This is a genomic window from Stenotrophomonas sp. CS3K5 (genome assembly GCF_059515225.1).
This window is the reverse complement of the sequence record NZ_JCAKRX010000015.1, coordinates 1-56,370: the sequence shown is the minus strand read 5'-3', so window position 1 is coordinate 56,370 and position 56,370 is coordinate 1. Positions and strand designations below refer to the sequence as shown.

Below are 56,370 nucleotides of genomic sequence, written 5' to 3'. Positions count from 1 at the left end.
ATTGGCGATGCCGTTGGTCAGGCGCATGGCCAGCGCGGAAATCGCATCCAGCTGCGCGTGGAAGACGTTGCGGCCGGTGGCGCGGGTTTCCACCGCGTACAGGTTGATCAGCTTGCGCAGGCCGAAGTACAGCGCCACGCCGCCGACCACGCCGACCGCGCTCATCGCCAGCGGCAGGTTGAAGCCGTGCCAGACCGCCAGGCTGTACTCGGGCATGGCATTGCCGAGGATCGACCCCGCGGCCGCATGCAGCACCGGCGCCACGGTCAGTGCCGGTGCCACGCCCACCGCGATGCAGATCACCACCAGCAGTTCCACCGGCACCTTCATCCAGCGCGGCGGCTCGTGCGGCACGCGGTCCAGATCATGGGGGCCGGGGCCGAAGAAGGTGTCGTGCACGAAGCGCAGGCTGTAGGCCACGCCGAACACGCCGGCCAGCAGCGCGGCGATCGACACCGCCGTGCGCATCGCGCCCGGGCCGCCACCGGCGGTCAGTGCCTCGGCGAACAGCATTTCCTTGGACAGGAAGCCGTTGAGCAACGGGATGCCGGCCATCGCCAGCGAGGCAATGATGGCCAGCGCACTGGTGAACGGCATCAGCCTGCGCAGCCCGCCCAGCTTGCGCATGTCACGGGTGCCGGTCTCGTGGTCGATGATGCCGGCGGCCATGAACAGCGAGGCCTTGAAGGTGGCGTGGTTGAGGATGTGGAACACGCCGGCCACCACTGCCATCGGCGTGGACAGGCCGAACAGCAGGGTGATCAGGCCCAGGTGCGAGATCGTCGAATAGGCCAGCAGGCCCTTCAGGTCGTGCTGGAAGATCGCGTTCCAGGCACCGATCAGCAGGGTCAGCGCGCCGATGCCGCTGACCGTATAGAAGAACAGGTCGCTGCCGGCCAGCGCCGGGTGCAGCCGCGCCAGCAGGAACACGCCGGCCTTCACCATGGTGGCCGAGTGCAGGTAGGCCGAGACCGGGGTGGGCGCGGCCATCGCGTGCGGCAGCCAGAAGTGGAACGGGAACTGCGCGCTCTTGGTGAAGATGCCGGCCAGCACCAGGAACAGCGCATACGGATACAGCGCGCTGGCGCGGATCTGCTCGCCGGCGGCCAGCACCGCATCCAGATCGAAACTGCCGACGATGCGGCCGATCAGCAGCACGCCACCGAGCAGGGCCAGGCCGCCGCCGCCGGTGATCACCAGCGCCATGCGCGCGCCCTCGCGGGCATCCTGGCGGTGCGACCAGAAGCCGATCAGCAGGAACGAGCTGATGCTGGTCATTTCCCAGAAAATCATCAGCAACAGCAGGTTGCCGGAGATCACCATGCCCAGCATGGCGCCCATGAACAGCAGCAGGTAGCAGTAGAAGCGGTGCGCGTTGTCCTGCTGGCTCAGGTAGTAGCGCGCATACAGCACCACCAGCGCGCCGATGCCCAGCACCAGCCCGGCAAACATCCAAGCCAGCCCGTCCAGGCGCAGGGTGAAGTCCAGGCCGATCTGCGGCAGCCACGGCACCAGGGTGCGGACCACCTGGCCATCAAGTACAGCGGGCGTCAGCCAGCCGAGGATGGCCAACCCGCCCAACGGCGCCAGCGCCGCCAGCCAGGCAGCAGTCGAGCGCGAACTACGGGGGAAGGCCGCAACAGCCGCTGCCATCAGGAACGGCAGGGCCAGCAGCAGGGGCAGGCTGGGGAGCATGCAGGGAATCCATGATTCACGAGCAGGTCAGGGAGGATAACAGGCTGCGAAATGTCGCCGAAACCCATCGAACAGCGATCAATTGCATGTAACGTCCGCTGATTCATTTTTTCTGCAGCGCAGCATCACGTTCCTGCGGTACCTCGCTGGCTGCCCTCGGGGATCACCCTACGCCCACGCAGGGAGACCGCAGGCCCTGTCGCACAGGGGCTGCCGTCGACGGGCGGGAAGTGGGGAGCGGGTCACCGACGCAGGCTGGCAGGCCTGCCGTGGAGTGAGGGTGACGGAATCTGCCCGTTCAGGAAAGAATGGCCGCGACCGGGCGGGCAGGTCAGTAGCGCCAATCGAGCTTGCGGTAGAACTTGGCCATCACCCAGGCCGGGCCGATCAGCAGGTAGGTCAGGTCGGTCAGGAAGCTGGGCTTGCGGCCTTCGAACTTGTGGCCGATGAACTGCGCCACCCAGGCCACCACGAACACGCCCACCGCCAGCCAGAACAGGTTGTGCAGGCCGATCTCGGCCTCCAGCAGGCGGCACAGGCAGCCGAACACGAAGAACTGGATGAGCATGCCGATGCCCAGCGGGCGCGACAGCTTGTTGTAGAAGCACCAGGCGCTGAACATCGCGAACGCCGACCAGATGCCGTACTGGAACCAGGTGATCAGCGGCGGCAGGCACCACAGCAGGGCCACCACCGACCACAGGATGGCCGGCACCGCCACCACGTGGATGCGCTGGTTGATCACATTGCGGTGGTCATCGGAGTAGCTGGCGAAATAGCGGTCGATCGGCCGCGCAAGCTCGGTGGATGTCTGCATGCTGCGTCGCTTCCTCGAACAACGGTAGTGCCGGCCGCTGGCCGGCAATCCAGAGCATAGCTGAGTTCGCGCGGGTGCCGGCCAGCGGCCGGCACTACCCTGGGTGCCCTGCGGTAGAGCCAGGCCATGCCTGGCTGCGAACGTGGGGCAGGCCTTCAGAACGCCCCCAGCCTTTCCGGCCGGGGGCGCAGGTGCATCAATCGACGCTGATGCCGGCCAGGCGCTGCAGCGCCTCGGCGTACTTGGCGCGGGTGCGCTCGATGATCTCGGCCGGGATGGTCGGGCCCGGGGCGGTCTTGCCCCAGTCCAGCGTCTCCAGGTAATCGCGCACGAACTGCTTGTCGTAGCTCGGCGGGCTGGTGCCCACTTCGTACTCGTCGGCCGGCCAGTAACGCGATGAATCCGGCGTCAGCATCTCGTCCATGATGTACAGGCGGCCATCGGCATCGGTACCGAACTCGAACTTGGTATCGGCCAGGATGATGCCGCGCTCGCGGGCGTAATCGGCCGCGAACTTGTAGATGCGCAGGGTGGCATCGCGCACGCGCTCGGCCAGGTCGGCACCGACCTGCTTGACCATCGCATCGAAATCGATGTTCTCGTCGTGGTCGCCGACGGCGGCCTTGGTCGAGGGGGTGAAGATCGGCTCGGGCAGCTGCTCGGCCTGGCGCAAGCCGTCGGGCAGTTCGATGCCGCTGACCTTGCCGGTGCGCTGGTAGTCCTTCCAGCCGCTGCCGATCAGGTAGCCGCGGGCGATCGCTTCCACCGGCACCGGCTTCAACTTGCGGGTGACCACCGCGCGCTTGGCGTACAGGGCCGGGTCCACGCCTTCGGGCAGCACGCTGGCCACGTCGATGCCGGTCAGGTGGTTGGGCATCAGGTGCGCGGTCTTGGCGAACCAGAAATTGGACACCTGGCAGAGCATCTCGCCCTTGCCCGGGATCGGGTCGGGCAGCACCACGTCGAACGCCGACAGGCGATCGGTGGCCACCATCAGCAGGTAGTCGCCCGGCGGGGTCCCTGCGGGCAGCCGCTCGCGCGGGATATCGAACACATCACGCACCTTGCCGCGATGGCGCAAGGGCAGGCCGGGGAGATCGGATTGCAACAGCGTGGTTGGCACGGGCACTCCTGGGGCGTTGTCGATACGGCTGCCCAACGGACCCGGCGGGCCCGCTGACCAGCGGGCGGCCTAGTGTAAAGCGGTCCGGGCCCGCTGTGACGTAAAATGAGCGTCCATTTCGCCGGTCGACCCTGGGGCGCCATGCGCTGGTACGGAAAACTGCTCGGTTTCATCGCCGGGGCCCTGCTGTTCCGGCCCAATCCGCTGTTCGGCGCGGTGGTCGGCCTGTTGATCGGCCACGCCTTCGACTCGGACTGGTTCCGCCTGAACAAGGAGAACCCGTACCGGGAGCTGGGGCTGACCTCGGAGGCCACCGATGCCGAGATCGAGCGCGCCTACCGCCGGCTGATCTCCCAGTACCACCCCGACAAGCTGGGCGGCGCCGCCCCCGAGCTGCAGCAGCAGGCCGAACAGAAGTCGCGGCGCATCAACGCCGCCTACGACCGCATCAAGGCCCTGCGCAAGCGCTGATCCCATCGTCCCGCCTGCGGGCGGGAGAACCCTTTCCCCGTTCCGAAGGCCCCGGCCATGTCCAACTGCCTCATCGCCCCGTCCATCCTGTCCGCCAACTTCGCCCGCCTCGGCGAGGAAGTCGACAACGTCCTCGCCGCCGGCGCTGACTGGGTCCACTTCGACGTGATGGACAACCATTACGTGCCGAACCTGACCATCGGCCCGATGGTCTGCCAGGCCCTGCGCAAGCACGGCGTGACCGCGCCGATCGACGTGCACCTGATGGTCGAGCCGGTGGACCGCATCATTCCCGATTTCGCCGAGGCCGGTGCCACCTACATCAGCTTCCACCCGGAGGCCAGCCGCCACGTGCACCGCACCATCCAGCTGATCCGTTCGCTGGGCTGCAAGCCGGGCATCGTGCTCAATCCGGCCACTCCGGTGGACATCCTCGACTGGGTGCTGGATGACCTGGACCTGGTGCTGCTGATGTCGGTCAACCCGGGCTTCGGCGGCCAGGCGTTCATCCCCTCGGCGCTGGACAAGCTGCGCGTGGTGCGCAAGATGATCGATGCCAGCGGCAAGGACATCCGCCTGGAAATCGACGGTGGCGTGAAGGCCGACAACATCGGCGAGATCGCCGCCGCCGGCGCCGACACCTTCGTCGCCGGCTCGGCCATCTTCAACGCCAAGACCAGCTACCAGGACGTGATCGCGCAGATGCGCGCCAACGTCGCCGCTGCCCGCTGACAAAAAGGGGACGGAGGGGATTAATCTCGTTCAATTCCCTCCGTCCCCTTTATCTGCGCATGGCACTGTTGAACATCCGTCCGGCCACCGTAGCCGATGCTGGCCTGATCCTGCATTTCATCCGCGAGCTGGCGATCTACGAGAAGGCCGAGCATTCGGTGCAGACCGATGAGATCGGCATCGCCGAAAGCCTGTTCGGCGCCGATGCCACGGCGCGTGCGCTGATCTGCGAAGCCGACGGCGAGGCCATCGGTTATGCGGTGTATTTCTACAACTACTCGACTTGGCTGGGCCGCAAGGGCATCTACCTGGAAGACCTGTACGTCAGCCAGGAAAAGCGCGGCGGCGGTGCCGGCAAGGCGCTGCTGAAATACATCGCACGCCAGGCCGTGGCTGAAGGCTGCGGCCGGTTCGAATGGTCGGTGCTGGACTGGAACACCCCGGCCATCGAGTTCTACACCGCTGCCGGCGCGAAGCCGCAGGACGAGTGGACCGTGTACCGGCTGCAGGGCCAGGCGCTGCACGATTTCGCCAATGGTTGAGGCCTGAAGTGGGTGCGAACCGCGATCTGGTGGGTGCGAACCTGGGTTCGCACTCCCTGCACACCCCAAAAAAAGGCCACGCCAATCACTGGCGTGGCCCTGCTGCATGCGTGGGAGGCTGATCCTGCCTCCATCCATCGTCCCTGCTATGGCCTTCCATTCTCCAGCAGCTGAATGACACCTGCGTGACATTCACTGCGGACAAACAGCGCATTGCTAGCCTGTGCCGCCCCATCCTTGGAAGCACTGCATGACCACCCCGCGCTGGCGCCTGATCCTCAACGGCAAGTCCGCAGGCAATGACCAACTGCGCGACGCGGTCGGCCATTGGCGCGGGCAGGGCGTACAGCTGGAAGTGCGGGTGACCTGGGAGGATGGCGACGCCGAGCGCTACGTGGCCGAGGCGATCGATCATGGGGTGGACGTGATCGTGGCCGCCGGAGGCGATGGCACGCTCAGCGCCGTGGCCGAAACCTTGGCCCATCGCGACGAACCGGCCGAGGCGCTGCCCTCGCTGGCGCTGGTGCCGATGGGCACCGCCAACGATTTCGCCACCGCCGCCGGCATTCCCACCGAGCCGCAGGACGCCTTCGCGTTGATCGGCCAGGTGGCCCCTCACGTCATCGATCTGCTGCACGTGGACGCCGATGGCACGCCCTGGTGGTGCGCCAATCTGGCCAGCGGCGGCTTCGGCACGCAGGTTACCGTGGAGACCGATGCCGGGCTGAAGAAGATGCTGGGCGGTCTGGCCTATGTGATCACCGGCATCGCCAAACTGGGGCGCATCGAGCCGATCAACGCGCGCCTGTCGGGCCCGGATTTCGAATGGGAAGGCGACTTCATCGCGCTGGGCATCGGCAACGGGCGCCAGGCCGGTGGCGGCCAGCAGCTGTGCCCGCAGGCGCTGATCGACGATGGCCTGCTGGATGTGACGGTGCTTCCGGAGCTGGAAGGCGAAGTGGCTGCCACCCTTGGCCAGATGTTGAAGTCCGGCACCCAGGCCGCGCTGGAACAGCTGGCTACGCGTGCGCGCCTGCCATGGCTGCAGATCGACGCGCCGAAGACGCTGACCCTGAACCTGGACGGCGAGCCGGTGCAGGCCCGGCAGTTCCGCATCGACTGCGTGGCGGGCCGGGTGCGCATGCATCTGCCGGCCGGTTGCCCGTTGCTGGGCGGGCAGGGGTAGCGCCGACTCTGCCGGTCCCCGCCGCCGGCCCGGCGCTTGCCGTGGTTCAGGTTCACAGGGTTTCCCTCCCGCCGATCCTGCGATACAGTCAAGGGGTGTCCAGCCTGACGACCCCGCATACCCTTTCTTCCGCACGCCGTTGGTGGCGATGGTGGCCCGTTGCCGTCGTCCGCCCCCATAACGCTGTGTCCCGGAAGGAAAGTCGTCTTGAATTCGCACGCTCAGTTTCAGCTGCAGGCCGCTGAAGGCCACACCCATATTCCCGTTGTCCGCGAAGTGCTGTCCGACCTGGACACGCCGCTTTCGGTCTATCTGAAGCTCGCCGACGGCCCCAATACCTACCTGTTTGAATCCGTCGAAGGCGGCGAGCGCTTTGGTCGTTACTCGATCATCGGCCTGCCGGCGCGCCGCGTGTACGCCTTCCACGGTCACACGCTGACCGTGCGCGAGGACGGCCTGGTGGTGGACACCCGCGAGGTGGCCGACCCGTTTGCCGAGGTCGAGGCGCTGCGCAGCGCCCACTCGGTGCCCAAGCTGGAGGGCCTGCCGGGCTTCACTGGTGGGCTGGTTGGCTGGTTCGGTTTCGAGTGCATCGGCTACATCGAACCGCGTCTGGCACCGCCGGCCGGCCGCGATGAGCTGGGCACCCCGGACATCCTGCTGCTGGACTCCAACGAGCTGGCGGTGTTCGACAATCTCAAGGGCCGGCTGTACCTGATCGTGCATGCCGACCCGCGTGTCGACGGTGCCTTCGAACAGGCGCAGGCGCGCCTGGATGCGCTGACCGCCAAGCTGCGGGCGCCGGGTGCGGGCTATCCGGCACCGCTCAACAGCGATGTGCTGGACGAATCCGATTTCGTTTCCGGTTTCACCCGCGAAGGCTTCGTCGATGCAGTCCAGCGCAGCAAGGAATACATCCGCGCCGGTGACATCTTCCAGGTAGTGCTGAGCCAGCGCCTGAGCGTGCCGTTCAAGGCGCGCCCGGTGGATGTGTACCGTGCGCTGCGCGCATTGAATCCGTCGCCGTACATGTATTTCCTGGATGTCGGCGACCTGCAGGTGGTCGGCTCCTCGCCGGAAATCCTGGTGCGCCTGCAGGATGGCGAAGTCACCGTGCGTCCGATCGCCGGTACCCGCCCGCGCGGTGCCACCGTCGAACAGGACCTGGCGCTGGAAGCCGAACTGCTGGCCGATCCGAAGGAACGGGCCGAGCACCTGATGCTGATCGACCTCGGCCGCAACGATGCCGGTCGCGTGTCCAAGGCCGGCACCGTGGAAGTAGGCGAGCAGTTCGTGATCGAGCGCTACAGCCACGTCATGCACATCGTCAGCGAAGTGACCGGGCAGCTGCAGCCGGGCCTGAGCTATGCCGACGTGCTGCGTGCCACCTTCCCGGCCGGTACGGTCAGCGGTGCGCCGAAGATCCGCGCGCTGGAAGTGATCCGCGAGCTGGAACCGATCAAGCGCAATGTGTATGCCGGCAGCATTGGCTACATCGGCTGGCACGGCGATGCCGATACCGCAATCGCGATCCGCACCGCGGTGATCAAGGATGGCCGCCTGTACGTGCAGGCCGGCGCCGGCATCGTCTACGACTCGGACCCGGACAAGGAATGGGACGAGACGATGAACAAGGGCCGCGCCCTGTTCCGCGCCGTCGCCCAGGCCGCCAAGGGTTTGTAGTTGCTGGGCGCCCTGTTGAGGGTCCAGCAGGCATGGGTGTGGCCGCTGATGTGATCGACCGTCGCCTCTTGGCGCGGCAGTATGATTCACCCGTTGCCTGTGAATACCTTGCTTCCAATGATTCGAAGCGCTGTTGTTCCAATCGAACGGAACTCTTTTGATCCGTCCAAGGGTGCGGCGAGCTTTACCATGGCCGTCACATCTGCATCCTCGCCTCCCCACGCATCCAGATAGGATGCATCGATGGAACCGGATACGGACACTGACTGGCCTGGTGCTACTACGGTCAAGTTGGTGAGAAGGGCAGCATCGAGCATGTGCGAGGGAAGCGTCAGTTTGCGCTGCGTCCGGTTGTCATGAAGGACAATGTAAGGGCCGCCGTAGCGGATGAACTCCAATGGAAGATTGATGGGCGCATCTCCAATGTTCCTGACGCTGATATCGAAGGCGATTCTGTCGCCATCAAATATGCAGGGAGTCTGACCCTTGCAGCTGGCAGTGATTTCAAAGTCAGGATTGCTGTCCATGGGGCGATCTCCCGCGTTGAGTAGACTGCTGACTCCCATTGCAATGCAGAAGGCTATCTGACGCTGCATTCGATGTTCCTCCCAGTATGGCGTGCTAGAAATTCTTGAACTTCCCGGGCGATCTGCCACGCATGCCTGAGCTCTACGCTGGTGTTGTTCTGGGTTGACATGATGGTGGCGCCCGGATCGTCATCTGCCTTGTTGGCCGGAATCTGTATGGCATCTGGGCTCAATGTTCCATCGGGACGATAGTATCTCAACGTCCACGTGTTCATCCGGTCGTAGGAATACTCGTCAGCTACGCCGAAGCAATGTGCATACTCATGCGCAAAGGTCCATGTGGTTGTTTCCTTCCACACGTTGATGTTCATGTTTACGACGTGCTCACGCAGTTGGCTTGGACTCACATTCATTGCGTAGTGATGGCCTCGGGCAACCCATTCGACTTTGAATACTATGGGGAAGGTTTTGATGCCGCACGGGGGATCGAATATCTCCAACGTGAATTTGTTGTTCCACAGTGTCTGAATGCCTGCTTCCATACGTGACTTGGCCACATCCATGTCCTCTTGCGAAACTGTTGCGCCGGCACCGGGACCGGTTTGCACAGCCGTTGCCTTGATGCGAACCAGTACTTCCACATCGCCTGTGGATCTCAGAGGTACAAGAATCTTGAACTTTCTTTGCAGGCTTAGATCCAGGGGGGTCCCGTTCTCGTCATGCACGAGGTAGTAGCGTCCATGTGCATTGGTTGCTACCTCCATCTCGTGATCGTCGGCCCAGCACACTGAAGCCCTTCGCCTTGATCTGAGCGTGGACCTCCGATCTGGTGACTCTGCCGGAATGTTCGGAGTGGCGCCTGCCTGGCGCGTCGAAGCCGTGGGCGGTGCCGGAGCGTTGGAGGCCGATGCAATTCCCTGATCCTCAAAAACCAGGTTCTGCCGCCCCGCAATCAGTGAGCATCCACAACTTGCCCGGTCGCCATGCCTGGCAGCCGCGTTCCCATCCACGATCATTGTGGCATCGCCGGTAATGATTGTGCCGGGGCCATGCGCCGGACAGGTCGTGCGGTCACCTACTCGAGCCATGGGCCGCCCCTCGATATCAGTAAACGGTGAGCCGGTGAGCACGCTACCGCCACTACTGAGTCTATCGCCCACGACGATGAACAATCGCGCCATCCTGGCGCTCCTGTGCTGCTGGAGAATGCGGAGGAGGATGGGCAACAAGGGCAGCCGCATCAATCGCACTGGCGTGCACTTGGAAGGGCGGTCACATGGGGCCGGGTAGAAGTCTGCAAAACCAGGGCGGAGCTCTTTCAGTACCAAGGCAATTGCGTCATACCCGAGGTGGCCCCCAATGTTGCTCCCTGATCTGGCCGATCCGGATCCCCCTTGGGGGTTCGGGATCTGATACCCTTGGCCTAACACACCGCAACGGCGCTTTCAGGCCGATGCCTCCGGTAATCGTCCCCAGAGTTGCCCGATGACCCGCACCCTGCTGAACAACGTAGCCAAGTGGTGGCGCTTCCAATAGGAAGCGGCAGGTCGTCGCGGTCCCGAACCGCACCTTGCCGCCGTATCGGCGGGCAAGATCCAATAGAACGCTCCCCGGCACGGCGGCTCCCCCCAACAGGAGCTGGTTGATTGCTGCACAAAGCGTACCCCGACAGACTGATGCGACGCTGCGGCCACCTGGAGTGGGCGCCTTGCCTGTCCGTGCGTATTGCCTGCAGCAAAGAGTCTCCCGCCCTCCTCACCTGCCGACAAGGAACACCGCATGAAGTTGCTTAGCGCATGGTTGTTGTCGTCCACCTTGGCCACGATGGCCCCGTCTGCGTGGGCGCAGGCCAATACCCTTCCCTCGCAGCCGCATCTGCTGGTGAAGGGCAGTGCCGAGCGCCAGGTCATGCCGGATCGCTTCGGTGTCTCGGTCCGGCTCGACTCGGTGGACATGAAGACCGAAGCGGCCCGCAGGCGCGTCCAGGAAAATGGCCGCCAGGTCATGGCGCTGTTCAAGCGCCATGGTGCAGTGGCCGACAGCATCAAGGCCGAGAACCTGCAGGTCAGTCCGCAGAGCCGGTACAAGGATGGAGAGAGCGTCTTCATCGGCGTCTCGGTCAGCCAGTCGTTGAGCGCCAGTTTCGCTGATGGCGAAAGCCTGCAGCGCTTCCTCGGCGCACTGCAGGCAAGCAGGGAAGTACAGGTTTCCACACAGAGCCCCACCTATTCCGCAGCATCGAAGCTGCGCGCCGAACTGAAGGCTGAGGCCGCCCAGCAGACCCGCGAATCGGCAGCGGGCCTGGCCGGTGCCTATGGCGCGAAGGTCATCGGCCTGTACAGCATTTCCGACGTCGCCCCTGACTTTGCCTATGGCGTGCAGGCCGGCGATTGGCCACGCGGCCAGAACGGGCCGAGTGCGCTCAAGAACCTCTCCCCGCCCAAGCCAGGCCCGGTGTCGGCGCCGCCGCAGGGCGGCTTCAATTACAGCGGCGAAGTCATTGCCTCCGGCCCCATCACCTACACCGAAAACGTATACGCCATTTTCCTGATAAGCGACGGAACCTGACCATGTTGTGGATGATCGACAACTACGACAGCTTCACCTACAACCTCGTGCAGTACCTGCAGACGCTGGGCGCCGAGGTCAAGGTGGTGCGCAACGATGCGATGAGCGTGGACGAGATCGCCGCGCAGAAGCCCGAGCGCATCGTCATCTCGCCCGGCCCGTGCACGCCCAACGAAGCGGGCGTGTCGCTGGAACTGATCCAGCGGCTGGGCCCGACCACGCCGATTCTCGGCGTCTGCCTGGGCCACCAGGGCATCGGCCAGGTCTACGGCGGCACGGTGATCCGTGCCGGCAACATCATGCACGGCAAGACCTCGCCGATCCGCCATGAAGGCAAGGGCGTGTTCGCCGGCCTGCCGGACCGCTATCAGGCCACCCGCTACCACTCGCTGGTGGTGGACAAGAACAGCCTGCCGGACGTGCTGGAAGTGACCGCCTGGACCGAGAACGACGACGGTTCGATCGAAGAGATCATGGGCCTGCGCCACCGCCAGTTCCCGGTGGAAGGCGTGCAGTTCCACCCCGAATCCATCCTCACCGAACACGGCCACGCCCTGCTGCGCAATTTCCTGCAGCGCCCGGCGGCCTGATCCAAGGAGCATTCCCATGAGCTTCTCCCCCCAGGAAGCCCTGCAGCGCACCATCGAACACCGCGAAATCTTCTTCGACGAAATGGTCGACCTGATGCGGCAGATCATGCGCGGCGACGTGTCGCCGATGATGACCGCGGCGATCCTCACCGGCCTGCGCGTGAAGAAGGAAACCATCGACGAGATCGCCGCTGCGGCCACGGTCATGCGTGAATTCGCGCTGGCGGTGCCGGTGGCCGATACCACCCACCTGGTCGACATCGTCGGTACCGGTGGCGATGGCTCGCACACCTTCAACATTTCCACCTGCGCGATGTTCGTCGCCGCCGCCGCAGGCGCGCGCGTGGCCAAGCACGGCAACCGCAGCGTGTCGTCCAAGTCCGGCAGCGCCGATGCGCTCGAAGCGCTGGGCGCGGTGATCGAGCTGCAGCCGGCGCAGGTGGCGCAGGCCATAGACCGGACCGGCATCGGCTTCATGTTCGCGCCGATCCATCACCCGTCGATGAAGGTGGTGGCCCCGGTCCGCCGCGAAATGGGTGTGCGCACCATCTTCAACATCCTCGGCCCATTGACCAACCCGGCCAGCGCGCCGGCGGTGCTGATGGGCGTGTTCCATCCCGATCTGGTAGGCATCCAGGCGCGCGTGCTGCGCGAACTGGGCACCGAGCGCGCCATGGTGGTCTGGGGCCGCGACAACATGGACGAGATCTCGCTGGGCGCCGGCACCCTGGTGGGCGAACTGCGCGACGGCAAGGTGCGCGAGTACGAGATCCATCCGGAAGACTTCGGCATTGCCATGTCGGCCAGCCGCAACCTGCGCGTGGATGGCCCGGAGCAGTCCATTGCCCTGCTGCGCGCGGTGCTGGACAACGAACCCGGCCCGGCGCTGGATATCGTTGCCCTCAACGCGGGCGCGGCGCTGTACGTGGCCGGCGTGGCCAGCGACATCGGCGACGGCCTGGCCCGCGCCCGTGCCGCCATCGCCAACGGCAGCGCCCGCCAGCGCCTGCAGCAGTACGTTGACACCACCCGCGCGCTGGTTGCCTGAGCGCGCGGTTCAGCCTGACCCACCCGATGGCCGATAATGGCCGTCCTCACCGCCCCAGTACCGAAGCGACGACGATGAGCGACATCCTGCAGACGATCCTGGCCCGCAAGGCCGAAGAAGTAGCCCAGCGCCGCGCCCAGCGCCCGCTCGAGGAGCTGCAGGCCGCCTTGGCCAGCGCCCCGCCGGTGCGTGGCTTCGTGCGCGCGCTGCAGGCGGCGGTGGCCAACGGCGACCCGGCGGTGATCGCCGAGGTGAAGAAGGCCAGCCCGTCCAAGGGCGTGATCCGCCCGGATTTCCGCCCGGCCGACATTGCCGTCAGCTACGAATTCGGCGGTGCCAGCTGCCTGTCGGTGCTGACCGACGTCGATTTCTTCCAGGGCGCCGACACCTACCTGCAGCAGGCCCGCGAGGCCTGCACGCTGCCGGTGCTGCGCAAGGACTTCGTGATCGACGCCTACCAGGTGTACGAAGCGCGCGTGCTTGGCGCCGACTGCATCCTGCTGATCGTCGCCGCGCTGGACGACACCCAGCTGGCCACCCTGTCCGAACTGGCGCTTTCGCTGGGCATGGACGTGCTGGTGGAAGTGCATGACATCGATGAGTTGGAGCGCGCGCTGCAGGTGCCGGCGCCGATGATCGGCATCAACAACCGCAATCTGCGCACCTTCGAGGTGTCGCTGCAGACCACCCTGGACATGCAGAAGGCGGTGCCGCGTGATCGCCTGCTGGTCACCGAAAGCGGCATCCTCGGCCCGCAGGACGTGGCCCTGATGCGCGACGCCGGCATCCACGCGTTCCTGGTCGGCGAGGCCTTCATGCGCGTGGAAGAGCCGGGCGAGGGCCTGCGTCAGCTATTCTTCGCGGCATGACAACGCACTATCCAACGCCGCGCGGGGATGCGCCGCTGGTGGTCTTCGACTTCGACCACACCCTCTACGATGGCGATTCGGGCACGCACCTGTTCGCCTCGCTGATCAAACGCAACCCGTTGCGCATGCTGGCCGCGCTGCTGGTCACGCCGATTGCCGGGCCGATGGTGGCGATGCTGCCCACGCGCCGTGCCGGCATTTCGGTCTACGTGTGGATCGGCAGTTTCGGCCTGCATCGCGCGCGTGATTTCAACCGCGTGATCGACGCCTATGTGCTGCGCAACGAGGCGCAGATGCGCGCCAAGTTGCTGCCGCAGGCGCTGGAGGTGTTCGCCGCGCACCGCGCCAAGGGCGACCGGGTGGTGGTGGCCACCGGCGCGCCACCGGAGCTGGCGCGGGCGATCCTGGCGTTCGTCGCCCATCAGGACGTGCCGGTGATCGGCACCGAGGTCGGCCCGCGACTGGGCGGCGTCGGCCCGACCCGCCACTGCCACAACGAAGAAAAGATGCGCATGCTGCGCGAGCGCGGCTACGGCGATATCGATATCGCGTATTCGGACAGCACCGCCGATCTGCCGCTGCTGCTGGCGGCCAAGGCGCCGGTGGTGGTGAACCCGAAGCGCTCCAAGGTGGATTTCTTCCGCAGCGTGTTGCCGGCCGGCACCCGCATCCTCAACTGGGGCTGCGTCGAGCGCGGCGGCGAGAAGGCCTGAGCCGTCGCACGCTGATGGATCTGCCGGCCAGCGGCCGGCACTACCCCCTTCTCCATCCCGGTAGTGCCGGCCGCTGGCCGGCAAACTCAGCGGTACAGGTGCCCGTACACCGCGTGGCCGATCTGGAACAGGCTGATGCCCAGCACCAGCACGCCCACCGCTACCAGCACCCAGCGCTCCTTCACCCGCTTGACCAGGATCGCCGCCACCGGCGCGGCCATCATGCCGCCGATCAGCAGCCCGGCGACGATCTGCAGGTGCTGCACGCCCATCGAAAGCAGGAAGGTGGCCGAGATGGTCAGGGTGACGATGAACTCGGCGGCATTGACCGTGCCGATGGTGGTGCGTGCCTGGCCGCCACGGGCGAGCAGGGTGGAGGTCGCCACCGGACCCCAGCCGCCGCCGCCGCTGGCGTCCAGCAGGCCGGCGAAGAAGCCCAGCACCGGCACCCGGCGGATCTCGCCCTGTGGCATCCAGCGGCCCGCGGCGCGGGCCAGGATGATGATGGCCAGCACCAGCAGGTACAGGTAGATCAGCGGCCGGATGATGTCGCCGGGGATCTGGGTGAGCACGTACGCGCCCAGAGCGCCACCGACCGCACCGGGTAGGGCCAGACGCAGGAACAGGCGTTTGTCGACATTGCCGGCGGCCAGGTGCGACACGCCGGAAGCGCCTGTGGTGAAGACTTCAGCGGTGTGGATGCTGGCGCTGACCTGCGCAGGCGGCAACCCCATGCTCAGCATCACCGAGGAGGACACCAGGCCGAAGGCCATGCCCAGCGCGCCGTCCACCAGCTGTGCGCCGAGACCGATGAGGATGAACCACCAGAATTCGCTGCTCAGTTCCATGCACCGAGCCTAGCGGATGCACATGTGCGGGGCGTGCGATGGTGTGTCGCACGTACGACGATCCGCCGGGCATGGCCCGGCGGACATCTGTCGATCAACGGGTGCCGTACAGCACCACGGTCTTGCCGCGGGCATGCAGCAGGCCATCGGTCTGCAGCTTCTTCAGCACACGGCCGGCCATTTCGCGCGAGCAGCCGACCAGGCGCGCCAGTTCCTGGCGCGAAACGCGCAGCTGGCTGCCCTGCGGATGGCTCATCGCCTCCGGTTCCTGGGCCAGGTCGTGCAGAGTGCGCACAATCCGGTCGGTAACGTCCAGGAATGCCAGGCGGCTGGCCTTGCGGCTGGTGTCGAGCAGGCGCTTGGAGATCTGCTGGCCCAGCGCGTACAGCAGGCGCGGGGCATCGGCCGACAGCGGGCCGAGGAACAGCTGATGCAGGCGTTCGTAGCTGATTTCGGCCAGCTCGCAGGCGGTACGGGTCCGCAGGATCACCTCGCGGCGGTCCGATTCGACGAACAGACCCATTTCACCGACGAACTCGCCGGCACCGAAGTAGCCCAGCACCAGCTCGCGATCGTCATCTTCCTCGGCCATGATCGAAACCGAGCCGCTGATGACGTAATACAGGGTTCCCGCCGGGTCACCGGGTCGGAAGACGTCGGTACGGGTGGGATATCGCCGCCGGTGGCTGTGCGCCAGGAAACGATCGATGGTGGCGATATCCAGGGCCAGTGGACTGCTAGCTAGGCGCACGGTTGACACGATAGGGGCGCTCCCTCTGCGCATGAACGGATTCACGGGGTCGATAGCGGAGCTTAACCAGCGCAATTGTTAAGGGCAAACAGTGTGCCAGAACTCTTGCGTCTTCACGTTCCCCCCGGGGGCAGTTTGCCCCATAATTCACCCTTTCCCCTTCTTACACAGGAATCGACCGCCGTGGTCAAGCCGTTGCCTCGCCTGAGGCTGCAGGGTTTCAACAACCTCACCAAGGCGCTGAGCTTCAACATCTATGACGTGTGTTACGCGCGCACCGAAGAGGAGCGTCAGCGTTACATTGAATACATCGATGAAGAGTACAACGCCGACAGGCTGACTCAAATCTTGACCGATGTCGCCGAGATCATCGGCGCCAACATCCTGAACGTGGCCCGCCAGGACTACGACCCGCAGGGTGCCTCGGTGACCATCCTGATCTCCGAAGAACCGGTGATCGACAAGAAGCTGGCCGGCAAGGAGCTGATCTCCGACGCCGTGGTCGCGCACATGGACAAGAGCCACATCACCGTCCATACCTACCCGGAAACCCATCCGCAGGAAGGTATCGCGACGTTCCGCGCGGACATCGACGTGGCCACCTGTGGCGTCATTTCGCCGCTGAAGGCCCTGAACTACCTTATCGAGAGCCTTGAGTCGGACATCGTGATCATGGACTACCGCGTCCGTGGCTTCACCCGCGATGTGAAGGGCAAGAAGCACTTCATCGACCACAAGATCAACTCGATCCAGAACTTCCTGGCCAAGAACATCAAGTCGCGTTACGAGATGTTCGACGTCAACGTCTACCAGGAAAACATCTTCCACACGAAGATGCACCTGAAGGACTTCGACCTGGACCAGTACCTGTTCGAGGAAAAGGCCAAGAACCTGTCGTTCAAGGAACGCATGAAGATCGAAGCGCTGCTCAAGCGCGAGATCGAAGAGCTGTTCCACGGCCGTAACCTGTCCGAGTAAGCCCCATGCGCGATGCCCGCAGGCATCGCCACCCAGGCGGGACGACCCGCCCCGTGGAACCTGTGTTGCGCAAGCGGTATAGTTCCACGGTGATGTACCGACCCACGGCCCGGTGTGAAAACACCGGGCCGTTTCGTTTTTGTCAAAAAGGTAAGGAGCCCCCACCCATGCCCTGGATCTACCTGCTGCTGGCCGGTCTGTTCGAGATCGGTTTCGCGCTTGGAATGAAGTACTCCGAAGGCTTCAGCAAGCCCCTGCCCACCCTTGCCACGGTGGTGTCCGCACTGATCAGCCTGTACCTGATGAGCCAGGCGATGAAGAGCATCCCGGTCGGTACGGCCTATGCGATCTGGACCGGTATCGGCGCCCTGGGCGTGGCCGTGCTGGGCATCTACCTGTTCAACGACAGCGCATCGCCGGCCCGCCTGGCCTGCGTGGGCCTGATCGTGGCCGGTGTGATCGGCCTGAAGCTGGTCTCGCCCAACTGACATGATGGGGGCGGATCCCTTTTCCCGTGAAGAGGGATCCGACCCCGTGTCGCGGTTACAGCCGGTAGGCGATGGTCTTCATCACCTTGGAGGCCAGCGCCATCGCGCCCGGAATCGGGAACGGCAGGCGGCGTGCGCCGGCCTGCTCGGCATGATCCGCATGGCGGGCCTCGTCTTCCTTCATCACGGCGATGACCGCGCGGCTGCGCAGGTCGCCGGCCGGCAGGTCGACCAGGTGCTCGTCCAGATGGGCCTCCACCTGGCGTTCGGTCTCGACCACGAAGCCCAGGTTCCAGCCGTCGCCGCGCAGCCCGGCCAGGGTGCCGATGGTGTAGCTGCCGGCATACCACAACGGGTTGAACAGGCTGGGACGGCTGTCCAGTTCGCCCAGGCGGGTGGCGCACCAGGCCAGGTGGTCGGTCTCTTCCTGCGCCGCTTCCAGCAGGTGTTCACGCGTGGCCGGGTCGCGGGCCACGGCGGCCTGGCCGAAATACAGGCCCTGCGCGCAGACCTCGCCGACGTGGTTGATCCGCATCAGGCCCGCGGCGTGGCGACGCTCGGCGCGGTCCATGCCCGGCTCGTCGGTGTCCGCCGCCGGGTAGGGGCGGGCCGCCGGTGGGTTGCCGAATACCGTGTCCAGGGCGCGCTGCGCCTCGGTCAGCAGGTGGTCCAGCGGGGTGGTCTGGCGGAGCACGGTCATGGCGGTACGCGGTGGGGCGGAAGACCCCTCGATTCTCGCCCGGCCCCGCGCCCCTGCCAACCCAGTGTAGCGGGCGGCTTGCACCCGCCGGCCAAGGTGAGTACAATTCCGCCTCTTACGCTTCACCTTTTCACAACGCGTGGCAGAGTTCCGGCGAGCCTTTCGCCGCAATGAGCCCGACCTAACCTAGAGTTCTTCATGAGCACTTTCACTGCCAAGAACGAGACCGTCCAGCGCGACTGGTACCTCGTCGACGCCGAGGGCAAGACCCTGGGCCGTCTCGCCACCGAGCTGGCCCGCCGTCTGCGCGGCAAGCACAAGCCGGTCTACACCCCGCACGTTGATACCGGCGACTACCTGGTCGTCATCAATGCAGAAAAGATTGCCGTCACCGGCAAGAAGCTGCAGGACAAGATGTATCACCGTTTCACCGGCTACATCGGCAACCTGAAGACCGAATCGCTGGCACAGGCGCTGGAGCGCCACCCGGAGCGCGTGATCGAGATCGCCGTGAAGGGCATGCTGCCGAAGGGTCCGCTGGGTCGCCAGATGTACCGCAAGCTCAAGGTCTACGCCGGCACTGAGCATCCGCACGCCGCACAGCAGCCGCAGGTTCTGGATATCTAATCATGGCTATCACTCAAAACTACGGCACTGGCCGCCGCAAGTCCTCCACCGCTCGCGTGTTCCTGCGCAAGGGTTCGGGCAACATCACCGTCAATGGCCGTCCGCTGGACGAGTTCTTCGGTCGTGAGACCGCGCGCATGATCGTGCGCCAGCCGCTCGAGCTGACCAAGAACACCGAAAGCTTCGACATCCTGGTCACCGCCGCTGGCGGCGGCACCACCGGCCAGGCCGGTGCGATCCGTCTGGGCATCGCCCGTGCACTGGTCGAGTACGACGAAACCCTGAAGTCCGAGCTGCGCAAGGCTGGCTTCATGACCCGTGACGCCCGTGAAGTCGAGCGTAAGAAGGTCGGTCTGCACAAGGCCCGTCGCGCCACCCAGTTCTCCAAGCGCTGATCCACCGCGCCTGGTTGGGCTCCTTCGGGAGCCCGCTGGATGGAAACGCAAAAGCCCGGCTTCGGCCGGGCTTTTGTCGTTCTCGGGTTGCGAATTTCGAGGTTGCCGGCCAGCGGCAGGCGCTACCCGTGGTTCCGCATCAAAGGATCCGACCCCGGAGTTCTGTCTGGAGAAGAGCCCCTTTGATGTTCAAGGGGGTGCGCCGACAGGCGCGGGGATAAGGTGGAATGCGCGACCAAATTAAACGCAAAAGGCCAGATCTTTCGATCTGGCCTTTTGCGTTTAATTTGGCTGCCCCGGATGGATTCGAACCACCGAATGCCTGAGTCAGAGTCAGGTGCCTTACCGCTTGGCGACGGGGCAAAACGTGCAACTATTTTCTCACTTTTCACATTGAAAAACAACTTCATTTTCAATGTGGTGGCTATGGGTGGACTCGAACCACCGACCCCAGCATTATGAGTGCTGTGCTCTAACCGGCTGAGCTACATAGCCTTGGTGAGCCCGCTATTCTGCGGATGTGTAACGGGCATGTCAACACTTTTGTGCCGAGCTTGTGGGCCGGCAGAGGGCATGGGATAGTCCCGGACAGTAGATTTTTTAGGAGTCCGCATCGTGATCGATCCGGACGGCTATCGACCGAACGTCGGCATTGTGCTGATGCGGCAGGACGGCCAGGTGTTCTGGGCACGACGCGTGCGCCGGGACGGCTGGCAGTTCCCGCAGGGTGGCATGAACACCGACGAGACGCCTGTCGAGGCCATGTATCGTGAACTGCAGGAAGAGACCGGCCTGCTGCCTGAGCATGTGGAAGTGCTCGGGGCAACGCCCGGCTGGCTGCGCTACAAGCTGCCGGCGCGGGCCATCCGCCGCAACGAGCGGCAGGTCTGCATCGGCCAGAAGCAGGTCTGGTTCCTGCTGCGGCTGACCGGCGACGAATCCCATGTGAAGCTGGACCACACCGACTCGCCCGAGTTCGATCACTGGCGCTGGGTGGATTTCTGGTACCCGGTGGAGCATGTGGTGATGTTCAAGCGCGGCGTCTATGCCCGCGCATTGCGACATCTGGCGCCACTGGCCCGCGGGGTCGCAGGTCAGGGGGTCACCGCCATGCCCAAGAGCGCTGCCGAGGCCTGGATGCCGGGGCACAACGCCGGTCACGACCGCCCACGCAAGCGCCCGCGTACCCGCGGTTACTGGCCCAAGAAGGCCCAGGGTGACGGCCCGGCGAGCTGATCGGCTGAACGGTATCGAGAATGGTTCATGTCCTTGATTGACAACCATTCTCGTTTCCATTGGAATAGGCAACAGGCCGCTTCTGGCCTGTCAGCCCGGTTCCTGCCTGTGTACGTCTGCATCTGCAACGGAGTCACCGACCACCAGATCCGTGAAGCGGCCTCACAGGGCGTCACCTCAGTGGGCGAGCTGACCATGCGTACCGGTTGCGGCGCAACCTGCGGTTCCTGCCTGGACATGGCCGGTGATCTGCTGGCCAAGGCGTTGAACACCCACGACCTGCCGCTGCCGGTGCTGGGCCTGCAGGCGGCCTGATCCGCCCTTCGCGCGGCGCCCACGCCACGCCCACATCCGGCTCACCGCTGGCCGTACTGGCCAATGCGCACGATTCGCGTTCCTTCACGCCTGCGCCCAAGGGGTTAAAGTGCCCGCGTTTTCAGCGCGCAGGAGCACCGCCATGAAGGGCGACACCAAGGTCATCGAATTCCTCAACAAGGTCCTCTACAACGAGCTGACCGCGATCAACCAGTACTTCCTGCACGCCAAGATGCTCAAGAACTGGGGCATCAAGGAACTGGCCGAGCATGAGTACAAGGAATCGATCGACGAGATGAAGCATGCCGACATGCTTGCCGACCGCATCCTGTTCCTCGAAGGCCTGCCGAACTTCCAGGCGCTGGGCAAGCTGCGCATCGGCGAGAACCCGACCGAGATCCTGCAGTGCGATCTGTCGCTGGAACGCGACGGTGTGGTCACCCTGCGCGAGGCCGTGGCGTATGCCGATTCGGTGGGCGATTACGTCAGCCGCCAGCTGTTCGTGAAGATCCTCGATTCGGAAGAGGAGCACATCGACTGGCTGGAAACCCAGCTTGACCTGATCGAGCGCATCGGCGAGCCGAAGTACCTGCTGAGCAAGCTGGAAGAGTGACCTGACGCCGGATCCGCGTAGCGTCGAGCTTGCTCGAACGATGATTCCCTGGCGTCGAGCAAGCTCGACGCTACCGGTTACCGGTGCTGCGCCAGATAGCCCGTCAGCGCCACCCGCGCACGGGCGAATTCGGCCACCAGCAGCGCGACCGCCACGGCGGGGCGCTTCAGGCTGCCACTGCGTGCTTCATGCTCGATGCGTGCAGCAACCGCCGACAGCGACAGCGCACCCACATTCGCACTGGATGATTTCAGGCTGTGCGCGACGGCCTGCAGGCGCGATTCATCGCCGTTCTGGGCGGCCAGCTGCAACTGCTGCACCATCGCCGGCGCATCTTCAAGAAAGACCGTAACGATCCGGGTGGCCGCGTCGCCGATCACCGCGTGCAGTTCGTCCAGCACATCGCGGTCGAGCACCGGTTGCTGCGGCGCCGCCTGCTTTCCTGGATCCTGCGGAGCCGAGCCATGCCCGGTTGATGGGGTGCGACTGCAAGGGTCCGTCAGCCGAGCATGGCTCGGCTCTACAGCAGGCAGGGGCAGTGACGCAGGTTTGCCCCCGGCCCAGCGCTGCAGCAGCGCATGCAACGCGGTGCGCGCGATCGGCTTGGACAGGTAGTCGTCCATGCCGGCCTGCAGGCAGCGCTCCCTGTCGCCGGCCATGGCATTGGCGGTCATCGCGATGATCGGCAGGCGCGTGCGCCCGGCCTCGGCTTCCTCGGCGCGCCAGCGGCGTGTGGCGGCATAGCCGTCAAGTACCGGCATCTGGCAATCCATCAGGACCACGTCCGAGCCGCCTTCGCGCAGCACAGCAAGCGCCTGCTCACCATCGGCGGCATGGCGGACATCGCACTGGAACACGCGCAGCAGTTGCTCGGCGACCATCCGGTTGACCGTGTTGTCCTCCACCAGCAGCACGCGCAGATGCAGCGGCGCCAGCGCCGCCGCCGCCGGCAGGGCTTCGGCACTGGCCAGCAGGGCAGAGGGCCGTGCGTGGGCTACCGGAGCGCCCAGCAGTGCATGCAGGGCGGCGTCTTCGAAGTCGGTGGGCAGCCGGTGCTGGCGGGCGCGCGCCGGCATGGCCTCGTCCTGCAGCCACAGTAGTTGCAGGGTGTCATCCTCGCCACGTTCGGCCACGACCTGCTGCAGCGTGGCCCCGCCATTGCGACGGGCACGTGCATCGGCCAGCAGCCAGGCCGGTGCCAGCTGCCCGGGGCCGGGGGCTGCCCGCAGGCGCTCGACCACGGCATCCAGCTGCGCGAGCACCTGTACCTGCAGACCGTGATGGGCCGCGATGCGCTGCACGCGCGCCTGCAGCATCGCATCGGTACTGAACAGCAGCAGGGCCGGGGTGCGTGCCATCGCAGGCAGGTCGCCGGGCACCTTCAGCAGCGGAATCTCGAACCAGAACGTGGCACCCTGGCCGGGCGTGGACTGCACGCCGATGCGGCCCTGCATCAGGTCGATGATGCGCTTGCAGATGGCCAGGCCCAGGCCGGTTCCGCCATAGATGCGGGTGGTCGAGGCGTCGGCCTGGCTGAAGGACTGGAACAGGCGGGCCTGCAATGCCGCATCGATGCCGATGCCGGTGTCGATGATCTCGAAGCGCAGCTGATGCTGCGCGGCCGCTTCGCCCAGGCGCAGCACGCGCAGCTGCACCTGGCCGCGTGCGGTGAACTTGATGGCGTTGGCCAGCAGATTGCTCAGCACCTGGCGCAGACGCACCGGATCACCGCGCACCGGCAGGCGTACCGACGGGTCCAGCTGCAACGCCAGTACCAGGCCCTTGTTGTCGGCGGCCCGCTGCATCAGCTGCACCACGCCGTCGAGCAGATCGCGCAGGTTGAAGCTGGTGATCTCCAGTTCCAGTGCCTGTGCTTCCAGCCGTGAGTAATCGAGGATGTCGTCGACGATGCGCAGCAGCTGTTGCGAGCTGGCCGACGCGGTGGCCAGCATCTGCCGCTGGTCATCGCCCAGCGGCCCGCGTGCGATCAGCTCCAGCATCGGCAGGATGCCGTTGAGCGGGGTGCGGATTTCGTGGCTCATCGTGGCCAGGAATTCGCCCTTGGCCAGCACCGCCGCCTCGGCTGCCTGCTTGGCCTGCAGCAGCTGCTGCTCCAGCTGGCCCTGGCGCTCGGTGGTCCGCCGCAGCTGGTCGCGCTCGCCAAGCAGTGCGTCATGCCCGCGCTGCAGCGCGCTCAGCGCATGCCGTTGCGCACGCAGGCGCAGGCTCGACAGCAGCAGCGCGCAGGCCACCACCGCCAGAGCCACCAGCAGCGCCGCCCACAGCGGCACCTCAGAGCACCGCGTTGTGGAAGTCGAAGTTCAGATCGCTGCCGGCCGACTGCACCATGTTGCCCTGGATGTAGTCGACACCGCCGACCCACATCGCCGCGGCGGCCTGCGGGTCTTCGATCTGCTGGCCGATGATCTGCAACCCGGCAGCGTGCGCCTGTTCGATCGCCCGGCGCAGTTCCTCGCGCGTGGCCGGGTTGGAATGGCTGCTGGAAAAGCGCGCGGCCATGCGCACGAACGACAGCGGCAGCTGGGTCAGCAGCGCGTCGGCGTCGGCGCCGGGCTCGAACTGGCTCAGGCAGAAACGTACGCCGGCACTGGCCATGCGCTGGCAGAACTGCTGCAACGGCACGGTGTGGATCAGCGCGTCGGGCAGGCGCACGTCGATCACCAGCGCGCTGCCGGGCAGATCGCGCTGCTGCAGCGATTCCAGCAGCCAGTCGCCGAAGGCATCGCGCTGCAGGGTGCGCAGCGACTGCGAAACGAACAGGTTCAGCGGCTGGGTGGCATGCCGGTACAGGTCCAGCAGGCCCAGCGCATGGTCCATCACCTGCTGGTCGAGGTCGGCGATGCGGCCGGCCGCTTCGGCCGCCGGAATCACCTGGCCGGCGGCCAGCACCGTGCCATCGGCCTGGCGCAGGCGCAGCAGCAGCTGGTACTGCGCGGTATTGCCACCGGCCACGGCGACGATCGGCTGGTAGGCCAGTTCCAGCTGGCCTTCCAGCAGGGCCAGGTGCTCCTGCTCGGTCACGGCCTGGCGATGCACGTGGCCGGCCACGCCTGCGCTGAGCAGGCGCGCCTGCAGGGTGGTTCTTTCCACCGCTTCCAGCGCGCTGCTGGCGTCGTCGAAGCCCGGCGACAACGGCGCATATCCGACCACGCCACGCAGGTGCACCGACTCGTCATCGCGGATCACGAAGGCGCGCGCCGAGAGCTGTTCGCGAAGGGTCGCGGCGATGCCTTCCAGCGAGTCTTCGCCGGCATTGCGGGCCAGCAGCAGGAAGCTGTTGTCGTTCAGGCGGGCCAGCAGATGCGGTTCGCCGGCCTCGGCCAGACGTTGCCCGGCCTGCACCATCAGCCGCTCGAAGGCGGCGTAGCCGTAGCGCTCGCGCAGCCCGAGGGCGCTGGCCACCTCGATGAAGAACACACCGCCCGCGTCGCGGTGGGCGAGCGCGGCATTGAGCTGCTGCAGCACATGGTGGCGCGTCGGCAGGCCGGTTTCCGGATTGCTGGTGGCCGGCGCACCGCCCACCCCCGGCAGCGTCGCGGCCTGCGCACGCGCACGGCGGATGCGGTTGGCCACGGCCGCGATCAGGTGACGGGGCCGGATCGGCTTGCTCAGGTAGTCATCGGCGCCACTGTCGAGCACTTCGAACTGGCGCTCCGGATCCGGGTCGCCGCTGAGGAACACGATCGGCAGCAGTTGCAGGCCAGGTTGCTGGCGGATCAGGGCGGTCAGCCGCATGCCATCCAGCCCCGGCAGGTGCAGGTCCATCAGGATCAGGTCGGGATGGTGTTCCTTGATGGCCTGCAGCGCGCCGTCGGCATCGCTGTGCACGATCGCCTGCATGCCGGCGCCGTGCAGCACGCTCTGCGCGAACAGAGCCTGGGCACGGTCGTCCTCGACGATCAGCACGCGATAGGGCGAGTCCGCAGGTGGCGGAGCCGGGTCCGAGTTGCCGGCGTCGGCCAGCACCGCCGCGCCAGGCAGCGCCGGGGGCACGAGCGGGGGCGGAGCCGTTGCCGCCGGGCTGGCCGGAGGCGGCGGTGTTGCCATCACCGGAGCCGTCACCAGGTGTGCCCAGCGCTGCCAGTGGTCGGCCGGCGGGGTTTCAGCGCGTCCCGGGCGGGCGCCCGCGGGGGATTCGTTTGCGGCCATCGGTGCTCCTGGTGTTCGCGTCCATTATGCGACAAGCTTGGTGATCAGCCGCTGCCGGATGGCCTTGTGACCGACGCCGAGCCGCCGCGTGCCAGCCAGCGCATGCCTTTCCACAGGGCGCGCCAGACCAGCCACACCGCCAGTGCACCGGCCAGGCTGCAGGCCAGCACCACCACCAGCGCGATCCACGGGTGCGCCAGCGCCAACGCCAGGCCGCCGATCACCACGGTGTCCTCGGCGGCGGAGGCCACCCAGTTGCTGGCCGGTTCCGGCGAGGTGTTGAGCAGGGCGCGGGTGCCCGCCTTCAGGCCATGGCTGGCCAACGCCACGCCGGCGCCGGCAGCGAGCGCGCCGGTTCCCAGCTGCCCATCCGGCGACAGCGTGGCGGCGGCGAGGAAGGCACCGGCCGGCACGCGTGCCAGGGTCTGCACCAGGTCCCAGGCCGAGTCCACGCCAGGGATCTTGTCGGCAAAGAATTCGGTGATCGCCAGTGCCGCGGACGTGCCCAGCACCCACCACGATTCGGTGGCCTGCAGGGCGGGCGGCAGGTCGACCCAGCCGAGCAGGCCGGCCAGGCCGACGCCGAACACGGTGAGGTAGACGCGGATGCCGGCCAGCCAGGCCAGCAGGATGCCGATCACGAACAGGTGGGCTTCGGTCATGGCGGTGCTCCGGCGACGGAACTGTGCAGGGGGCCACACTATCGGCGATGGCGTGGCTGAACGCCACAGACCGTGGCGGGCCACTGCGCAGGAAACCCACCCGTCCTGTCATACACTAGCCCGTCGTTTGCCACAGGGGCCGTACCGGTGTCGCCCTGGCGATGCCCCGGAATCCACCCATGAACAACCGCCCACCCATGCGCGTGCAGGTGCGCCTGCCGGGTGCCTCGCAGCCCCCCACCGACCGTCGCCGGCTGCTGGTGATCGGCGGCATCTGGCTGCTCAGCCTGGTGCTGGCGGTCCTCGGTGGCTGCTGGCTGGCTACCCCGCGCGATGCCCAGGGCCAGCGCCTGCAGGCTGCCGAGAAGCGCGCCGAGACGCTGCAAGGGCAACTGACCGAGCTGCGCCAGAAGCAGGCCACGCTGGAAGCCTCCGACCGCATCAGCCGCGCCGCCAATACCGAGGTGCAGTCCTCGCTGGCCGAGCGTGATGAGGAAATCGCCGGCCTGCGTGCCGACGTCGCCTTCTACGAGCGCCTGGTCGGCTCGACCAGCCAGCGCAAGGGGTTGAATACCCATTCCATCGAGTTCAGCCCGGAGACCGCCGGCACCTGGCAGTACACCGCCGTGCTGACCCAGAACCTCAACCGCGGTGCCATCAGCCAGGGGCAGATGCGCTTCACCGTGGAAGGCGTGAAGAACGGCAAGCTGGCCACGATCAGCTGGGATGATCTGCACCAGCGCAGCAAGGTACCGGGGCAGGAATACTCGTTCCGGTACTTCCAGCAGATCACCGGCAGCGTCATGCTGCCGGCTGACTTCACCCCGCAACGCGTGCGGGTGACATTGGGGAGTGGTACGGGGGGTACCACCCAGGTATTCGACTGGAAACAGGCCGGTGCGCCGGCCAGCAAAGGGGAGTAGGCAGATGTTCGGGAACAGCAAATCCAACCGTGATGGCCAGCTGGTGGTCGACGCCCTGATCGGCAACCAGGTGGTGATCCGCGGCGATGTGGAATTCAGTGGTGGCCTGTATGTGGAAGGCCGCATCCACGGCAAGGTGATCGCCGCCGAGGGCGCCAGTGGCGCGACCCTGACGGTGGCCGAGCACGGCGTGATCGAAGGCGAGATCCGTGCCCAGGTGGTGGTCATCAGTGGCCGCCTGGACGGCGATGTGCACGCCACCGAGAAGGTTGAACTGACGCCGAGCGCGCGGGTCAACGGCAACGTCCATTACCAGGTGGTGGAAATGAATGCGGGCGCCCAGCTGAACGGCCGCCTGATCCATGCCAGCGCCCCGATGGCGGCGCTGCCGGCCCCGGACGGCGATGAGGCCAATGCGGGCAAGGGCGACACCGCCGCGCGCCGCAAGCTGGCCGAGGCGATGGCTTGAAAGCCATCGTCGGCGCCCCCATGCTGACGCCATGAGCACGCTAGTCTCCCTGCCCGGCGCCACCCCGGCCGCCGCGCCCGATTACCAGTCGCTGGAGCGCCCGCTGAACTTCACCGAGTCGGCGGCCGCCAAGGTCAGATCCCTGATCCAGGAAGAGGGCAACCCCGACCTGGCCCTGCGCGTGTACATCGAAGGGGGCGGCTGTTCGGGCTTCCAGTACGGGTTCGAGTTCGACGAGAACCGGGCCGACGATGATCTGGCGGTGCAGACCAGCGGGGTGACCCTGCTGGTGGACCCGCTGAGCCTGCAGTACCTGATGGGCGCCGAGGTGGACTACACCGAGAGCCTGACCGGTGCCCAGTTCGTGATCCGCAACCCGAATGCCAAGACCACCTGCGGCTGCGGCAGCAGCTTCAGCATGTAGGCGGGGCGCGGGGCCTGCGTCCTGCGCCACAAGGTGTGTGGAGCAAGCTCCACACCCACGCAAAGCCTGCGGCTTGCCACCTGCAGCGATTGGCGGCACGCTTGGCGGATGCCCAATACTCCTTCGCCGCTTTCCGGTTTCGCCTTCGTGGGCGAACCGCTGGAGCGCGCCGATGCCCTGCGCGACGATGCCGAAGCACTGGCGCGCCTGTGGCCGGGCGCGCGCATCCTTGTTCTCGACCATGACGGCAGCGCCTTCACCGACGATGACGATCAACCGCTGGCGGTGACCGGCGCCGATATCGGCGGTGGCCCCGGTGCCGCGATCTTCCTCGGCCTGCGCGGCGAACAGGCCTGGTTTTCGGTCGAAGCCGCCAATGTAACCGTCGCTGCACCGCGTCGCCTCGACCTGCGGCAGGCCGCGTTGCTGTGGCCGATGGCCGATGCAACCGCCTTCAGCTACGCGCGCGGCATGTCCTACTGGCACGCGCGCACCCGCTTCTGTGGTGTGTGCGGCGGCGCCGTGGCGTTTGCACGCGGCGGTTTCGTGGGCCGTTGCGCGCAGTGCTCCACCGAGCACTACCCGCGTGTCGATCCCGCCGTGATCGTGGCGGTGGAAAACCAGGGCCGCCTGCTGCTCGGCCGCCAGTCGAACTGGGCGCCGCGCCGCTACTCAGTGCTGGCCGGCTTCGTCGAACCGGGCGAGACCTTCGAGCAGACCGTGGTGCGCGAAGTCCACGAGGAGAGCAAGGTGCGGGTGACCGCCTGCCAGTACCTCGGTTCGCAGCCGTGGCCGTTCCCCGGCGCGCTGATGGTCGGCTTCCGTGCACAGGCCCAGGACGACCTGCCGACGGTGGATGGTGAGCTGGAAGATGCGCGCTGGTTCAGTGCCGAAGAGGTGGGCGCTGCGCTGGCGCGTGATGCCCATGACGACGGACAGGGCATCCGCCTGTCACCGCCGATCTCGATTTCGCGTGGTCTGATCGAGCACTGGTACCACCAGCAGAAGGCGTGACGGCAGGCGGCCAGCGGGCGTGCAACGGCCCGGTATTGCCGCCACCTGAACACGGCCCGGGTTACAGTGCGGGCCATCCGTGAAGCGGCGGCTGCGACAGGTAAGGTAGCGGCGCCACGCGTTCTGTTTTGTAGGGAGACCTGCCATGTTCACCACTCTGGCCGCCGTGCTGGTTGCACTGGCCCTGGGCCATGTCGCTCCGGCCGCTGCCGCTTCGCTGCGTCGCTTCGATGGCTTCCGGCGTTGGCTGGGCTGGCTGGACGGGCGCGGTGGCAAGGCCTGGCATGGACCGGCAGGTGTCGCCCTTGCCTTGCTGCCGCCACTGCTGTTGATGGCGTTGCTGGCATGGCTGCTGCGCGGGGTGCTGTTCGGGCTGCCGTCGCTGCTGCTGGGGGTGGTGGTGCTGGCGTGGTGCTGGGGCCCGCGCGACCTGGATCGCGATATCGAGGCGGTCATCGATGCCGATGATGCGGCGACCCGGCAGGCGGCCATGCGCAACCTGCAGGCCGCCGGCGGCAGCCTGCGCGAGGACGTACCGTCGCTGGTGGAAGCCACCGTGCTCAATGCACTGCGGCGCTGGTTTGCGGTGCTGTTCTGGTTCCTGTTGCTTGGCCCGGCCGGTGCCCTGGGCTATCGATTGCTGGCGCTGATGGCGGAAAGCCCGATGCGCGCTCGTGTTCCGGCCGAGCCGCTGGCAGTGGCGCAGCGGCTGCTGGGCTGGATCGAGTGGCCGGTGGCGCAGCTGATGGCGTTCTCGATGGCGCTGGTCGGCAATTTCGATACGGCGTGGAAAGCGTGGCGGCAGGCGCACGGCGAGCGTCTGGCCGGAGGCATCGCCTTCCTCGGCGCGGTGGCACGCGCCAGCGTCAACGCCGAACTGCGCGAGGACGCGCACGATTACACCGAAGCGGGCTTGTTGCCGGTGTGGCAGCGCCTGCCGGAACTGCGTGATGCGATGAGTCTGGTGTGGCGGATGCTGCTGCTGTGGCTGGCCGTGCTGGCCCTGCTGGTGATTGCAGGCTGGGTGACGTAGGTGCTTTGCAGGGCTTGCAGCCCTGCACCTGCAGAGGCTGAAGCCAAAGCCAAAGCGGCTCTGGATTGCTGAGGGTTGGGCGGGGCGGTGTGGGGCTGCAGGACACGCCGTAAACCCATCCATGGGGGCTCGATGGCGCCATCCATGGCGCCAACGGTCCTGCAGCCCCACACCGCCCCACCCCCGACAGTTTCCCGGTGACGGCGGGTCAACTGAGATTTTCGGTAGGTGTCGACCTTGGTCGACACGGTAGATCCACGCCATGCGTGGATGCGAGCGAAGCGATCCGCTTCTGATCTTCTCTTTCTTTTCCGTGGTGGACGCGCCCGGCCAACCCCCAGGCTTCCACCTTCAGATGTCGCGCCACCACGAGGGGCCGCGCCGTTGGCCGGAAACCTAGATCGGTGCCAGCGCGGTGAACGGCGCCCACGGCAGGTTGCGCAGCAGCGCATAGCCGGGCAGCAGCCACAGCCAGAAGGTGGGGTTGGCCAGCACCCGCATCAGCGGGTCGAGCAGGCGAGGGCGGAAGCCAGCGGCATTGAGCAGCATCAGCAGCAGGAAGGGCAGGCTGACGACCAGCAGCGGGTTCATCGCCATTGCGCCGGGCAGGTCGAAGTGGACCAGTGAATACAGGCAGCGGGTGCTGCCACAGCCCGGGCAATACAGCCCGGTCAGCGCGTACAGCGGGCAGCTCGGCAACGGGTTGCCGGCAACATATGGATTGACGTGGCGCAGCACGACCGCAGCACCTGCGGCCAGACCGGTGGCGGCCAGCAGCGGCGCCCAGCGGGCGAAGCGGGAATGGGCAGGACGGGCTGACATGTGGCAACGGATCCGGCGCGGGCGCCGGATCCGTCCGGAGGCATCAGTAGCTGCTGCCGCCGCTCATGGCGCCCATGCCGCCGACAGCCACGATGAGGATGCCGTACAGCACGCCCACCACGACGGCGGCGATGGCCGACCAGATGGCCCACTTCTTGGCCTTGGCGGCCGAATCCTGGGCACCGGCGACGTCGCCTGCGGCCAGCTTGCCGTTGACCTGGGCGGCGTAGACGATCGACACGATGCCCGCCGGCAGGCAGCAGAACAGGGTGGACAGGATTGCCCAGACCAGATTGTTCGGGACCTGCGGAGTAGCGGTGTTCATGGGTTCAAGCTCCTTGATGGGTGGTGGTGGTGAATCAATGGTCGGAAAGAGCGCCCAGCACAGCCAAGCCGCCGAACAGCCCGAACCACAACAGCAACAGGACCGGCAGCGCCACGGCCGAAGCCACGGCCCACCAGCCTGCCTTGCGCGACGCATCGTAGGCGCCGGGAAGATCGCCGGCCGCGCGGCGGCCATCGACCTGGGAGGCATAGACGATCGACACCACGCCCAGCGGCAGGCAACAGAACAGCGTCGTCAGGATCGCCCAGACCAGATGGTTGGGGATGTAGACCGGACGGCTGAGCGGTGGTGGTTGATTCAAAGCAAGACTCCATTCCTTGGTGGCTGGACCCCGGTGAACGTGGCCAACCTCCCCCCTGTGGGTGCGTAATCTACCGCAACCGGCGTTGCATGTATGCGTTTACATCGGCGACATGGCGCCACCTGCACTTGACGGTGGCGTATGCCAGGGGCTTGTGTGAGCCCGGACTGCTGCGTCAGGCGTGATCGCCACGCAGGGCGCGGACCTGGGCTTCCAGGGTGGCGGCGTCGGTGCGATGGCCGTCCACGGCCGGCGCGGCCACCACGTCGATGGTGGCGCGGAAGCGGCGTGGCACGCGCATGCGGCCCAGGCGGCTGTCGCGCCGGCTCCACATGCTCGACCACATGCCCTGCAGCGCCATCGGCACCACCGGCACCGGCCGCCGTTCGAGGATCTTCTCGACGCCGGACTTGAACGGCGCCATCGCGCCATCCCTGGTCAACGCGCCTTCGGGGAAGATGCAGACCAGCTCGCCCTCGGCCAGCGCCGCATCGATCTCGTCGAACGCGCGCTGCATCAGTGCCGGGTCTTCGCGCGCACCGGCAATCGGGATCGCCTTGGCGGTGCGGAAGATCCAGCGCATCACCGGGATGTTGAAGATCCGGTAGTACATGACGAACCGTACCGGACGCGGGATCGTCGCCGACAGGATCAACGCATCCATGTAGCTGACGTGGTTGCAGACCAGCAGTGCAGCGCCTTCGTCGGGCACGTTGGCCTCGATGCCGTGCGGGCGCAGCCGGTACAGGGTGCGCACCATCAACCAGCTGAGGAAGCGCATCAGGAATTCGGGGACGATGGTGAAGATGTAGATCGCCACCACGGCATTGGCGATGGCCAGTGCCAGGAACTGCTGCGGAATGGTCCAGTGCAGCAGCTTATGCGCGGCCAGCGACAACAGCGCGGCGGCCACGATGAAGCCTGAGTTCTGGATGTTCAGCGCGGCGAACACGCGCGACATCTGTGCCTTCGGCGTGCGGCTCTGGATCAGCGCGAACAGCGGCACCACGAAGATGCCGGTGAACAGGCCGATACCGACAAGATCGATGACGATGCGCAGGCTCCCCGGCTGCTGCAGGAACGTGCCGATGGTCAACCCGTGCGCAGTCGCCTCGCCGCTGCGGGCGAAGTACAGATCCAGCAGGAACGCGGTCATGCCGAACGCGCCCAGCGGCACCAGGCCGATTTCCACGGTGCGCGCCGACAGCTTCTCGCACAGCAGCGAGCCGACCCCGGTGCCGACCGAGAACAGGGCCAGTGCGAAGATGTACAGGGTCGGTTCGCCACCAAGGTTGGCGACCGCGTACGCCGGCAGCTGCGAGGTCAGCACGGTGCCGACGAACCAGAACCAGGACACGCCCAGGATCGCGTTGCGCACGGCCTTCTGCTGGCGCGCCATGCGCAGGACCGCCAGCGATTCGGGCAGCGGGTTCCAGTTGATCTTCAGATTCGGGTCGCCGGCATCGACCTTGGGAATCAGCCGCGCGGCGATGTTGCCGCAGACCGCCAGCGCGATGATCGCGCATGCCGCCACCACCGTGCCGTGGCTGCCGGCCACCGTGAACACCAGGCCGCCGACGATCATGCCGGAGAGGATCGACATCGAGGTGCCCATCTCGACCAGGCCGTTGCCGCCGGTCAGTTCTTCAGGCTTGAGCACCGAGGGCAGCACCGAGTACTTCACCGGGCCGAACAGGGTCGACTGCATGCCGGTGCAGAACAGCGCGACCAGCAACACCGGCAGGCTCTGGATCAGGAAGCCGGTGGCGGCCAGCGACATGATCACGATCTCCATGGTGGTGGTGATCACGATCAGCCGCGATTTTTCCAGTTTGTCGGCGATCTGCCCGGCCAGAGCCGAGAACAGGAAGTACGGCAGGATGAAGATGGCCGGTGCCAGCGTGGCGTACAGGCCCAGTTCCTCTTCCGGAACGGCCATGAACAGCAGCATGCTGATGATGGCCTGCCGGTACACATTGTCGTTGAACGCCCCAAGCGCCTGTACGACGAAGAACGGCAGGAAACGGCGCTGGCGCAGCAGGGCAAACTGGTTGTGACCGGACATGGAGCCTCCTTGACCGGCGCAGCCTAGCATTCCTGCCCATCCGCTGTGGGTGCGGACCGTTGGTCCGCACACCTGGAAACCTCAGACGATATCGTCGACCACGCCGCCGTCCACGCGCAGCGCCGCACCGGAGGTGGCCGAGGCCTGCACCGAAGCCAGGTACACCACCATGTTGGCCACCTCCTCGACCGTGGTGGCCCGCTGCAGGACCGAGGTCGGGCGATGTTCCATCACGAACTCGCGGCCGATCTGCTCCAGCGGCTTGCCACTGCGCTGGCGTTCATCTTCGAACATCGCGGCGAAACCATCGGAGAGGGTCGGGCCGGGCAGTACCGCGTTGACGGTGACGCCACTGCCGGCCACGCGTTTGGCCAGGCCGCGCGACAGCGACAGCTGCGCAGTCTTGCTGACGCCGTAGTGGATCATGTCGGCCGGGATGTTGCGTGCCGATTCGGAGGAAATGAACAGCACGCGGCCCCAGCCGGCCGCGACCATCGCGGGCAGCAGGGCACGCGACAGGCGCACGCCGGACATCACGTTGGTCTGCCAGTAGCGGTCCCAGGTGGCGTCGTCGGTCTCGAAGAAATCCTCCGGCCCGAAGATGCCGGCATTGTTGACCAGGATATCGACCCTGGGCAGGCCGGCCAGCAGCGTGTCGACGCCGGCCGCATCGGACAGGTCCGCGGCGACGCCGATCACCTCGGCCCCCGGAACAGCGGCGAGCAGCTGCAGGCGTGCGCGTTCGACGCTGTCGGCGCTGCGGCCGTTGAGGATGATCCGCGCACCGGCGCCGGCCAGGCCCTGCGCGATGGCCAGCCCGATGCCGGCGGTGGAGGCGGTGACCAGCGCGGTGCGGCCGCTGAGTTCGATCTTCATGGCGGGAATCCGTGAGCAGGGGTCACCCAGTATCCGCGCGGCTGCGTGATCGGGCTGCAGCGTCAGGCGCAACGCGCTGTTGCGTCGCTGGTAGCGCCGGGCCATGCCCGGCGGCACGTTGTCAGGTGAGCGTACGCACCGCCTCATTGGCCGCTGCCCGCAGCTTCGGCAGCAGGCGCAGCACCAGCGCCATCTGCGTGCGGATCAGCTGCAGCTTCGGCGGCATCGCGTCGTCGATCTGTTCCAGTTCGGCGGCCACCGCGCGGTCGGCATCATTGTCATCCTCGGTCACCGGCTGGCGTGCAGTGAGGGCGCCCGCCAGCTGCTGCAGCGCCTTGCGCACGCGCTCGCCGGCGGCCAGCGCCAGCGGATCACCGGCATAGCTGTCGACCTGGTCGCGGTGTGCGCCGAGGGCCGACAGGTGGCCGAGCAAGGTGTTGGACAAGGCCAGGAAATGGAAGCCGGCATCCAGATTGCGACGCACATGCCCAGGCTCGCGCAGCATGTTCGACAACGCGGTGGACAGCGCGGCGTCGGCATTGTGCATGTCGCGGCGGGCGACGCGGTAGGCGAGGTCGTCGCGCATGCCGCTGCGGTACTGGCCCAGCACCGATTCGAGATAGCGGGCGGCGGTCTCCAGCACGCGTGCCAGCACCCGATGCAGCTGGCGGCCTTGCCAGTCGGGCAGGACCAGGAACGCGGCGGCGGCGGCGATCGCACAGCCCAGCAGGGTATCGACCATGCGCGGCACGATCAGCACGAAGCCGTCGCCGATCAGGTTGAAGCAGGTCAGTGCCATCACCGTGATCGCCGCCGACGCCACCAGGTAGCGGTCGGTCCGGGTGAAGAAGAACAGCAACGCCGACAGCAGCGCGATCAGCAACTGCACATGCAGCTGTGGGAACAGTTGCAGCAACGCCCAGGTGAGCACCAGGCCGGCCAGGGTGCCGACGATGCGCTGGGCCAGGCGCTGCCGCGTGGCGCCGAAGTTGGGCCGGCACACGAACACGATGGTCAGCAGCACCCACGAGCCGTTCTGTGCATTGAACAGGCGGATCGCTGCGAAACCGACGATCAGCGCCAGCGCCATGCGCAGGCCGTGGCGGAACAGCACCGACCCGGGCGTGAGCTGCTGGCGCAGGCGCACGCCCATCTCTCCCAGCGTGTGCGGGTTGCTGTCGCGCAGCCGCGTATCGACGTTGTCGAGGCTGGCCTCGGAGCGCTCGGCATCGAGCAGGCGGCGCTCGATGCTGCGCAGGTTGTGCACCAGCAGGTCCAGCGAACCGAGCAGGCGTTGCCACTGCGGGCGCTGCTGGTCACGCAGGTAAGCCAGCGCATCGGCCAGATCGCGCCCGGCCTGCTGGTTGCTCTGGCCATACACGAACGGACGGCGCAGCCGGATCGCCTCGCCCAGCCGCGTGCAGGCCTGGCCCTGCAGGTCGAGCAGGCGCTGGCAGCGGTACAGCACGTCGCTGTGGAAGAAGGCATCGACCAGCGCGCCATACGGGTAGTGCGAGGAGCTGGCGCGCTCGTGGAAATCCTGCGCCATGTAGTACAGCCGCAGGTACAGGCCGGAGTTCACGCCGGGTCGGCCGGAGCGGCCGAAGCGGGCCAGGATCGCAGCTTTCGCTTCGTTCAATGCACCGACCACGCGCCGGTTCTGCTCGGCCAGGTCGAGCTGGCGGCGCTGCAGGTCCGTCTCGCGCACCGGCTCGAACAGGGCGGCCTTCAACTGCAGGTAGCGACCCAGTTCCTGGTACAGCCGCGCCACGCGTTCGCGCACCGGTCGGTTGGCAAACAGCGCGGTCCACAGGATCGACAGCAGGCCGTACCAGAGCGCACCGGCCAGCAGGTGGCTGACCGCCTCCAGCGCAGTGTGCAGGTCGCTGGCACCATGCTGCTCCAGGCCGATCATGGTGTAGATGGCCAGCGTCACCGTGGCCTGGGCAATGGACGCATAGCGCTCGCCGAGCGCACCCAGCAGGGTCAGGCCGAAGGTGGACAGCGCCAGCGCGCCGATGAAGATCCACGGCCACGGGAACAGCCAGATGACCGAGGCCGCGGCGATGCAGAAACACAGCAGTGACAGTGCCACGGCCTTGGTCCTGCCCCACGCGTTGTCGTCGGTCTCGGCGATGGCGCTGGCGATGATGCCGAGGAACACGCCGGGCAGCGCCGTGAGCGCATCCAGCTGCCAGCACACCGCCATCGCCGCGCTCAGGGCGATGAACACGCGCAGGCCATAACTGGCCTTTTCGTGGGCCCACAGGCGGCTGAGGCGGGATTGGCGGGTGGACATGCAGGCTCGGCGGAAGGATCTCCCACCATTATTGCGGGGGGCGCGTGAAATGGGGGGGGTGCGGATTGATATACCGACCGATGTGCGGACCAACGATCCGCACCCACCGAATCCGGTAGCGCCGCGCCATGCGCGGCGGACAGGCAAAACCGTCGGGCACGGCCCGGCGCTACCGAGGTTGGGTTACATCTCCCAGCGCACGCTCAGAGCCAGGGTGCGTGGCAGGCCGATGCCGGCGTTGGACCAGTAGCGGCGGTTGGCCAGGTTCTCCACGCTGGCGCGAAGCACGACCGGATGGCCGGAGGCCAGCAGGCGATAGCCCACGCCCGCGTTGACCAGGGTGTAGTCGGGCAGCTTGAGGGTGTTGTCGGCGTCGTACCAGACATCGCCGTAGTAGCGCGCCACCGCGTAGGTTTCCAGCCCATCCAGCCACGGCAGCTGGTAGGTGGCATGCAGCACGCCGTTCCAGCGGGCAGCGCCGGCGGTGCGGTTGCCTTCCTGCGACGCGCTGTCCGGTGACAGGCGATCGTAGGTCGGGTCCAGCCAGGTCACGCCGCCGCCGACGGTCAGTGTGTCGGTCAGGTGCAGGTCGGCGCTGGCCTCGACGCCTTCGTACAGGGTGATGCCGTCCTGCACCAGGCGCTTGCCGGCGGGGGTGAGCGCATCGATGGTGGCGCCACGCTCCAGCCGGAACGCGGCCACGTTGGCGTTCCAGCGCGACGCCTCCACCTTGGCGCCGATCTCGTACTGCTTGCTGAGGGTCGGGTCCAGCACGTCGCCGGCATTGATGTAGCCGGTGCCGACGCGGCTGCCGGCTTCAAGCGATTCGATGTAGCTGGCGTACAAGGTCACGTCCTCGCGCGGCTTGAACATCAGCGCGTAGGTCGGGGTCACCGGATAGGTGTGGTAGCGGCCCTTGGTTTCGTAGTCGTTGTAGCGCCAGCCGGCCAGCAGCGACCAACCGCCGCCGAGGTCGACGGTGTCGCTGGCGAACACGGCCGTCTGCACGGTTTCATCGCCACGGCTCATCACCCGCGAGCCCACTGCATCGTGGCGCAGTGGCGAACGCTGGTAGAGGTTGGCGCGGCCGATCAGGTTCCATTCGTACGGGCGGTCCCAGCCCAGCCCGGTCTGGTGACTGAGCCCTGCCACCAGCTGGTGCGCGAGCCTGCCGGTGCGGAAGCTGCCCTGGACCTGCGCCTGTGCCAGCTTCCACCCGCTCTTGCCGCCCAGCTCGTAGACATTGACGTCGTAGTCACCGTTGGGCGAGTCGATGTAGGCGAAGATCTTGTTGACGTCATTCCAGGAGGTGGTGACGCCATAGCTGAGACTGGCCTTCCAGGCGCTGTTGATCTGCCAGTCCAGCGCGGTCGAGAGCAGGCTGGAGCGGGTGTCGTAGTAGGTGCCGGGAACGCCGTTGTCGATGTCGCCGGCGATCGGCCACGGTACCGAGGTCAGGCCGCGGAAGTAATACTGCGGCGCTTCGCCGCTGAGGTCACGGGCCTGGAACACGCCGTCGAAGGTCCAGGTGAGCGCATCGCTCAGGCGCGCGTCCAGCGACAGCGCACCGACCTTGCGGTCGACCTGGCCACCGTTGAAGGTTTCGCCCTTTTCCCGGTACGCATTGAAGCGGTAGCCGAACATCTGCTCGTTGCCGAAGCGGCCGCCGGCATCGATGCCGCCACTGATGATGCCCTGCTCGCGCCAGCCCAGCTGCGCCGAGAACGTGGGGCTGTCGGTCGGCTTCCTGGTCACGTAGTTGACGAGGCCGCCGGGGGCACCGAAGCCGTACAGGAAGCCGGCGGGTCCCTTCAGCAGCTCGACCTGTTCCATCACTTCCAGCGGCCACTCGGTGCCCCACGAAGACACCTGCAGGCCGTTGACCCGATAGCTGTCAAAGTTCAGGTCGATGCCACGGTTGCGGATCGGCGAGCTCCAGCCACTGGCGTAGGCACTGACCTGGGTGGTCACCGACGGGTCGAGCGCGAACGCTTCGCCCAACGACACCACCTGGCGTTGCTCGATCTGCTCACGGCCCACTGCGGTGATGGCGAACGGCGTATCGCGCAGGGCGCGATCGCCGAGGGCGCCGGTTTCGGCATGGGTGCGTTCGGCGGTGACCTTGACCGCATCCAGCTCGGTGGCGCTGCGGCTGCGGGCGCTGCGTTCGGGAGCGGACTGGGCCTGTGCGGCGCAGGCCACGGACAGGGAAACGGCAAGCAGGGCCGGGCGGCACAGCGGATGCAGGGACATGGTGGGCTGATCCTCGGCGGACGGCCACGGGCCATCCGCCCACACGTGGGGGAAAGGTCGGTGGCTGGGATCACGCAGGCTGGCAGGAGGTGGCAGCGGGGCGCCGCTCGCGGGCGCAGGACCATGGCTGGATGCGGATTGTTCTCTTTTCGCTGGGGCGCGTCAAACCTGTCGGCGTGCAGAGTGCGGACCAGCGGTCCGCACCCACCAACTCCCATCGATCACATCCACCAACCACATCCACCGACCGTATCCACGGTAGTGCCGGCCGCTGGCTGGCAGATCCACCCCATGGCGTGGGCGTCGGCAAAGCCGGCCAGCGGCCGGCGCTACCGAAGCTGCGCGCGCTTGAGCAGCTTCGCTTCGCGCCTGCGCGCGCGCCGTGCCCGCCAGCGCTCGGCCAGGCAGGAGAAGATCACGTACAGCGCCGGCGTGCTGAGCAGGGTCAGGCTCTGCGAGAACAGCAGGCCACCGATCATCGCGATGCCCAGTGGGCGCCGCAGCTCAGAGCCTTCGCCCAGGCCGATCGCCAGCGGCACCGCCGCCAGGATCGCCACCATCGTGGTCATCATGATCGGGCGGAAGCGCACGATGCTCGCTTCGCGCGCGGCATCGCGTGGTGCCAGGCCGTGCTCGCGCTGTGCCACCAGCGCGAAGTCGATCATCATGATCGCGTTCTTCTTGACGATGCCGATCAGCAGCACCAGCGCGATCATCGAGATCACCGACAGCTCGGTGTTGGTACCGAACAGGGCCAGCAGCGCGCCCACCCCCGCCGCCGGCAGTGTCGACAGGATGGTGACCGGGTGGATCAGGCTCTCGTAGAGCATGCCCAGCACCAGGTACACGGTCAGGATCGCCGCCAGCACCAGGATCAGCATGTCGCTGGGGTCGGAGTTGAAGCCGAAGCCAGCATCGTCGGCCAGGCGGATGTCGCCCGGCATGCGCATGCCGGCCACGGTCGCATCGATGATCGCCTTGGCCTCGCCCATGCTCACGTCGGGGGCCAGGTTGTAGCTCAGGTCCATCGTCGTGTACTGGTTTTCGTGGGTGATCTGCGACGGTGCCAGGCCCGGAACCTGGGTGGCCACCGCGGTGATCGGCACCATGTCGCCGTTGCGCGCACGCACGTACACCTCGTCCAGCGCTGCCGGGGTGGCGGTCTGCGAGGGCAGGGCGTTGACCACCACGCTGTACTGGTTGATATCCGAGTAGATGGTCGAGATCTGGCGCTGGCCGAACGCGCCGTACAGTGCGCCGTCGATGGCGCCGACGGTGATGCCCAGCCGCGCGGCCTTGGCGCGGTCGATCTGGATGTTCTGGCGCAGGCCGGCGTTGTCCACATCGGTGCCGACGTCGCGCAGCTTCGGGTTCTTCTTCAGTTCCGCCTGCAGCTTGGGCAGCCATTCCTGCAATGCGGCCAGGTCGTTGCCCTGCAGGGAAATGCGGTACTGCGCGCCCTGGCTGGAACCGCCGCCATCGTTGCTGGGCAGATCCTGGATCGCGCGCAGGCGCAGCTGCAGGTCGGGGTAGCGGTCGGCCTTGGCACTGAGCCGAGCCAGCGCATGCGCGGTGGTTTCGCGGCGGCCGTCGCTGCGCGACTTCAGCTCGATGTTGAACTGCGCGCTGGAGCCCTGGCGGCCACTGCCCAGGCGCACGCCCACGGTCTTCACCGCCGGGTCGGCCATCAGCATGTCGGTGATGCGGCGCTGGCGGGCGACCATGTCTTCGAAAGACACGGTGGCGCTGGAGTTGGCGCGGCCCCAGATCAGGCCGGTGTCCTGCGGCGGGAATGCCCCCTTCTTCACCGCACCGAACAGGAACACGGTGACGCCGATCAGGATCAGCGGGGTCAGCGACATCAGCAGCGCATGGCGCAGCGAGAAGTCCAGGAACACGGTGTACACGCGCAGCATGCGTTCGTGGCCGGCATCGAGCCAGCGGCCGAAGCGCGACGGCGGTGCAGCGTGATCGTGGGCGCTGAGGAAGCGGCTGCACAGCGCCGGGGTCAATGTCAGCGAGACGATCATCGACACCACGATCGCCGCCACCAGGGTGACGGTGAATTCGCGGAAGAACGCGCCCATCATGCCGCTGGCGAACAGCAGCGGGATGAACACCGCCACCAGCGAGGCGGTGATCGAAACGATGGTGAAGCCGATCTCGCGTGCACCGGTCACCGCCGCCTGCATGCGCGGCATGCCCTCGTCGAGGTGGCGCATGATGTTCTCGATCACCACGATCGCATCGTCGACCACAAAACCAATCGCGATCACCAGCGCCAGCAGGCTCAGGTTGTTCAGGGTGAAACCCATCACGTACATCACCAGCGCGGCACCGGCCAGCGACAGCGGTACGGTCACCGCGGCGATCAGCGTCGGTGCCAGCCGGCGCAGGAACAGCGCCATGGTCAGCACCACCATCGCCAGGCTGATCAGCAGGGTGATCTGCACTTCATGCAGCGACGAGCGGATGGTCGGCGTACGGTCGAAGTACGGCGTCATCGTGGTGCCCGGCTGCAGGTAGTCGCGCAGGGTCGGAATCTGCGCCTTGACCCGGTCCACGGTCTCCACGATGTTGGCGCCGGCACGGGTGAACACGTACATCACCACCGCCGGTTTGTGGTCGAACCACGCCGCCTGGTAGGCGTCCTGCTGGCCGTCGTAGACGTTGGCGATGTCCTTCAGGCGGATCACCCGGCCATCGCCCTGGGTCTTGACCACCAGCTCGGCGAAGTCGGCGGCGCGCGCCACCGAGTCGTTGGCGATGATCGCGGTGGTGGTGTTGCCGTCGCTGAGGAAGCCGGTGGGCGAGGTGACGTTGGCCGCGCGCACTGCATTGCGCAGATCGTCGGCGGTCAGCCCCAGCGCGTTCATCAGGCGCAGGTTGACGTCCACGCGCACGGCCGGCGTCGAGGCGCCGGCGATGTCGACCGAGGCGACGCCGCTGATCTGGCGGATACGCTGGGCCAGCAGCGAATCGGCCACGTTGTACAGCTCGTCGGCCGACTGCGTCTGCGAGGTCAGCGCGATGGCGATCACCGGGTCGTCGTTCGGGTTCGCCTTCTGGTACATCGGCGAGCCCATGCCCGAAGGCAGGTCGGCCTGCGCCGAGTTGATCGCGGTCTGTACGTCCAGTGCGGCCGAATCGATGTTGTGGCCGCTCTGGAAGATCATGAATACCAGCGAGCTGCCTTCCGAGCTCGACGAGCGCATGCGGTCGATGCCCGGCAGCTGGCCGAGGTGGCGTTCCAGCGGCGCGGTGACCGTGCTGGCCATGGTCGCCGCGTCCGCGCCGGACTGGCTGGCGTGCACGAAGATCACCGGGATCTCGATGTTCGGCAGCGCCGACACGCCCAGGCGCAGATAGCAGATCAGGCCAACCATGAACAGGCCGATGGCCAGCAGCGCGGTGCCGATCGGGCGGCGGATGAAGGGACCGGACAGGTTCATCGTGCGGCCCCCCGCAGCAGCCGGGCGTGGATCATGCCTGCGGCTCCTGCAGTGAACCGTTGCGCAGCGCACGCTGTTCGCGGCGGCGCGCCAGCCACTCGGAGAAGCGCTCCATGTACAGGTAGATCACCGGCGTGGTGTACAGCGTGACCAGCTGCGACAACAGCAGGCCGCCGACGATGGCGATGCCGAGCGGGCGGCGCAGTTCCGAACCGATGCCGGTACCCAGTGCCAGCGGCAGTGCGCCGAGCATGGCTGCGGCGGTGGTCATCATGATCGGGCGGAAGCGCAGCAGGCAGGCGCGGCGGATCGCTTCGTGCGCGTTGGCACCGGCACGGCGCGCCTCGATCGCGAAGTCCACCATCATGATGCCGTTCTTCTTGACGATACCGATCAACAGCACGATGCCGACAATGCCGTCCACCGACAGGCTCAGGCCGCACAGCATCAGCGCCAGCAGCGCGCCGACGCCGGCCGGCGGCAGCGTGGAGATGATCGTGATCGGGTGGATGTAGCTCTCGTACAGCACGCCCAGCACGATGTAGATCACCACCAGCGAGGCCAGCAGCAGCCACACCACATCGGTCTGGCTGCCGGTGAACTCGGCGGCCTTGCCGATGAACTCGGCATGCAGATGGGTCGGCATGTCCAGGCTGTCCTTGGTCTCCTGGATCGCACGCACCGCTTCGGACAGCGAATAGCCCGGCGCCACGTTGAACGAGACCGTCACCGCCGGCAGCTGCTGCTGGTGGCTGACCACCAGCGGCGCACTGCTGACCTTGCCTTCGGCCAGCGCCGACAGCGGGATGATGTTGCCGGCGCCGACGGTGATGCCGGTGTTCTGCGCGCCGATGCCGGTGGCGGTGGACGAGTTGGACGAGGTGACCTGGCCGAAGCTGGTGGCGTTGGTGCCGGTCAATGCGCCGGCGCCGTTGGAGGCGACCGCCAGCTGCTCCATCAGTGCGGTGCTGGTGCGGAACTCCGGTGCCACTTCCAGCACCACGCGATACTGGTTGAGCTCGGTGAAGATGGTCGAGATCTGGCGCTGGCCGAACGCATCGTAGAGCGTGTCGTCGATGGTCTGCATCGGCACGCCGAGCACGCTGGCCTTGTCGCGGTCGATGTTCAGTTCAAGCGCGCGACCCTGGTTGGACAGGTTGTTGTCGACGTCAGCCAGCTCCGGGCGCTTGCGCAGCGCTTCGGTCAGTCGCGTGGCCTGGGTCGCGACCGTCGCCGAATCCACGTCCGACAGCGAGTACTGGTACTCGGTGGCGGCCACGCGGGTATCCAGGGTCACGTCCTGCACCGGCTTCAGGTACAGCGCCACGCCCGGAATACCGGCCACCGCCTTCTGCAGGCGCGGCAGGATCTCCTCCAGGCCATCGCGCTGGCTGCGTTCCTTCAGCACGATCGACAGCTGGCCCTGGTTGAGGGTGGGGTTCATGCTGCCGGCGCCGATGAAGGCCGACACGCCGGTGACGTCCGGGTCCTGGCGCAGCGCTTCGGCCACCTGTCTGGTGCGCTGTTCCATCTGCGGGAAGGCGATGTTCTGGTCGGCCTGCACCACGCCGGTGATCAGGCCCGTGTCCTGTTCGGGCAGCAGGCCCTTGGGAATCAGCACGTACAGCAGCACGGTCAGCACCAGCGCACCGCCCGCCACGGCCAGAGTGGCGCGCTGGTGGTCCAGCACCCAGTCCAGGCTGCGTTCGTACAGGCCGACGGTGCGCGTCCACAGGTTCTGCTTGCCGGCCGCCGCTGCGCGCTCGTGCGCGTCTTCGCCCTCGGGAAGCGCGTCGGGCTTGAGCAGGTAGGCGCACATCATCGGGGTGAGCGTCAGCGAGATCAGCATCGACAGCACCACGGCGATGCTCAGCACCCAGGCGAACTCGTGGAACAGGCGACCGGTGACACCGGGCATCAGCAGCAGTGGCAGGAACACCGCCACCAGCGACACGGTCAGTGACAGCACGGTGAAGCCGATCTGGCGCGCGCCGATCTCGGCCGCTTCCTTGCCACTCTTGCCCTGCTCGATGTAACGCACGATGTTCTCGATCATCACGATCGCATCGTCGACCACGAAGCCGGTGGCCACCACCAGCGCCATCAGCGAGAGGTTGTCCAGCGACATGCCGGCGAAGGCCATCACCGCGAAGGTGCCGGCCAGCGACAGCGGTACTGCCACCGAGGGAATGATCGTGGCCCACAGCCGGCGCAGGAACACGAAGATCACCGCCACCACCAGGCCGATGGTCAGGATCAGGGTGAACTGCACTTCATGCACCGAGGCGCGGATGGTCTCGGTGCGGTCGTTGAAGATCTCCAGGTGCACGTCGGCCGGCAGCACGCCCTGCAGCTGCGGCAGGATGGCGCGGATGCGCTCGACGGTCTGCACGATGTTGGCGCCCGGCTGGCGGCGCACTTCCAGCAGCACCGCCGGCTTGCCATCGGCCCACGCGGCCAGCTGGTCGTTCTCCACGCCATCGACCACCTGCGCTACGTCGGACAGCCGCACCGGGCGGCCGTTCTTGTAGCTGATGATGGTGTCGCGGTATTCGGCGGCGCTGGCCAGCTGGTCGTTGGTGCCGATGCTGTAGGACTGGGTCTTGCCGTTCAACGAACCCTTCGGCGCATTGACGTTGGCCTGGGTCAGCGCGCTGCGCAGTTCCTCCAGGGTCAGGCCCATGTTCGACAGCTGTGCCGGATTGACCTGGATGCGCACGGCCGGGCGCACGTTGCCGGCAATCGAGACCAGGCCCACGCCCTGTACCTGCGACAGGCGCTGGGCCAGGATCGAATCGGCGTAGTTGTTGACGTCACGCAGCGGGCGCGTGTCGGAGGTCAGCTTCAGGGTGACGATGGCCGCGTCGGCCGGATTCACCCGGTTGTAGACCGGCTGGTAGGGCAGCGACGAGGGCAGGGTGGCCTGGCGGATCGCCGCCTGCACGTCCTGCGCGGCGATGTCGATGTTCCGGTCCATCGAGAACTGCAGGATGATCGTCGACAACCCGGCTGACGAATCGGAGGTCATCAGCTCCAGCCCGGAGATCTGCCCGAACTGGCGCTCCAGCGGCGTGGTGACCAGCGAGGCCATGGTGGTGGCGTTGGCACCGGGGTACTGGGTGGTGACCACCAGGCTGGGCGCATCGATTTCCGGCAGCGCCGACACCGGCAGCTTGCGGTAACCGAGGATGCCCAGCAGCAACAGCCCCGCCATCAACAGCGAGGTGGCGATCGGGCGGCGGATGAAGATCGTCGAAAAGCCCACGGACTGATCCTTGCTGGCACTTCAATGTCGGCGCCAGCAGGTGCGCCGGCGCGAGGGAGATCAGTGGCCTGCGCTCAGCGCGGGCCACCACCGCGACGGCCACCGCCGCCGGCGTTCTTCTGCTCGGCCGCCTTCAGTTCGGCCTCGGTCGGTGCGGCCGGGGTCTCGCCCGGCTTCAGCGCGGTGACCTTGCTGCCCGGCTTCAGGCGGAACTGGCCTTCGCTGACCACCCGCTCGCCGCCCTTCAGGCCTTCGGCGATCTGCACCTGGCTGTCGCCCACTTCCACGCCGCTGCGTACAGTCTGCATCTTCACCGTGTTGTCGCCCTGCACCACATAGACGTACTCGCCGTCCGGGCCACGCAGCACGGCCTGGGTGGGGATGACCACACCGCCGCCGATGGTGCGCAGCTGCATGCGCACGTTGACGAACTGGCCCGGCCACAGGCCGTTGTCGGTGTTGTCGAACAGGGCGCGTGCCTTGAACGTGCCAGTGTCGGCACTGATCAGGTTGTCGACCACATCCAGCTTGCCGTCGCCGGACAACACGTGCGAGTCGGCACGGTCCAGCGCCGCCACCGGCACCGGGCCAGCGGCCTGCGCCTGGCGCACGTCGCCGAGCTGGCGTTCGGGCAGGTTGAACAGCACGTGGATCGGATGGATCTGGGTGAGCGTGACCAGTGCAGTACCGGCGTTGACCACGTTGCCGGCATCGACCGCGCGGATGCCGGCAATGCCGGTGATCGGTGCGGTGACCTTGGTGTACTGCAGCTGCACCTGTGCCGAGCGCATGCTGGCCTCGTTGGCGGCCACCGCGCTTTCGTACTGTGCCACTTGGTTTCGCTGTGTATCCAGATCGGTCTTGGCCACGAACTGGCGATACTCCGGCGCGTTCGAGCGCTGGTAGTTGGAGCGCGCGGTGGCCAGCAGCGCTTCGTTCTGGCGCTTGGCGGCCGCGGCCTGGTCGTAGCTGGCCTGTGCGGTGCGCGGGTCGATCACCGCCAGCACGTCACCCTGCTTCACTTCCTGGCCTTCGCGGAAATTGAGGCTCATCAGCTGGCCTCCGACCTGTGGGCTGACCGTGACGGTGTTCATCGCGGTCACCGTGCCCAGTGCGCTGGCATACACCGGCACGTCCTGGCGCGTGGCATCGACCACGGTGACCGGCACCGGGCCGGCATCCGGGTCTTCACCGCCCTGGCGCGCACCCGCTGCGGGTTTTCCAGCCTTGTCCTTGCCGCCGCCCATGACGCGCAGGCCGACCACGGCCAGCACCAGCACCGCCACGACCAGCAGCACGATCTTCCAAACACGTGACATTACGAGGACTCCGAGAGGACTGGACCGGGCGGGGCGCCGGCGGCAATGCGCAAAGCATACCTGTGCCACATCGCGTTTCCTGCATGACGGATGGGACGGGCGCTAAGACCGGATCCAGCGCCGGAGGTTCCCGTGGCCGCGGTGTTGCCCTACATTCAGCTGGAACCCCCTTGCTGTGGAGATCGCGATGCGTCGTTCGTTGCTGCTGTCCGCCCTGCTGCTGGCCCTGCCGGCCCTTGCCCACGCCCAGGACGGGCAGCGCCCGGAGGTGACCGCCGCCGCACAGCGGCTGCAGGCCCAGGTGGTCGAATGGCGCCGTGACTTCCACCAGCACCCGGAGCTGTCCAACCGCGAGGCGCGCACTTCGGCAGAGGTCGCCAAGCGCCTGCGTGCGATGGGCCTGAAGCCGAAGACCGGCATTGCCCATCACGGCGTGGTGGCGATCATCGAGGGCGGCAAGCCGGGCCCGAAGATCGCCCTGCGTGCGGACATGGACGCGCTGCCGGTGACCGAGCAGACCGGACTGCCGTTCGCGTCAAAGGCGACCGACCAGTACCGCGGCCAGACCGTGGGCGTGATGCATGCCTGCGGCCATGACGCGCACACCGCCACCCTGCTGGGCGTGGCCCAGGCGCTGGTATCGATGAAGAAGGATCTGCCCGGCCAGGTGATGCTGATCTTCCAGCCGGCCGAGGAAGGCGCGCCGCCGCCGGAAGAGGGCGGTGCGGCGCTGATGCTGAAGGAAGGCCTGTTCGCCGACTTCAAGCCGGAGGCGGTGTTCGGCCTGCATGTGTTCTCCAGCGTGCAGGCCGGGCAGATCGCGGTGCGCGGTGGCCCGTTGATGGCCGCCTCCGACCGCTTCGGGATCAAGGTGATCGGCCGCCAGACCCATGGCTCGGCACCGTGGAACGGCGTTGATCCGATCGTGGCCACCGCCGATCTGGTGGGTACTGCACAGACCATCGTCAGCCGTCGCGCCAACCTGTCCAAGCAGCCGGCGGTGCTGACCTTCGGCGCGATCAACGGTGGCATCCGCTACAACATCATTCCCGATGAGGTGGAGATGGTCGGCACCATCCGCACCTTCGATGAAGGCATGCGCCAGCAGATCTTCGCCGACCTGCGCAACGTGGCCGAACACACCGCCGCCGCGCACGGTGCGAAGGCGGTGACCGACATCTACGAATCGGAAGGCAACCCGGCCACGGTGAACGACCCGGCATTGACCGCGAAGATGCTGCCGAGCCTGCAGGCGGTGGTCGGCAAGGACAACGTATATGAGCCGCCGCTGCAGATGGGGGCGGAGGATTTCTCGCTGTACGCCAAGGAAGTGCCGGGCATGTTCTTCTTCGTCGGTTCCACCAGTGTGGGCATCGACCCGGCGACGGCGCCGGCGAACCATTCGCCGAAGTTCCTGCTGGACGAGAAGGCGTTGGATGTCGGGTTCCGCGCGCTGCTGCAGGTGAGCCTGGATTACCTGCACGGAGTCGGCACCCCGGCGGGGTGAGGGGTGTTGGCAGGGCTTGCAGCCCTGCGCCCGCTGCAGATCAACGTCAACGTCCAAGGCAGAAGCTGGTTTCCTGGGGGTAGGCGGGGTGGGTCCGGTTGAGGGGGGCGCCGTAAATACGTCCATGCAGGCTTGGTCGCGGCATCCATGCCGCTCACACCCCCTCAACCGGACCCACCCCGCCTTCGACAGATTTCCGCGATCTGTCGGAACGGCAGGCGTCATGAACGTCTGAAGGATCGACTTCTGATTTTGATTTTCCTGATCTTTCCCGTGGTGGCAGCCACGCGCAGGGAACTGTCAGGGGTCGGGAGGGCAGGCGGGGCGGGGTGTCCGCGGCATGGATGCCGCGGCCAAGCCCCCAGGGACGGGTTTACGGCGTCCCCCGACCCGCCTGCCCTCCCGGCCAAGCCGATAGACCGCCTTTCGCGACCAGCCAACACAACCACCACGGAGGGGCTCCGCCGTTGGCCGACCCGCCGAAGGCCCGCTGTCGGCGCGATACAATGCACACCATGAACACCCCCCAGGACTCCAGCCTCGGTCGCGAGGTCAGTTACCCGTCGCAGTACGATCCCGGCCTGCTGTTTCCCATCCCCCGCAGCGGCGCCCGCGCCGAGATCGGCCTCGATGACACCGCGCTGCCGTTCGTCGGCCATGACCGCTGGCATGCCTTCGAGCTGAGCTGGCTCGATCCGCGCGGCAAGCCGCAGGTCGCCGTCGCCACCGTGCAGGTGCCGTGTACCTCGCCGCGGCTGATCGAATCGAAGTCGTTCAAGCTGTACCTGAATTCCCTCAACAGCACCCGCATCGACAGCGCCGAAGCACTGCGCGCGCGCATCGCTGCCGATCTGTCAGCCTGTGCCGGTGCGCCGGTGCAGGTGGCATTCGGCCTGCCGGAACTGCGCGAGGCGCCGCTGGGCGAATCCATCGATGGTCTGGAACTGGAGATCGACTGCTACGGCCCACCGCAGGCCGATTTCCTTGCCGCCGCTGCGGGCGAGGTGGTGGAGGAGACCCTGGTCTCGGCGTTGCTGAAGTCCAACTGCCCGGTCACCGGCCAGCCGGACTGGGCCACGGTCAGCCTGCGTTACCGCGGGCCGAAGATCGACCGTGCCGGCCTGCTGCGCTATCTGGTCAGTTATCGCGAGCACGCCGAGTTCCACGAGCAGTGCGTTGAGCGCATCTTCAGCGAGGTGTCCGCGCGCTGCCAGCCGCAGTGGCTGGAAGTGGAGGCCCGCTACACCCGCCGTGGTGGCCTGGATATCAATCCCTGGCGTGCCAGTCCCGGCATCGCCGTCCCGGCCGCGACCTACCGCGAACTGCGCCAGTAACCGGTAGTGCCGGCCGCTGGCCGGCAACCGCCTGGGCAAGCCGGCCAGCGGCCGGCACTACCGGGCATCCGGCTCTCCCGATTGTTCAGCCGCCCCCGGGGGCGGCTTCACATCTGCACCATCCCCATTTAACAACCGCCATGGCACCGTGCAAGCCACGTAGTCATGCAGACGGGAGTTGTGGATGAGTACCGAGAAGAAAGCCGATTTCTCCGGCGTCAGTGGCAGCGTCGACAGCACCGCCCAGCAGGTACCGAAGGCGGACTTCTCCGGCGTCAGCGCTTCGGTGGACAGTACCGCCGACGTTGTGAGCGGCGGCACCTACACCGTGCAGAAGGGCGATTCGCTGTCGAAGATCGCCAAGCAGCACCTGGGTGATGCCAATGCCTGGAAGAAGATCTTCGAAGCCAACCGCGATGTGCTCGATGACCCGGACAAGATTTTCCCGGGCCAGACCCTGAAGCTGCCGCCGAAGTAAGCCGGCGATCGAACGCCGTCCGACAATCCCTGGGAGGAACCCCGAATGATCAAGACCACCCCGCTCCAGACCGCCCTGATCGCCGCCCTGCTGGGCAGCGTTGCCCTGGTTGGTTGCAAGAAGAAGGAAGAGTCCACCGACAGCAACGCGGCACCGGCCGCGACCGCCCCGGCCGAGCCGGCGCCGGCACCGATGACCGGTGCGCCGCCGCCGATGGCTGCAGCCGTCACCGTCTCCACCGTGACCGTTGGCAAGACTGCTGCGGCTGACAAGTCGGTGGCACCGGTTGCCCTGTTCGCGCCGAAGGACGACGTGGTCGTGTCCGTGCGGACCGACGGCAGTGCCAACAATGTCGCGGTTGGCGCCAAGCTGACCTTCCAGGACGGCCAGGTGGCCGGCGAGCAGAACGCCACGCTGAACACCAGTGGTGCCGAGACCACCAACATCACCTTCAAGAATGCCAATGGCTGGCCGGCGGGCAAGTACCGCGCTGAAGTCATGGTTGATGGTAAGGCGGTCGGAACGCCGCAGGAGTTCGAGGTCAAGTAAGTTCTGCCGACTCTCTCCCGGCAGGGCTCACGATGGACGCAGCCGCGAGGCTGCGTCCTTTTTATTGGGCGATGGCCAGGCTCATCCACGCATGGCGTGGATCTACCCGGGCATGGCAGGTGCATGCACACCAGGCCGCCTGCGTAGATCCGCGCCACGCGTGGATGGATCACAGCGTTGCCGCCGTGCAGTACCGCCGCGTATGGCGCGGCTTTGCCCCGCGCGGCTGAAAACGCGACAATGCAGGGGTTTCCCCGCCGCGCGCCCACCCTGACCGCGGCGGGGGAAAGCGACACGGTTGCACGTGGCCCGGCGCTGGCGCCGGCCTTCCCCTGAGCATTGCTACAGAGTCCAAGTCCCCCATGTCCAAGATTCTCTACACGCTGACCGACGAAGCCCCGTTCCTGGCGACCCAGTCGCTGCTGCCGATCGTCGACGCCTACACCGCCACCGCCGGCATCGTGGTGGAAACCCGTGACATCTCGCTGTCCGGCCGCATCCTCTCGCAGTTCCCGGAACTGCTGTCCGATGCACAGAAGGTCAGCGACGACCTGGCCGAGCTGGGCCAGCTGGCGACCACGCCGGACGCCAACATCATCAAGCTGCCGAACATCTCCGCCTCGGTGCCGCAGCTGAAGGCGGCCATCAAGGAACTGCAGGATCAGGGTTACCCGCTGCCGGATTACCCGGAAACCCCGGCCGACGACCAGCAGCGCGACTACAAGGCGCGCTACGACAAGGTCAAGGGCAGCGCGGTGAACCCGGTGCTGCGCGAAGGCAACTCCGACCGCCGCGCCCCGCTGTCGGTGAAGAACTACGCGCGCAAGCACCCGCACCGCATGGGCGCTTGGGCGTCGGACTCGAAGTCGCACGTCGCGCACATGGCCGCCGGTGATTTCTACGGCAGCGAGAAGTCGGCCACCCTGGCCAATGCCGGTTCGCTGAAGATCACCTTCCACGGCAACGACGGCAGCACCGTCGTGCTGAAGGAAAAGACCGCGGTCAAGGCCGGTGAGATCGTCGATGCCGCGGTGATGAGCCGCAAGGCGCTGGCCGCTTTCATCGGTGAGCAGATCGCCGATGCCAAGGCGCAGGGCGTGCTGTTCTCGCTGCACCTGAAGGCGACCATGATGAAGGTCTCCGACCCGATCATGTTCGGCGTGGCGGTCAACGAGTTCTACAAGGACGTGCTGGCCAAGCACGCCGACGTGCTCAAGCAGGCCGGTTTCGATGCCAACAACGGCATCGGTGACCTGGCCGCACGCCTGCCGTCGCTGCCCGAAGCCACCCGCGCCGCGATCGAAGCCGATCTGGCCGCCGAGTACGCACAGCGTCCGGGCGTGGCCATGGTCAATTCGGACAAGGGCATCACCAACCTGCACGTGCCGAGCGACGTGATCGTTGACGCCTCGATGCCGGCGATGATCCGCGACTCCGGCAAGATGTGGAATGCCGAAGGCAAGCTGCAGGACACCAAGGCGGTCATTCCGGACCGCTGCTACGCCGGTGTGTACCAGGCTGTCATCGACGACTGCAAGGCGCACGGTGCCTTCGACCCGGCCACCATGGGCTCGGTGCCGAACGTCGGCCTGATGGCGCAGAAGGCCGAGGAATATGGCTCGCACGACAAGACCTTCCAGATCGCCGCCGACGGCGTGGTCAAGGTCACCGACGATGCCGGCAACGTGGTGTTCGAACACGCAGTGGAAGCCGGTGACATCTGGCGCATGTGCCAGACCAAGGACGCGCCGATCCAGGACTGGGTGAAGCTGGCCGTCGAACGTGCGCGCCTGAGCAGCACCCCGGCGGTGTTCTGGCTGGATGCCGCCCGCGCCCACGACGCGCAGGTCATCGCCAAGGTCGAGACCTACCTGAAGAACCACGACACCACCGGCCTGGACATCCGCATCCTGCCGCCGGTGGAAGCGACCGCGTTCTCGCTGGCCCGCATCCGCAAGGGCGAGGACACCATCTCGGTGACCGGCAACGTGCTGCGCGACTACCTGACCGACCTGTTCCCGATCATGGAGCTGGGCACCAGCGCCAAGATGCTGTCGATCGTGCCGCTGATGGCCGGTGGTGGCCTGTTCGAGACCGGCGCCGGTGGTTCGGCCCCGAAGCACGTGCAGCAGTTCGTGGAAGAGGACTACCTGCGCTGGGATTCGCTGGGTGAGTTCCTGGCCCTGGCCGCGTCGCTGGAACACCTGGGCAACCGCTACGACAACGCCGCCGCCCGCGTGCTGGCCAAGGCGCTGGACGAAGCCAACGGCCAGTTCCTGGACAACGACAAGTCGCCGTCGCGCAAGCTCGGTGGCATCGACAACCGCGGCAGCCACTTCTACATCGCGCTGTACTGGGCGCAGGCGCTGGCCGCGCAGGACGAAGATGCTGCCCTGAAGGCACGCTTCGCGCCGCTGGCCAAGGCACTGACCGACAACGAGCAGAAGATCGTTGAAGAGCTGATCGCGGTGCAGGGCAAGGCCGTGGACATCGGTGGCTACTACCGTCCGGACGTGGCCAAGGCGAGCAAGGCGATGCGTCCGAGCGCGACCTTCAGCGCCGCGCTGGAGCAGCTGCGCGGCTGATCCATCGCCGTCCGCGTGTGACTTCGGAACCCGCGCTTCGGCGCGGGTTTCTTTTTGCCTCCGGGGTCAGATCCCTTCTGCGCGCAGAGGAATCTGACCCCATTCCCCAGCGGCCAGAACCGTGACATCGGTCGGCTGTCGCAGTCTCGTCAAGACGGCATGAAACTTGCCCATGATGGCTGTCGCAGAACGGATATGAGTGGGTTCGCAATGGCCCTCAATCTGAGCAGTCGATCACGACGAAATTCGCCGGCAATGCCCTAGCCTTGGCGACGCGAGACCACCGGGGAGGTGGTCGCTCGGGGAACACGGATGGCACGCGTGCTGGTAGTGGGAACCGACATCCAGGGCGAGCACGCCCTGCTGCAGCGGCTGCGCCTGGCCTCGGCGCTGCCGGATGGCCAGATCCGTCGCAGCCAGGATCTGGACGACTGCGATCTGCTGGTCATCCGCGATACGCCCGCGCTGCGCAATGCGGCCCAGCGCATGCGCCAGCAGCGCCCGCGCCTGCACTGCTGGATCGAGGACATCGGTGGCCAGCTGCGCGACGGCGATGGCCACCAGGATGTACTCGACGATGGCGCCATCGGCCGCGCGCTGCGTGGCATGCAGCTGGCACCGGAGCCCTTGCCCATGCACACGCCTGCACCGATCCGCCTGGCCGATGGCGCGCACGCCATCACCCGCCTGCTGCGTGAGCGGCTGCCGCTGCGCCAGGGCCAGGTGCTGCTCAGCGATGCCGGTGAACCTCTGCTGCTGATGGACCTGGAGCACGACCACGGCGTGCTGCTGCAGGAACCGGCGGCGGCGCTGGTGGAGCGCCTGGCCGATGCGTTCGAGCGACTGCAGCTGGACGCGCTGACCCCGCAGCGCCTGCAGATGCTGGCGGGCAACCGGCCACGCCAGCCGCTGCGGCCGCTGTTGTGGCAGTGGGCGCAACGCAGCCGCCACTGGCAGGCACTGGACGAACGCCTGCGCGGTGCCCCGGTGAAGCTGCTGCGCTGGCCCGACTTCCGCGTGCTCGGCCACGATCACGATGGCTTCCGCCTGTGCTCGCTGCTGCTCAAGCGTGCCTGCACGGTTGAAGAATGCGCGACGCTGCTGGAACTTCCTGCGGCGGCGGTCCGCGATTTCATCCATGCCGCCTACCTGTGCGGCTACGCCCAACTGCAGGCGGCCCCGGCCACGCCCCGCCTGATGACAGGTGGGGCCGGCACCGGTACCGACAGCGGCCTGCTCGCCCGTCTGTGGCGGCACCTGCGCGGGAGCGAGCGCAATGCGTGAGCACAAGGTGGTGGTGCTGGGCGGAATGGGCAGTGGCAAATCAACGCTGGTGCGCAGCATCGCGGCCGGTGCGGTGATCGACACCGATGTGGCCAACAGTGACCGCCTCGGCGCTGACAAGGCATCGACGACCGTCGCACTGGACTATGCCGACATCGATCTACCCAACGGCGAGCGGCTGCGTCTGTATGGCACGCCGGGCCAGCAGCGCTTCGATTTCCTGTGGCCGATCCTGCTGCAGGGCGCGCGTGGCGCCGTGCTGCTGCTGGATGCGCGCCGCGCGGGCGTGGCGGCCGAACTGGAGGACTACCTGCAGGTGCTGCGCCCCTTCGCGCCGGCGCTGGCACTGGTGGTGGCCGTCACCCACCTTGACCAGGCGCCGCACGCAGCACCCGACGACTGGGCCGCACGCGCCTGCCTGGATGGGCAACCACTGCCGCTGCTGGCCGTGGACGCCCGTGACCGCGAACAGGGGTTGCTGCTGATGGATGTGCTGATGGGTGAGATGGAAGCGCACGCGCTGGTGGCTGCGCATGGCTGACGGGCAGGTGGCAGTGCTGCCCGATGCCGGTCAGCGCGAGCGCCTGCAACCGCTGTTGCAGGATCTGCGGCAGCGGGTGGAGGGGGTACGCACGGTGGTGCTGGCCAGCGTGGATGGCTTCGCCCTGGTCAGCGCCGGCGCCGAAGGACGCGGCGAACGGCTGGCGGCGATGACCAGCGCGATGCTGGCGCTGGCCGCAGCAGTGGGGCGGGAACTGGTGCTGGGTGATCTGCAGACGCTGATGCTGGAGGCCGCCGGCGGCAAGGTGTTGATGCTGGCCATCCAGGCCGAAGGGCGCGCACCGCTGCTGCTGATGGCGGCCTGCGACCAGCGCAGCGTGATCGGCCAGGTGCTGTGGCAGAGCAGGGAATGTGGCCAGGCGATCCTGGCCGAACTCGGCGGAGCGTGAGCCCATCCGCAGGGGACCGAGGGGCTCGAACCAACATTGAGAGGGGAGCGACGTGGCTGGATTGACTGAATCGTTGAACGCACTGATGGGCATCGACGGCGCGCAGGCAGTGGCGCTGGTCGACTACGAAAGTGGCATGCTGCTGGGCGAAGCCGGCACCGGCATGGACATGGAAGTGGCCGCCGCCGGCAACACCGAAGTGATCCGCGCCAAGATGAAGACCGCCGCATCGCTGAACCTCAACGACACCATCGAGGACATCCTCATTTCGCTGGGCAAGGCGTATCACATCATGCGCCCAGTGGCGAAGAAGAAGGGCCTGTTCTTCTACATCGTGCTGGACCGGACCAAGTCCAACCTGGCGCTTGCGCGGCGCAAGGTGCAGGACGTCGAGGCGGAACTGGCGATCTGAATCACCGACGTCTGTAGCGTCGAGCTCGCTCGACGGCTTTGGCTCCCCGTAGAGTCGAGCTTG

52 protein-coding genes and 2 tRNA genes (1 of these 54 only partly in view) are annotated in these 56,370 nt (G+C 66.7%); 31 read left to right on the top strand and 23 right to left on the bottom strand.

Features of this window, described 5'->3' with window-relative positions:
* From AC5YGJ_RS18530 to AC5YGJ_RS18520, 3 genes are all read right to left on the bottom strand, one after another.
* A protein-coding gene (locus AC5YGJ_RS18530; protein ID WP_496187368.1) for a monovalent cation/H+ antiporter subunit A crosses the window boundary here: on the bottom strand, nt 1-1,695 show its 5' portion. The gene continues 1,137 nt to the left of window position 1, outside the view; 1,695 of the gene's 2,832 nt are visible here — the first part of the coding sequence; the start codon lies at nt 1,693-1,695; the stop codon falls past the left edge of the window.
* A gap of 331 nt (nt 1,696-2,026) precedes the next feature.
* A complete protein-coding gene (locus AC5YGJ_RS18525) occupies nt 2,027-2,512 on the bottom strand; it encodes an Mpo1 family 2-hydroxy fatty acid dioxygenase (RefSeq protein WP_249842646.1) in 486 nt (161 codons plus the stop codon).
* Between the two features lie 196 nt (nt 2,513-2,708).
* The gene (locus tag AC5YGJ_RS18520; protein WP_496187367.1) at nt 2,709-3,635 is read right to left on the bottom strand and encodes a phosphoribosylaminoimidazolesuccinocarboxamide synthase; all 927 of its coding nucleotides are present in this window, start codon (nt 3,633-3,635) and stop codon (nt 2,709-2,711) included.
* Nucleotides 3,636-3,776: 141 nt separating this feature from the next.
* On the opposite strand from AC5YGJ_RS18520, the gene AC5YGJ_RS18515 reads away from it, so the two are divergent.
* From AC5YGJ_RS18515 to trpE, 5 genes are all read left to right on the top strand, one after another.
* Entirely contained in the window at nt 3,777-4,106 is a 330-nt protein-coding gene (locus AC5YGJ_RS18515; protein WP_249844940.1) for a J domain-containing protein, read from the top strand.
* Between the two features lie 57 nt (nt 4,107-4,163).
* On the top strand, nt 4,164-4,838 hold the full coding sequence (gene rpe / locus AC5YGJ_RS18510) for a ribulose-phosphate 3-epimerase (protein ID WP_032127160.1): 675 nt from the start codon (nt 4,164-4,166) through the stop codon (nt 4,836-4,838).
* Nucleotides 4,839-4,897: 59 nt separating this feature from the next.
* The gene (locus AC5YGJ_RS18505; RefSeq protein WP_409460572.1) at nt 4,898-5,380 is read left to right on the top strand and encodes a GNAT family N-acetyltransferase; all 483 of its coding nucleotides are present in this window, start codon (nt 4,898-4,900) and stop codon (nt 5,378-5,380) included.
* Nucleotides 5,381-5,630: 250 nt separating this feature from the next.
* Complete coding sequence (yegS, locus tag AC5YGJ_RS18500; protein WP_496187366.1) at nt 5,631-6,566, top strand: lipid kinase YegS; 936 nt, start codon at nt 5,631-5,633, stop codon at nt 6,564-6,566.
* A gap of 207 nt (nt 6,567-6,773) precedes the next feature.
* A complete protein-coding gene (gene trpE, locus AC5YGJ_RS18495) occupies nt 6,774-8,249 on the top strand; it encodes an anthranilate synthase component I (protein WP_496187365.1) in 1,476 nt (491 codons plus the stop codon).
* Nucleotides 8,250-8,335: 86 nt separating this feature from the next.
* Here the strand turns inward: trpE and AC5YGJ_RS18490 are convergent, their stop codons facing one another.
* Both AC5YGJ_RS18490 and AC5YGJ_RS18485 read right to left on the bottom strand, forming a co-directional pair.
* Complete coding sequence (locus AC5YGJ_RS18490; RefSeq protein WP_496187364.1) at nt 8,336-8,776, bottom strand: hypothetical protein; 441 nt, start codon at nt 8,774-8,776, stop codon at nt 8,336-8,338.
* Nucleotides 8,777-8,829: 53 nt separating this feature from the next.
* Entirely contained in the window at nt 8,830-9,957 is a 1,128-nt protein-coding gene (locus tag AC5YGJ_RS18485; protein ID WP_496187363.1) for a PAAR domain-containing protein, read from the bottom strand.
* 700 nt (nt 9,958-10,657) lie between these two features.
* On the opposite strand from AC5YGJ_RS18485, the gene AC5YGJ_RS18480 reads away from it, so the two are divergent.
* The 5 genes from AC5YGJ_RS18480 to AC5YGJ_RS18460 all read left to right on the top strand — a co-directional run bounded on the left by AC5YGJ_RS18480 (nt 10,658) and on the right by AC5YGJ_RS18460 (nt 14,564).
* Nucleotides 10,658-11,344 (top strand): SIMPL domain-containing protein, encoded by a 687-nt coding sequence (locus AC5YGJ_RS18480; protein WP_496187362.1) that lies wholly within the window; start codon nt 10,658-10,660, stop codon nt 11,342-11,344.
* 2 nt (nt 11,345-11,346) lie between these two features.
* Nucleotides 11,347-11,934, top strand: a complete 588-nt coding sequence (locus tag AC5YGJ_RS18475; RefSeq protein WP_014038739.1) for an anthranilate synthase component II — start codon at nt 11,347-11,349, stop codon at nt 11,932-11,934.
* 16 nt (nt 11,935-11,950) lie between these two features.
* Nucleotides 11,951-12,982: an anthranilate phosphoribosyltransferase gene (trpD, locus tag AC5YGJ_RS18470; protein ID WP_496187361.1), complete on the top strand. Its 1,032-nt coding sequence runs from the start codon at nt 11,951-11,953 to the stop codon at nt 12,980-12,982.
* Nucleotides 12,983-13,056: 74 nt separating this feature from the next.
* The gene (gene trpC / locus AC5YGJ_RS18465) at nt 13,057-13,851 is read left to right on the top strand and encodes an indole-3-glycerol phosphate synthase TrpC (RefSeq protein WP_309338752.1); all 795 of its coding nucleotides are present in this window, start codon (nt 13,057-13,059) and stop codon (nt 13,849-13,851) included.
* A complete protein-coding gene (locus tag AC5YGJ_RS18460; protein WP_249842650.1) occupies nt 13,848-14,564 on the top strand; it encodes a haloacid dehalogenase-like hydrolase in 717 nt (238 codons plus the stop codon). The genes trpC and AC5YGJ_RS18460 overlap by 4 nt, the downstream gene beginning before the upstream one ends.
* An 86-nt stretch (nt 14,565-14,650) precedes the next feature.
* Here the strand turns inward: AC5YGJ_RS18460 and AC5YGJ_RS18455 are convergent, their stop codons facing one another.
* Both AC5YGJ_RS18455 and crp read right to left on the bottom strand, forming a co-directional pair.
* Nucleotides 14,651-15,412 carry a sulfite exporter TauE/SafE family protein gene (locus AC5YGJ_RS18455; RefSeq protein WP_249842651.1) on the bottom strand — a complete coding sequence of 254 codons (762 nt, stop codon included), beginning with the start codon at nt 15,410-15,412 and terminating at the stop codon, nt 14,651-14,653.
* A gap of 94 nt (nt 15,413-15,506) precedes the next feature.
* Nucleotides 15,507-16,196, bottom strand: a complete 690-nt coding sequence (crp, locus tag AC5YGJ_RS18450; protein WP_010482649.1) for a cAMP-activated global transcriptional regulator CRP — start codon at nt 16,194-16,196, stop codon at nt 15,507-15,509.
* 150 nt (nt 16,197-16,346) lie between these two features.
* On the opposite strand from crp, the gene speD reads away from it, so the two are divergent.
* Both speD and AC5YGJ_RS18440 read left to right on the top strand, forming a co-directional pair.
* On the top strand, nt 16,347-17,141 hold the full coding sequence (gene speD, locus AC5YGJ_RS18445; protein ID WP_005411315.1) for an adenosylmethionine decarboxylase: 795 nt from the start codon (nt 16,347-16,349) through the stop codon (nt 17,139-17,141).
* A 167-nt stretch (nt 17,142-17,308) separates the two neighbouring features.
* Nucleotides 17,309-17,629 (top strand): DMT family transporter, encoded by a 321-nt coding sequence (locus tag AC5YGJ_RS18440; protein WP_496187360.1) that lies wholly within the window; start codon nt 17,309-17,311, stop codon nt 17,627-17,629.
* Nucleotides 17,630-17,684: 55 nt separating this feature from the next.
* On the opposite strand, the gene coq7 is transcribed toward AC5YGJ_RS18440, so the two are convergent.
* Nucleotides 17,685-18,329 carry a 2-polyprenyl-3-methyl-6-methoxy-1,4-benzoquinone monooxygenase gene (coq7, locus tag AC5YGJ_RS18435; RefSeq protein WP_249842652.1) on the bottom strand — a complete coding sequence of 215 codons (645 nt, stop codon included), beginning with the start codon at nt 18,327-18,329 and terminating at the stop codon, nt 17,685-17,687.
* A 198-nt stretch (nt 18,330-18,527) separates the two neighbouring features.
* Between coq7 and rplM the strand changes: the two genes are divergently transcribed.
* The gene (rplM, locus tag AC5YGJ_RS18430) at nt 18,528-18,956 is read left to right on the top strand and encodes a 50S ribosomal protein L13 (RefSeq protein WP_005414692.1); all 429 of its coding nucleotides are present in this window, start codon (nt 18,528-18,530) and stop codon (nt 18,954-18,956) included.
* Nucleotides 18,957-18,958: 2 nt separating this feature from the next.
* A complete protein-coding gene (gene rpsI / locus AC5YGJ_RS18425; protein ID WP_005411311.1) occupies nt 18,959-19,351 on the top strand; it encodes a 30S ribosomal protein S9 in 393 nt (130 codons plus the stop codon).
* 288 nt (nt 19,352-19,639) lie between these two features.
* On the opposite strand, the gene AC5YGJ_RS18420 is transcribed toward rpsI, so the two are convergent.
* Both AC5YGJ_RS18420 and AC5YGJ_RS18415 read right to left on the bottom strand, forming a co-directional pair.
* Nucleotides 19,640-19,714, bottom strand: a tRNA-Gln gene (locus AC5YGJ_RS18420).
* 55 nt (nt 19,715-19,769) lie between these two features.
* Nucleotides 19,770-19,846: transfer RNA gene (locus AC5YGJ_RS18415), tRNA-Met, on the bottom strand.
* Nucleotides 19,847-19,966: 120 nt separating this feature from the next.
* On the opposite strand from AC5YGJ_RS18415, the gene AC5YGJ_RS18410 reads away from it, so the two are divergent.
* From AC5YGJ_RS18410 to bfr, 3 genes are all read left to right on the top strand, one after another.
* The gene (locus AC5YGJ_RS18410) at nt 19,967-20,587 is read left to right on the top strand and encodes an RNA pyrophosphohydrolase (RefSeq protein WP_475289186.1); all 621 of its coding nucleotides are present in this window, start codon (nt 19,967-19,969) and stop codon (nt 20,585-20,587) included.
* 108 nt (nt 20,588-20,695) lie between these two features.
* Nucleotides 20,696-20,902 (top strand): (2Fe-2S)-binding protein, encoded by a 207-nt coding sequence (locus tag AC5YGJ_RS18405; RefSeq protein WP_107232914.1) that lies wholly within the window; start codon nt 20,696-20,698, stop codon nt 20,900-20,902.
* 142 nt (nt 20,903-21,044) lie between these two features.
* Entirely contained in the window at nt 21,045-21,515 is a 471-nt protein-coding gene (bfr, locus tag AC5YGJ_RS18400) for a bacterioferritin (RefSeq protein WP_005414691.1), read from the top strand.
* A gap of 77 nt (nt 21,516-21,592) precedes the next feature.
* Here bfr and AC5YGJ_RS18395 read toward each other — a convergent pair whose 3' ends face one another.
* The 3 genes from AC5YGJ_RS18395 to AC5YGJ_RS18385 are packed head-to-tail and all read right to left on the bottom strand — an operon-like array spanning nt 21,593 to nt 26,347.
* Entirely contained in the window at nt 21,593-23,806 is a 2,214-nt protein-coding gene (locus AC5YGJ_RS18395) for an ATP-binding protein (protein WP_496187359.1), read from the bottom strand.
* 1 nt (nt 23,807) lies between these two features.
* Nucleotides 23,808-25,685 carry an EAL domain-containing protein gene (locus tag AC5YGJ_RS18390; protein ID WP_496187358.1) on the bottom strand — a complete coding sequence of 626 codons (1,878 nt, stop codon included), beginning with the start codon at nt 25,683-25,685 and terminating at the stop codon, nt 23,808-23,810.
* A 44-nt stretch (nt 25,686-25,729) separates the two neighbouring features.
* The gene (locus AC5YGJ_RS18385; protein ID WP_496187357.1) at nt 25,730-26,347 is read right to left on the bottom strand and encodes a DUF4126 domain-containing protein; all 618 of its coding nucleotides are present in this window, start codon (nt 26,345-26,347) and stop codon (nt 25,730-25,732) included.
* A 179-nt stretch (nt 26,348-26,526) separates the two neighbouring features.
* On the opposite strand from AC5YGJ_RS18385, the gene AC5YGJ_RS18380 reads away from it, so the two are divergent.
* The 5 genes from AC5YGJ_RS18380 to ampE all read left to right on the top strand — a co-directional run bounded on the left by AC5YGJ_RS18380 (nt 26,527) and on the right by ampE (nt 30,210).
* Nucleotides 26,527-27,270, top strand: a complete 744-nt coding sequence (locus AC5YGJ_RS18380; RefSeq protein ID WP_496187356.1) for a DUF6776 family protein — start codon at nt 26,527-26,529, stop codon at nt 27,268-27,270.
* Between the two features lie 4 nt (nt 27,271-27,274).
* Nucleotides 27,275-27,739 (top strand): bactofilin family protein, encoded by a 465-nt coding sequence (locus AC5YGJ_RS18375; RefSeq protein ID WP_249842656.1) that lies wholly within the window; start codon nt 27,275-27,277, stop codon nt 27,737-27,739.
* Nucleotides 27,740-27,770: 31 nt separating this feature from the next.
* Nucleotides 27,771-28,163 carry an iron-sulfur cluster insertion protein ErpA gene (erpA, locus tag AC5YGJ_RS18370; RefSeq protein WP_057497547.1) on the top strand — a complete coding sequence of 131 codons (393 nt, stop codon included), beginning with the start codon at nt 27,771-27,773 and terminating at the stop codon, nt 28,161-28,163.
* Between the two features lie 108 nt (nt 28,164-28,271).
* Entirely contained in the window at nt 28,272-29,177 is a 906-nt protein-coding gene (gene nudC / locus AC5YGJ_RS18365) for an NAD(+) diphosphatase (RefSeq protein ID WP_496187355.1), read from the top strand.
* A gap of 145 nt (nt 29,178-29,322) precedes the next feature.
* Nucleotides 29,323-30,210 (top strand): regulatory signaling modulator protein AmpE, encoded by an 888-nt coding sequence (ampE, locus tag AC5YGJ_RS18360; protein ID WP_249842658.1) that lies wholly within the window; start codon nt 29,323-29,325, stop codon nt 30,208-30,210.
* 396 nt (nt 30,211-30,606) lie between these two features.
* Here ampE and AC5YGJ_RS18355 read toward each other — a convergent pair whose 3' ends face one another.
* The 10 genes from AC5YGJ_RS18355 to AC5YGJ_RS18310 all read right to left on the bottom strand — a co-directional run bounded on the left by AC5YGJ_RS18355 (nt 30,607) and on the right by AC5YGJ_RS18310 (nt 47,208).
* A complete protein-coding gene (locus tag AC5YGJ_RS18355) occupies nt 30,607-31,032 on the bottom strand; it encodes a DUF2752 domain-containing protein (protein WP_107233262.1) in 426 nt (141 codons plus the stop codon).
* A 43-nt stretch (nt 31,033-31,075) separates the two neighbouring features.
* Complete coding sequence (locus AC5YGJ_RS18350; protein ID WP_107233261.1) at nt 31,076-31,357, bottom strand: CD225/dispanin family protein; 282 nt, start codon at nt 31,355-31,357, stop codon at nt 31,076-31,078.
* Nucleotides 31,358-31,391: 34 nt separating this feature from the next.
* Nucleotides 31,392-31,679, bottom strand: a complete 288-nt coding sequence (locus AC5YGJ_RS18345) for a CD225/dispanin family protein (RefSeq protein ID WP_057497552.1) — start codon at nt 31,677-31,679, stop codon at nt 31,392-31,394.
* A gap of 175 nt (nt 31,680-31,854) precedes the next feature.
* Nucleotides 31,855-33,744, bottom strand: coding sequence for an MFS transporter (locus AC5YGJ_RS18340; RefSeq protein WP_249842660.1), 1,890 nt, complete (start codon nt 33,742-33,744; stop codon nt 31,855-31,857).
* An 81-nt stretch (nt 33,745-33,825) separates the two neighbouring features.
* A complete protein-coding gene (locus AC5YGJ_RS18335) occupies nt 33,826-34,620 on the bottom strand; it encodes an SDR family NAD(P)-dependent oxidoreductase (RefSeq protein ID WP_309338712.1) in 795 nt (264 codons plus the stop codon).
* 121 nt (nt 34,621-34,741) lie between these two features.
* Nucleotides 34,742-36,919 (bottom strand): YccS family putative transporter, encoded by a 2,178-nt coding sequence (gene yccS / locus AC5YGJ_RS18330; RefSeq protein WP_496187354.1) that lies wholly within the window; start codon nt 36,917-36,919, stop codon nt 34,742-34,744.
* A gap of 183 nt (nt 36,920-37,102) precedes the next feature.
* On the bottom strand, nt 37,103-39,172 hold the full coding sequence (locus AC5YGJ_RS18325; RefSeq protein WP_496187353.1) for a TonB-dependent siderophore receptor: 2,070 nt from the start codon (nt 39,170-39,172) through the stop codon (nt 37,103-37,105).
* A gap of 329 nt (nt 39,173-39,501) precedes the next feature.
* Nucleotides 39,502-42,624 (bottom strand): efflux RND transporter permease subunit, encoded by a 3,123-nt coding sequence (locus tag AC5YGJ_RS18320; RefSeq protein ID WP_496187352.1) that lies wholly within the window; start codon nt 42,622-42,624, stop codon nt 39,502-39,504.
* Nucleotides 42,625-42,655: 31 nt separating this feature from the next.
* Nucleotides 42,656-45,889: an efflux RND transporter permease subunit gene (locus AC5YGJ_RS18315; protein ID WP_496187351.1), complete on the bottom strand. Its 3,234-nt coding sequence runs from the start codon at nt 45,887-45,889 to the stop codon at nt 42,656-42,658.
* Between the two features lie 74 nt (nt 45,890-45,963).
* Nucleotides 45,964-47,208 (bottom strand): efflux RND transporter periplasmic adaptor subunit, encoded by a 1,245-nt coding sequence (locus AC5YGJ_RS18310; RefSeq protein ID WP_309338699.1) that lies wholly within the window; start codon nt 47,206-47,208, stop codon nt 45,964-45,966.
* A 187-nt stretch (nt 47,209-47,395) separates the two neighbouring features.
* On the opposite strand from AC5YGJ_RS18310, the gene AC5YGJ_RS18305 reads away from it, so the two are divergent.
* From AC5YGJ_RS18305 to AC5YGJ_RS18265, 9 genes are all read left to right on the top strand, one after another.
* Nucleotides 47,396-48,715 (top strand): M20 family metallopeptidase, encoded by a 1,320-nt coding sequence (locus AC5YGJ_RS18305; RefSeq protein ID WP_309338697.1) that lies wholly within the window; start codon nt 47,396-47,398, stop codon nt 48,713-48,715.
* Between the two features lie 515 nt (nt 48,716-49,230).
* Nucleotides 49,231-50,049, top strand: coding sequence for an NADPH-dependent 7-cyano-7-deazaguanine reductase QueF (gene queF / locus AC5YGJ_RS18300; RefSeq protein WP_249842668.1), 819 nt, complete (start codon nt 49,231-49,233; stop codon nt 50,047-50,049).
* A gap of 184 nt (nt 50,050-50,233) precedes the next feature.
* Nucleotides 50,234-50,527, top strand: a complete 294-nt coding sequence (locus AC5YGJ_RS18295; protein WP_107233252.1) for a LysM peptidoglycan-binding domain-containing protein — start codon at nt 50,234-50,236, stop codon at nt 50,525-50,527.
* A 45-nt stretch (nt 50,528-50,572) separates the two neighbouring features.
* Nucleotides 50,573-51,076, top strand: coding sequence for a hypothetical protein (locus AC5YGJ_RS18290; protein WP_496187350.1), 504 nt, complete (start codon nt 50,573-50,575; stop codon nt 51,074-51,076).
* A 362-nt stretch (nt 51,077-51,438) separates the two neighbouring features.
* Nucleotides 51,439-53,661 carry an NADP-dependent isocitrate dehydrogenase gene (locus AC5YGJ_RS18285; RefSeq protein WP_496187349.1) on the top strand — a complete coding sequence of 741 codons (2,223 nt, stop codon included), beginning with the start codon at nt 51,439-51,441 and terminating at the stop codon, nt 53,659-53,661.
* A 312-nt stretch (nt 53,662-53,973) separates the two neighbouring features.
* Complete coding sequence (locus AC5YGJ_RS18280) at nt 53,974-54,945, top strand: hypothetical protein (protein ID WP_496187348.1); 972 nt, start codon at nt 53,974-53,976, stop codon at nt 54,943-54,945.
* Nucleotides 54,938-55,486 (top strand): GTP-binding protein, encoded by a 549-nt coding sequence (locus AC5YGJ_RS18275; protein WP_249842672.1) that lies wholly within the window; start codon nt 54,938-54,940, stop codon nt 55,484-55,486. Before AC5YGJ_RS18280 ends, AC5YGJ_RS18275 begins: the two co-directional genes overlap by 8 nt.
* Nucleotides 55,479-55,895: a roadblock/LC7 domain-containing protein gene (locus AC5YGJ_RS18270; protein WP_107233247.1), complete on the top strand. Its 417-nt coding sequence runs from the start codon at nt 55,479-55,481 to the stop codon at nt 55,893-55,895. Before AC5YGJ_RS18275 ends, AC5YGJ_RS18270 begins: the two co-directional genes overlap by 8 nt.
* 52 nt (nt 55,896-55,947) lie before the next feature.
* Nucleotides 55,948-56,307: a hypothetical protein gene (locus AC5YGJ_RS18265; RefSeq protein ID WP_107233246.1), complete on the top strand. Its 360-nt coding sequence runs from the start codon at nt 55,948-55,950 to the stop codon at nt 56,305-56,307.
* The last annotated feature ends 63 nt before the right edge of the window (nt 56,308-56,370 follow it).

Excerpts from the sequence above, each read along its gene's own strand:
- nudC (WP_496187355.1), top strand. The coding sequence starts at position 28,272 with ATGCCCAATACTCCTTCGCCGCTTTCCGGTTTCGCCTTCGTGGGCGAA.
- trpD (WP_496187361.1), top strand. The coding sequence starts at position 11,951 with ATGAGCTTCTCCCCCCAGGAAGCCCTGCAGCGCACCATCGAACACCGC.
- AC5YGJ_RS18305 (WP_309338697.1), top strand. The coding sequence starts at position 47,396 with ATGCGTCGTTCGTTGCTGCTGTCCGCCCTGCTGCTGGCCCTGCCGGCC.
- rpsI (WP_005411311.1), top strand. The coding sequence starts at position 18,959 with ATGGCTATCACTCAAAACTACGGCACTGGCCGCCGCAAGTCCTCCACC.
- AC5YGJ_RS18335 (WP_309338712.1), bottom strand. The coding sequence starts at position 34,620 with ATGAAGATCGAACTCAGCGGCCGCACCGCGCTGGTCACCGCCTCCACC.
- AC5YGJ_RS18280 (WP_496187348.1), top strand. The coding sequence starts at position 53,974 with ATGGCACGCGTGCTGGTAGTGGGAACCGACATCCAGGGCGAGCACGCC.
- AC5YGJ_RS18525 (WP_249842646.1), bottom strand. The coding sequence starts at position 2,512 with ATGCAGACATCCACCGAGCTTGCGCGGCCGATCGACCGCTATTTCGCC.
- AC5YGJ_RS18275 (WP_249842672.1), top strand. The coding sequence starts at position 54,938 with ATGCGTGAGCACAAGGTGGTGGTGCTGGGCGGAATGGGCAGTGGCAAA.
- AC5YGJ_RS18385 (WP_496187357.1), bottom strand. The coding sequence starts at position 26,347 with ATGACCGAAGCCCACCTGTTCGTGATCGGCATCCTGCTGGCCTGGCTG.
- rplM (WP_005414692.1), top strand. The coding sequence starts at position 18,528 with ATGAGCACTTTCACTGCCAAGAACGAGACCGTCCAGCGCGACTGGTAC.
- AC5YGJ_RS18490 (WP_496187364.1), bottom strand. The coding sequence starts at position 8,776 with ATGGACAGCAATCCTGACTTTGAAATCACTGCCAGCTGCAAGGGTCAG.
- crp (WP_010482649.1), bottom strand. The coding sequence starts at position 16,196 with ATGCGCAGAGGGAGCGCCCCTATCGTGTCAACCGTGCGCCTAGCTAGC.
- AC5YGJ_RS18350 (WP_107233261.1), bottom strand. The coding sequence starts at position 31,357 with ATGAACACCGCTACTCCGCAGGTCCCGAACAATCTGGTCTGGGCAATC.
- AC5YGJ_RS18485 (WP_496187363.1), bottom strand. The coding sequence starts at position 9,957 with ATGGCGCGATTGTTCATCGTCGTGGGCGATAGACTCAGTAGTGGCGGT.
- rpe (WP_032127160.1), top strand. The coding sequence starts at position 4,164 with ATGTCCAACTGCCTCATCGCCCCGTCCATCCTGTCCGCCAACTTCGCC.
- erpA (WP_057497547.1), top strand. The coding sequence starts at position 27,771 with ATGAGCACGCTAGTCTCCCTGCCCGGCGCCACCCCGGCCGCCGCGCCC.
- AC5YGJ_RS18325 (WP_496187353.1), bottom strand. The coding sequence starts at position 39,172 with ATGTCCCTGCATCCGCTGTGCCGCCCGGCCCTGCTTGCCGTTTCCCTG.
- AC5YGJ_RS18270 (WP_107233247.1), top strand. The coding sequence starts at position 55,479 with ATGGCTGACGGGCAGGTGGCAGTGCTGCCCGATGCCGGTCAGCGCGAG.
- trpC (WP_309338752.1), top strand. The coding sequence starts at position 13,057 with ATGAGCGACATCCTGCAGACGATCCTGGCCCGCAAGGCCGAAGAAGTA.
- AC5YGJ_RS18505 (WP_409460572.1), top strand. The coding sequence starts at position 4,898 with ATGGCACTGTTGAACATCCGTCCGGCCACCGTAGCCGATGCTGGCCTG.
- AC5YGJ_RS18440 (WP_496187360.1), top strand. The coding sequence starts at position 17,309 with ATGCCCTGGATCTACCTGCTGCTGGCCGGTCTGTTCGAGATCGGTTTC.
- AC5YGJ_RS18455 (WP_249842651.1), bottom strand. The coding sequence starts at position 15,412 with ATGGAACTGAGCAGCGAATTCTGGTGGTTCATCCTCATCGGTCTCGGC.
- queF (WP_249842668.1), top strand. The coding sequence starts at position 49,231 with ATGAACACCCCCCAGGACTCCAGCCTCGGTCGCGAGGTCAGTTACCCG.
- yegS (WP_496187366.1), top strand. The coding sequence starts at position 5,631 with ATGACCACCCCGCGCTGGCGCCTGATCCTCAACGGCAAGTCCGCAGGC.
- AC5YGJ_RS18380 (WP_496187356.1), top strand. The coding sequence starts at position 26,527 with ATGAACAACCGCCCACCCATGCGCGTGCAGGTGCGCCTGCCGGGTGCC.
- AC5YGJ_RS18475 (WP_014038739.1), top strand. The coding sequence starts at position 11,347 with ATGTTGTGGATGATCGACAACTACGACAGCTTCACCTACAACCTCGTG.
- AC5YGJ_RS18355 (WP_107233262.1), bottom strand. The coding sequence starts at position 31,032 with ATGTCAGCCCGTCCTGCCCATTCCCGCTTCGCCCGCTGGGCGCCGCTG.
- AC5YGJ_RS18290 (WP_496187350.1), top strand. The coding sequence starts at position 50,573 with ATGATCAAGACCACCCCGCTCCAGACCGCCCTGATCGCCGCCCTGCTG.
- coq7 (WP_249842652.1), bottom strand. The coding sequence starts at position 18,329 with ATGACCGTGCTCCGCCAGACCACCCCGCTGGACCACCTGCTGACCGAG.
- yccS (WP_496187354.1), bottom strand. The coding sequence starts at position 36,919 with ATGTCCACCCGCCAATCCCGCCTCAGCCGCCTGTGGGCCCACGAAAAG.
- AC5YGJ_RS18375 (WP_249842656.1), top strand. The coding sequence starts at position 27,275 with ATGTTCGGGAACAGCAAATCCAACCGTGATGGCCAGCTGGTGGTCGAC.
- ampE (WP_249842658.1), top strand. The coding sequence starts at position 29,323 with ATGTTCACCACTCTGGCCGCCGTGCTGGTTGCACTGGCCCTGGGCCAT.
- AC5YGJ_RS18310 (WP_309338699.1), bottom strand. The coding sequence starts at position 47,208 with ATGTCACGTGTTTGGAAGATCGTGCTGCTGGTCGTGGCGGTGCTGGTG.
- AC5YGJ_RS18285 (WP_496187349.1), top strand. The coding sequence starts at position 51,439 with ATGTCCAAGATTCTCTACACGCTGACCGACGAAGCCCCGTTCCTGGCG.
- AC5YGJ_RS18340 (WP_249842660.1), bottom strand. The coding sequence starts at position 33,744 with ATGTCCGGTCACAACCAGTTTGCCCTGCTGCGCCAGCGCCGTTTCCTG.
- AC5YGJ_RS18515 (WP_249844940.1), top strand. The coding sequence starts at position 3,777 with ATGCGCTGGTACGGAAAACTGCTCGGTTTCATCGCCGGGGCCCTGCTG.
- AC5YGJ_RS18295 (WP_107233252.1), top strand. The coding sequence starts at position 50,234 with ATGAGTACCGAGAAGAAAGCCGATTTCTCCGGCGTCAGTGGCAGCGTC.
- AC5YGJ_RS18390 (WP_496187358.1), bottom strand. The coding sequence starts at position 25,685 with ATGGCCGCAAACGAATCCCCCGCGGGCGCCCGCCCGGGACGCGCTGAA.
- AC5YGJ_RS18460 (WP_249842650.1), top strand. The coding sequence starts at position 13,848 with ATGACAACGCACTATCCAACGCCGCGCGGGGATGCGCCGCTGGTGGTC.
- bfr (WP_005414691.1), top strand. The coding sequence starts at position 21,045 with ATGAAGGGCGACACCAAGGTCATCGAATTCCTCAACAAGGTCCTCTAC.
- AC5YGJ_RS18320 (WP_496187352.1), bottom strand. The coding sequence starts at position 42,624 with ATGAACCTGTCCGGTCCCTTCATCCGCCGCCCGATCGGCACCGCGCTG.